General features: G+C 63.4%; 53 protein-coding genes (1 of these 53 running past the window's edge). 26 read left to right on the top strand and 27 right to left on the bottom strand.

Annotated features, from left to right (window positions below):
- Window positions 1-103 carry the 5' portion of a GNAT family acetyltransferase gene (locus BRD58_RS06005; RefSeq protein ID WP_012847991.1) on the bottom strand. The gene continues 323 nt to the left of window position 1, outside the view, so 103 of the gene's 426 nt are visible here — the first part of the coding sequence; it begins with the start codon at window positions 101-103; the stop codon falls past the left edge of the window.
- A gap of 337 nt (window positions 104-440) precedes the next feature.
- Between BRD58_RS06005 and amiA the strand changes: the two genes are divergently transcribed.
- The 3 genes from amiA (at window position 441) to BRD58_RS05990 (ending at window position 2,771) form a co-directional block, all read left to right on the top strand.
- Window positions 441-1,313: an N-acetylmuramoyl-L-alanine amidase AmiA gene (gene amiA, locus BRD58_RS06000; RefSeq protein ID WP_012847990.1), complete on the top strand. Its 873-nt coding sequence runs from the start codon at window positions 441-443 to the stop codon at window positions 1,311-1,313.
- A gap of 88 nt (window positions 1,314-1,401) precedes the next feature.
- Window positions 1,402-2,322: an oxygen-dependent coproporphyrinogen oxidase gene (gene hemF, locus BRD58_RS05995; protein ID WP_015461191.1), complete on the top strand. Its 921-nt coding sequence runs from the start codon at window positions 1,402-1,404 to the stop codon at window positions 2,320-2,322.
- Window positions 2,319-2,771 carry a YaiI/YqxD family protein gene (locus tag BRD58_RS05990; protein ID WP_012847988.1) on the top strand — a complete coding sequence of 151 codons (453 nt, stop codon included), beginning with the start codon at window positions 2,319-2,321 and terminating at the stop codon, window positions 2,769-2,771. Before hemF ends, BRD58_RS05990 begins: the two co-directional genes overlap by 4 nt.
- On the opposite strand, the gene BRD58_RS05985 is transcribed toward BRD58_RS05990, so the two are convergent.
- The 10 genes from BRD58_RS05985 to napF all read right to left on the bottom strand — a co-directional run bounded on the left by BRD58_RS05985 (window position 2,757) and on the right by napF (window position 12,826).
- Complete coding sequence (locus BRD58_RS05985) at window positions 2,757-3,560, bottom strand: ChaN family lipoprotein (protein ID WP_012847987.1); 804 nt, start codon at window positions 3,558-3,560, stop codon at window positions 2,757-2,759. The genes BRD58_RS05990 and BRD58_RS05985 overlap by 15 nt on opposite strands.
- Before the next feature lie 119 nt (window positions 3,561-3,679).
- A complete protein-coding gene (gene maeB, locus BRD58_RS05980) occupies window positions 3,680-5,959 on the bottom strand; it encodes an NADP-dependent oxaloacetate-decarboxylating malate dehydrogenase (RefSeq protein WP_012847986.1) in 2,280 nt (759 codons plus the stop codon).
- Between the two features lie 187 nt (window positions 5,960-6,146).
- Window positions 6,147-6,737, bottom strand: a complete 591-nt coding sequence (gene nudK, locus BRD58_RS05975) for a GDP-mannose pyrophosphatase NudK (protein ID WP_012847985.1) — start codon at window positions 6,735-6,737, stop codon at window positions 6,147-6,149.
- A 118-nt stretch (window positions 6,738-6,855) separates the two neighbouring features.
- Window positions 6,856-7,473, bottom strand: a complete 618-nt coding sequence (napC, locus tag BRD58_RS05970) for a cytochrome c-type protein NapC (RefSeq protein ID WP_173790605.1) — start codon at window positions 7,471-7,473, stop codon at window positions 6,856-6,858.
- 12 nt (window positions 7,474-7,485) lie between these two features.
- Window positions 7,486-7,938: a nitrate reductase cytochrome c-type subunit gene (napB, locus tag BRD58_RS05965; RefSeq protein WP_012847983.1), complete on the bottom strand. Its 453-nt coding sequence runs from the start codon at window positions 7,936-7,938 to the stop codon at window positions 7,486-7,488.
- On the bottom strand, window positions 7,935-8,801 hold the full coding sequence (gene napH / locus BRD58_RS05960) for a quinol dehydrogenase ferredoxin subunit NapH (protein ID WP_015461181.1): 867 nt from the start codon (window positions 8,799-8,801) through the stop codon (window positions 7,935-7,937). The genes napB and napH overlap by 4 nt, the downstream gene beginning before the upstream one ends.
- On the bottom strand, window positions 8,801-9,553 hold the full coding sequence (gene napG / locus BRD58_RS05955; RefSeq protein WP_015461180.1) for a ferredoxin-type protein NapG: 753 nt from the start codon (window positions 9,551-9,553) through the stop codon (window positions 8,801-8,803). Before napG ends, napH begins: the two co-directional genes overlap by 1 nt.
- Before the next feature lie 11 nt (window positions 9,554-9,564).
- A complete protein-coding gene (napA, locus tag BRD58_RS05950; RefSeq protein WP_012847980.1) occupies window positions 9,565-12,054 on the bottom strand; it encodes a nitrate reductase catalytic subunit NapA in 2,490 nt (829 codons plus the stop codon).
- Complete coding sequence (gene napD / locus BRD58_RS05945) at window positions 12,051-12,317, bottom strand: chaperone NapD (protein ID WP_012847979.1); 267 nt, start codon at window positions 12,315-12,317, stop codon at window positions 12,051-12,053. Before napD ends, napA begins: the two co-directional genes overlap by 4 nt.
- Window positions 12,317-12,826, bottom strand: coding sequence for a ferredoxin-type protein NapF (napF, locus tag BRD58_RS05940; RefSeq protein ID WP_015461177.1), 510 nt, complete (start codon window positions 12,824-12,826; stop codon window positions 12,317-12,319). The genes napD and napF overlap by 1 nt, the downstream gene beginning before the upstream one ends.
- A gap of 327 nt (window positions 12,827-13,153) precedes the next feature.
- On the opposite strand from napF, the gene narQ reads away from it, so the two are divergent.
- Entirely contained in the window at window positions 13,154-14,854 is a 1,701-nt protein-coding gene (gene narQ / locus BRD58_RS05935; protein ID WP_073381971.1) for a nitrate/nitrite two-component system sensor histidine kinase NarQ, read from the top strand.
- A gap of 55 nt (window positions 14,855-14,909) precedes the next feature.
- On the top strand, window positions 14,910-15,557 hold the full coding sequence (narP, locus tag BRD58_RS05930) for a nitrate/nitrite response regulator protein NarP (protein WP_012847975.1): 648 nt from the start codon (window positions 14,910-14,912) through the stop codon (window positions 15,555-15,557).
- An 84-nt stretch (window positions 15,558-15,641) separates the two neighbouring features.
- Here the strand turns inward: narP and BRD58_RS05925 are convergent, their stop codons facing one another.
- A complete protein-coding gene (locus tag BRD58_RS05925) occupies window positions 15,642-15,950 on the bottom strand; it encodes a winged helix-turn-helix domain-containing protein (protein ID WP_015461174.1) in 309 nt (102 codons plus the stop codon).
- Between the two features lie 339 nt (window positions 15,951-16,289).
- Between BRD58_RS05925 and acrD the strand changes: the two genes are divergently transcribed.
- From acrD to BRD58_RS05895, 5 genes are all read left to right on the top strand, one after another.
- On the top strand, window positions 16,290-19,406 hold the full coding sequence (gene acrD / locus BRD58_RS05920) for a multidrug efflux RND transporter permease AcrD (protein WP_069578366.1): 3,117 nt from the start codon (window positions 16,290-16,292) through the stop codon (window positions 19,404-19,406).
- Between the two features lie 1,297 nt (window positions 19,407-20,703).
- Window positions 20,704-21,084 carry an ArsC family reductase gene (locus BRD58_RS05910; RefSeq protein ID WP_015461172.1) on the top strand — a complete coding sequence of 127 codons (381 nt, stop codon included), beginning with the start codon at window positions 20,704-20,706 and terminating at the stop codon, window positions 21,082-21,084.
- Window positions 21,081-22,214, top strand: coding sequence for a succinyl-diaminopimelate desuccinylase (dapE, locus tag BRD58_RS05905; RefSeq protein WP_069578363.1), 1,134 nt, complete (start codon window positions 21,081-21,083; stop codon window positions 22,212-22,214). Before BRD58_RS05910 ends, dapE begins: the two co-directional genes overlap by 4 nt.
- Window positions 22,211-22,888: a M15 family metallopeptidase gene (locus BRD58_RS05900; protein ID WP_015461170.1), complete on the top strand. Its 678-nt coding sequence runs from the start codon at window positions 22,211-22,213 to the stop codon at window positions 22,886-22,888. Before dapE ends, BRD58_RS05900 begins: the two co-directional genes overlap by 4 nt.
- Window positions 22,885-23,100: a YpfN family protein gene (locus tag BRD58_RS05895; protein WP_012847968.1), complete on the top strand. Its 216-nt coding sequence runs from the start codon at window positions 22,885-22,887 to the stop codon at window positions 23,098-23,100. The genes BRD58_RS05900 and BRD58_RS05895 overlap by 4 nt, the downstream gene beginning before the upstream one ends.
- Before the next feature lie 13 nt (window positions 23,101-23,113).
- Here BRD58_RS05895 and ypfH read toward each other — a convergent pair whose 3' ends face one another.
- Window positions 23,114-23,800, bottom strand: a complete 687-nt coding sequence (gene ypfH, locus BRD58_RS05890; protein WP_069578362.1) for an esterase — start codon at window positions 23,798-23,800, stop codon at window positions 23,114-23,116.
- Window positions 23,801-23,911: 111 nt separating this feature from the next.
- Window positions 23,912-25,876, bottom strand: coding sequence for a tRNA(Met) cytidine acetyltransferase TmcA (locus BRD58_RS05885; protein ID WP_073381967.1), 1,965 nt, complete (start codon window positions 25,874-25,876; stop codon window positions 23,912-23,914).
- 253 nt (window positions 25,877-26,129) lie between these two features.
- On the opposite strand from BRD58_RS05885, the gene BRD58_RS05880 reads away from it, so the two are divergent.
- From BRD58_RS05880 to BRD58_RS05870, 3 genes are read left to right on the top strand one after another with little or no spacing between them, the layout of a single operon-like run.
- Window positions 26,130-27,194: an alpha/beta fold hydrolase gene (locus BRD58_RS05880; RefSeq protein WP_015461168.1), complete on the top strand. Its 1,065-nt coding sequence runs from the start codon at window positions 26,130-26,132 to the stop codon at window positions 27,192-27,194.
- The gene (locus BRD58_RS05875) at window positions 27,181-27,912 is read left to right on the top strand and encodes an MIP/aquaporin family protein (RefSeq protein WP_034167996.1); all 732 of its coding nucleotides are present in this window, start codon (window positions 27,181-27,183) and stop codon (window positions 27,910-27,912) included. The genes BRD58_RS05880 and BRD58_RS05875 overlap by 14 nt, the downstream gene beginning before the upstream one ends.
- A gap of 25 nt (window positions 27,913-27,937) precedes the next feature.
- A complete protein-coding gene (locus BRD58_RS05870; protein WP_069578359.1) occupies window positions 27,938-28,621 on the top strand; it encodes a cyclase family protein in 684 nt (227 codons plus the stop codon).
- A 51-nt stretch (window positions 28,622-28,672) separates the two neighbouring features.
- Here the strand turns inward: BRD58_RS05870 and purC are convergent, their stop codons facing one another.
- From purC to dapA, 3 genes are all read right to left on the bottom strand, one after another.
- Window positions 28,673-29,386, bottom strand: coding sequence for a phosphoribosylaminoimidazolesuccinocarboxamide synthase (gene purC, locus BRD58_RS05865; protein WP_012847962.1), 714 nt, complete (start codon window positions 29,384-29,386; stop codon window positions 28,673-28,675).
- Window positions 29,387-29,539: 153 nt separating this feature from the next.
- Window positions 29,540-30,580 carry an outer membrane protein assembly factor BamC gene (bamC, locus tag BRD58_RS05860; protein WP_012847961.1) on the bottom strand — a complete coding sequence of 347 codons (1,041 nt, stop codon included), beginning with the start codon at window positions 30,578-30,580 and terminating at the stop codon, window positions 29,540-29,542.
- 16 nt (window positions 30,581-30,596) lie between these two features.
- Window positions 30,597-31,478 carry a 4-hydroxy-tetrahydrodipicolinate synthase gene (gene dapA, locus BRD58_RS05855; RefSeq protein WP_012847960.1) on the bottom strand — a complete coding sequence of 294 codons (882 nt, stop codon included), beginning with the start codon at window positions 31,476-31,478 and terminating at the stop codon, window positions 30,597-30,599.
- Between the two features lie 146 nt (window positions 31,479-31,624).
- Between dapA and BRD58_RS05850 the strand changes: the two genes are divergently transcribed.
- On the top strand, window positions 31,625-32,182 hold the full coding sequence (locus tag BRD58_RS05850) for a glycine cleavage system transcriptional repressor (protein WP_069578358.1): 558 nt from the start codon (window positions 31,625-31,627) through the stop codon (window positions 32,180-32,182).
- Between the two features lie 17 nt (window positions 32,183-32,199).
- Window positions 32,200-32,670 (top strand): thioredoxin-dependent thiol peroxidase, encoded by a 471-nt coding sequence (bcp, locus tag BRD58_RS05845; RefSeq protein WP_015461166.1) that lies wholly within the window; start codon window positions 32,200-32,202, stop codon window positions 32,668-32,670.
- 43 nt (window positions 32,671-32,713) lie between these two features.
- On the opposite strand, the gene BRD58_RS05840 is transcribed toward bcp, so the two are convergent.
- Complete coding sequence (locus BRD58_RS05840) at window positions 32,714-33,793, bottom strand: AI-2E family transporter (protein WP_012847957.1); 1,080 nt, start codon at window positions 33,791-33,793, stop codon at window positions 32,714-32,716.
- A 245-nt stretch (window positions 33,794-34,038) separates the two neighbouring features.
- Between BRD58_RS05840 and bepA the strand changes: the two genes are divergently transcribed.
- Entirely contained in the window at window positions 34,039-35,520 is a 1,482-nt protein-coding gene (gene bepA, locus BRD58_RS05835; protein ID WP_015461165.1) for a beta-barrel assembly-enhancing protease, read from the top strand.
- A gap of 57 nt (window positions 35,521-35,577) precedes the next feature.
- The gene (gene arsC, locus BRD58_RS05830; RefSeq protein ID WP_012847955.1) at window positions 35,578-35,931 is read left to right on the top strand and encodes an arsenate reductase (glutaredoxin); all 354 of its coding nucleotides are present in this window, start codon (window positions 35,578-35,580) and stop codon (window positions 35,929-35,931) included.
- A 51-nt stretch (window positions 35,932-35,982) separates the two neighbouring features.
- On the opposite strand, the gene hda is transcribed toward arsC, so the two are convergent.
- The 4 genes from hda to upp form a co-directional block, all read right to left on the bottom strand.
- Window positions 35,983-36,699, bottom strand: coding sequence for a DnaA inactivator Hda (hda, locus tag BRD58_RS05825; RefSeq protein ID WP_012847954.1), 717 nt, complete (start codon window positions 36,697-36,699; stop codon window positions 35,983-35,985).
- Between the two features lie 140 nt (window positions 36,700-36,839).
- Entirely contained in the window at window positions 36,840-37,271 is a 432-nt protein-coding gene (locus BRD58_RS05820; RefSeq protein WP_012847953.1) for a DoxX family protein, read from the bottom strand.
- Window positions 37,272-37,542: 271 nt separating this feature from the next.
- A complete protein-coding gene (uraA, locus tag BRD58_RS05815; protein ID WP_012847952.1) occupies window positions 37,543-38,820 on the bottom strand; it encodes a uracil permease in 1,278 nt (425 codons plus the stop codon).
- 104 nt (window positions 38,821-38,924) lie between these two features.
- A complete protein-coding gene (gene upp, locus BRD58_RS05810; protein WP_012847951.1) occupies window positions 38,925-39,551 on the bottom strand; it encodes a uracil phosphoribosyltransferase in 627 nt (208 codons plus the stop codon).
- Between the two features lie 270 nt (window positions 39,552-39,821).
- Between upp and purM the strand changes: the two genes are divergently transcribed.
- The 5 genes from purM to ppx all read left to right on the top strand — a co-directional run bounded on the left by purM (window position 39,822) and on the right by ppx (window position 45,958).
- Window positions 39,822-40,865: a phosphoribosylformylglycinamidine cyclo-ligase gene (gene purM / locus BRD58_RS05805; protein WP_012847950.1), complete on the top strand. Its 1,044-nt coding sequence runs from the start codon at window positions 39,822-39,824 to the stop codon at window positions 40,863-40,865.
- A gap of 11 nt (window positions 40,866-40,876) precedes the next feature.
- Window positions 40,877-41,515 (top strand): phosphoribosylglycinamide formyltransferase, encoded by a 639-nt coding sequence (gene purN / locus BRD58_RS05800; RefSeq protein WP_069578357.1) that lies wholly within the window; start codon window positions 40,877-40,879, stop codon window positions 41,513-41,515.
- Window positions 41,516-41,633: 118 nt separating this feature from the next.
- Window positions 41,634-42,176, top strand: a complete 543-nt coding sequence (gene speG, locus BRD58_RS05795) for a spermidine N1-acetyltransferase (RefSeq protein WP_012847948.1) — start codon at window positions 41,634-41,636, stop codon at window positions 42,174-42,176.
- Window positions 42,177-42,310: 134 nt separating this feature from the next.
- Entirely contained in the window at window positions 42,311-44,416 is a 2,106-nt protein-coding gene (gene ppk1, locus BRD58_RS05790) for a polyphosphate kinase 1 (protein ID WP_012847947.1), read from the top strand.
- Between the two features lie 12 nt (window positions 44,417-44,428).
- Window positions 44,429-45,958 carry an exopolyphosphatase gene (gene ppx / locus BRD58_RS05785; RefSeq protein WP_034167991.1) on the top strand — a complete coding sequence of 510 codons (1,530 nt, stop codon included), beginning with the start codon at window positions 44,429-44,431 and terminating at the stop codon, window positions 45,956-45,958.
- A 32-nt stretch (window positions 45,959-45,990) separates the two neighbouring features.
- Here ppx and phoR read toward each other — a convergent pair whose 3' ends face one another.
- Both phoR and phoB read right to left on the bottom strand, forming a co-directional pair.
- Complete coding sequence (phoR, locus tag BRD58_RS05780; protein WP_012847945.1) at window positions 45,991-47,292, bottom strand: phosphate regulon sensor histidine kinase PhoR; 1,302 nt, start codon at window positions 47,290-47,292, stop codon at window positions 45,991-45,993.
- 20 nt (window positions 47,293-47,312) lie between these two features.
- Window positions 47,313-48,002 carry a phosphate regulon transcriptional regulator PhoB gene (gene phoB, locus BRD58_RS05775; protein WP_069578355.1) on the bottom strand — a complete coding sequence of 230 codons (690 nt, stop codon included), beginning with the start codon at window positions 48,000-48,002 and terminating at the stop codon, window positions 47,313-47,315.
- A 192-nt stretch (window positions 48,003-48,194) separates the two neighbouring features.
- Here phoB and sbcD point away from each other — a divergent pair, with 192 nt between their 5' ends.
- Together sbcD and BRD58_RS05765 are read left to right on the top strand one after the other, a co-directional pair.
- Window positions 48,195-49,427, top strand: coding sequence for an exonuclease subunit SbcD (sbcD, locus tag BRD58_RS05770; protein ID WP_012847943.1), 1,233 nt, complete (start codon window positions 48,195-48,197; stop codon window positions 49,425-49,427).
- Between the two features lie 88 nt (window positions 49,428-49,515).
- Window positions 49,516-53,124, top strand: a complete 3,609-nt coding sequence (locus BRD58_RS05765) for an AAA family ATPase (protein ID WP_321970053.1) — start codon at window positions 49,516-49,518, stop codon at window positions 53,122-53,124.
- Window positions 53,125-53,148: 24 nt separating this feature from the next.
- Here the strand turns inward: BRD58_RS05765 and BRD58_RS05760 are convergent, their stop codons facing one another.
- The 3 genes from BRD58_RS05760 to mak all read right to left on the bottom strand — a co-directional run bounded on the left by BRD58_RS05760 (window position 53,149) and on the right by mak (window position 55,064).
- Window positions 53,149-53,508, bottom strand: a complete 360-nt coding sequence (locus tag BRD58_RS05760; protein WP_073381961.1) for a DUF1294 domain-containing protein — start codon at window positions 53,506-53,508, stop codon at window positions 53,149-53,151.
- 109 nt (window positions 53,509-53,617) lie between these two features.
- Window positions 53,618-54,085 (bottom strand): GyrI-like domain-containing protein, encoded by a 468-nt coding sequence (locus BRD58_RS05755; RefSeq protein ID WP_069579612.1) that lies wholly within the window; start codon window positions 54,083-54,085, stop codon window positions 53,618-53,620.
- A 73-nt stretch (window positions 54,086-54,158) separates the two neighbouring features.
- On the bottom strand, window positions 54,159-55,064 hold the full coding sequence (gene mak / locus BRD58_RS05750) for a fructokinase (protein ID WP_069578352.1): 906 nt from the start codon (window positions 55,062-55,064) through the stop codon (window positions 54,159-54,161).
- 121 nt (window positions 55,065-55,185) lie between these two features.
- Between mak and rdgC the strand changes: the two genes are divergently transcribed.
- A complete protein-coding gene (gene rdgC, locus BRD58_RS05745) occupies window positions 55,186-56,097 on the top strand; it encodes a recombination-associated protein RdgC (RefSeq protein WP_012847938.1) in 912 nt (303 codons plus the stop codon).
- Window positions 56,098-56,113: 16 nt separating this feature from the next.
- The coding region (locus tag BRD58_RS05740) for an NUDIX hydrolase (RefSeq protein WP_236721577.1) at window positions 56,114-56,518 on the top strand (405 nt) is incomplete at its 3' end.

Raw genomic sequence — 56,518 nt, 5'->3', positions numbered from 1 at the left:
CAATATCCGTTTCAGGATCGTTCCAGGGATGCAGCAGATCGCAGCGCTCCCACAGCGTAATCACCTCATCAAAGTCGGATTGATTAAAAACGCGAATTTCCATGATATCGACCGTAATAGATTATAATAATGCCCGGGCGTCGGCCTCGGACCCTACCGGTACAGCAAGGACCGGACGCAGCCTAATTATCGCTGCAATCCCCAGATTCGCAATGGAAATATCGCGACCAGCGGGGGCAAATTGCCCATTATTCGCCGCCGCCGGCGTCCCGACGCCGTTTTAGGCAACAAATAGACATAGTTATCCGCTCGATCCATGTATTTTCATCGCGTTAGGATGAGGGGACATCCCATTAGCGGACGCGGCGTCAGCGCGCGCGGCCCCATGGAAAAGACCCTCGGTATTGCTTGCGTTACTGTCTGACGGAATAGATTGCACCATGAAGAAATTTTCCGATTTTCGCCCACTTCCCCATCCGTCCTCTCGCCGCCGCTTTCTGTGCTCCGGGCTGGCCATGCTGCTGGGAGCCGGTCTGCTGCCCTCCGCCGTCCAGGCGGCGCAAACGCCCGACCACCCGGGCGCCCGGCGTAAGCCGGCGGATGCGCCGCGCCTGGTAATGCTCGATCCGGGGCACGGCGGCATCGATCCCGGCGCCGTCGGACACCGGGGATCGAAAGAGAAACACGTCGTGCTGGATATCGCTCACCGAGTGCGCGATCTGCTGCGCCGTCAGCGCAATCTGGTGGTTAAACTGACCCGTGAAGATGACTACTTTATCCCCCTGTATAAGCGGGTAGAGATCGCCGCGCAGCACCAGGCCGATCTGTTTGTCTCCATCCACGCCGACGGGTTCACCAGCCCAGAGGCCTCCGGCGCCTCGGTCTTTGCCCTGTCCAACCGCGGCGCCAGCAGCGCCATGGCCAGATACCTCTCCCAGCGGGAGAACGACGCCGATAAGGTGGCCGGCGGACGCTACGCCTCGGAAGACAACAACTACCTGCAGCAGGTGCTGTTCGATCTGGTACAGACCGACACCATTAAAAACAGCCTGATCCTGGGGCGCCACCTGCTGAGCCAGATCCGCCCGGTGCACCGCCTGCACTGCCAACATACGGAGCAGGCGGCCTTTGCCGTGCTCAAGTCCCCCGCCATTCCCTCCGTACTGGTCGAAACCGCCTTCATTACCAACCATGATGAGGAGCGCCTGCTGACCTCCCCCGCGTTTCGTACCACCATCGCCGAAGCGATCGCCGGCGGCATCGTGCACTACCTGCACGACTTTGAGGCCCATCAGCGGCGCAGACCGTCATAACGCGGACGGACAACCGATGCCCCCGGCGCGCCGGCGCGGGGCGCCATCGGTTATACTGCGCAGCGTTGACTTAACCGAGGGCGGTACCATGATCCCAGACAGTGAGCCGGTTCGGCGCTTTCTACTGCGGCTACAGGACAACTTGTGTCAGGCGCTCGCCGACGCCGACGGCGGCGCCGCATTCAGCGAAGATCGCTGGCAGCGGCCCCAGGGTGGCGCAGGGCGCACCCGCGTGCTGCGTCAGGGGGCGCTGTTTGAACAGGCCGGCGTTAACTTCTCCCATATCCATGGCGACAGCCTGCCCGCCGCCGCCACGGCCAAGCGTCCAGAGCTGGCGGGCTGCCCCTTCCAGGCGATGGGCGTCTCCCTGGTGCTACACCCGCACAGCCCCTATGTTCCCACGGCCCACGCCAACGTGCGCTTTTTCATCGCCGAGCGCCCGGGCGCGGCGCCGCTGTGGTGGTTCGGCGGCGGATTTGACCTGACGCCGTTTTACCCCTTCTACGACGACGTCATACAGTGGCACCGCAGCGCCCGCGATCTGTGCCGCCCCTTCGGTGAACAGCTCTACCCGCGCTATAAGGCGTGGTGCGATCGCTATTTCTACCTGCCGCACCGCCAGGAAGCCCGCGGCGTCGGGGGGCTGTTCTTCGACGATCTCAACGCCCCTGACTTTGACCAGGCGTTCGCCTTTACCCGCGCCGTCGGTGAAGGCTTTGCGCCCGCCTACCTCCCCCTCGCCGAGCGACGCCGCCATCTGTCGTGGGGCGAGCGGGAGCGGCAGTTTCAACTTTACCGCCGCGGGCGCTATGTGGAGTTTAATCTGGTGTGGGATCGCGGTACCCTATTCGGTCTGCAAAGCGGCGGGCGCAGCGAATCGATTCTGATGTCGATGCCGCCGCTGGTCCGCTGGGAATATGACTATCAACCGCCGCCCGACTCGCCGGAAGCGTGCCTGACGCGCGACTTTCTTACCCCGCGCGATTGGCTGGCCAATGAGCCGATATGACAACACGACAAATTTGGATCGATGCCGACGCCTGCCCGAACGTGATTAAAGAGGTGCTGCTGCGCGCGGCTGAACGTAACGCCCTGGAGATTACCCTGGTCGCCAACCGCCCGCAGCGTCTGCCCGCCGGTAGCCGGGCTCGGATGCTGTGCGTCGCGGCAACGCCGGACGCCGCCGACAACGAAATCGTTCGCCGGGTTGCCCCCGGCGATCTGGTGGTCACCGCCGATATTCCCCTGGCCGCCGCCGTACTGGAGCGCGGCGGCTGCGCCCTCAACCCGCGCGGCGAACGCTACGATTCAGCGACCATCAAGTCCCGCCTAACCATGCGAGACTTTATGGAGACCCTGCGCGCCAGCGGCATCCAGAGCGGCGGTCCAGCACCGCTGGGACCCCGCGAGCGCCAGCTGTTCGCCAATCAGCTACAGCTGTGGCTACAGGCGCGCTGACGCGGTATACCAGACATAGTCCGCCTGCGCCTCTCCGACCCGGGCGCCGGGCGGTGCCAAGATCAGCACGCTGACCTCCGTCAGCGGCTCCTCATCCTCAATATGCAGCGGCACGCCGAGATCGCGCCGCGCGTGAAAGGCGCCGGTGATAAACAGCGCCGGCAGCGGCGCCGCCAACAGCGCCTGCGCCATACGCCGATCGCGCCACTGCTGCACCGCCAGACGCTGCGTTAGCTGGGTGCTATCCAGCGTCTCATGGGCACCGCGCAGCGCGGCGCTAATCTCAATCTGCACGGCATCCTGGGTACTGAGCGCCCCCGGCGGCAACCGTGGCCGACGGCGGATCTCCGCCAGCGCCTCGCTCCCCAGGTTCGCCGCCAGCAGCGGATAGCCACCCTGCAGGGCGCTGCGAACCAGCGGACCATACTGCGCCCACGGCCAGCCCGACGACCACTGCAGCCGGGCCACCACCTGCGCATCCGACAGCGATGGCTGGCGCGCCGCCGCCACGCCGGCCTGCTGATCCGGCGTTAGCATCTCCAACAGCACGCTGCCCTGCGGCCGCAGGGCCGACATCTGCAGCAGTAGCCAGTGGGCGATCTGCTGATGACGCGGGTTATCGTGCCGTTCGCCAACGATGACCCGCGGCGATGCCGCCAAACGCTGGGCCAGCTGCGTCGGCGTCAGCGTCTGGCCATCCACCAGTGACACAATCCGCTCTGCCACCGGCGCCGGCGTTTGGCATCCGCTCAGCGCCAGCAGCGCCAGGGTCAACAGCATCGTTCGCATCGATCCTCCCTCGCCACCGCGTCACCCGCGTACGGGGGTGCAGAGCATACATCGCCCCCGGCAGCGCCAGGGGTTCAATCGAGACAAAAATGCCGCCCGCAGGCGGCATTATCACAGCGCTACAGCGCCCTGCTCTGCGCCTCCACCACCGACAGCGCCACCATATTGACGATGCGGCGTACGGAGGCGATCGGCGTCAGGATATGCACTGGCTTACTGATCCCCATCAGCACCGGCCCGACGGTAACCCCCTCGGATGAGGAGACCCGCAGCAGGTTATAGCTGATGCGCGCGGCCTCCATATTGGGCATGATCAGGATATTCGCCGCCCCTTTCAGCGGGCTATCCGGCATCTGCCCCAGACGAATGCTCTCCACCAGCGCCGCGTCGCCGTGCATCTCACCGTCGATCTCCAACCCCGGCGCCGCCTGCTGCACCAGCTCCAGTACCCGGCGCATTTTGCGCGATGACGGGCAGTCGGCCGTGCCAAAGTTGGAGTGGGAGAGCAGCGCAACCTTCGGCTCGATACCGAAGCGACGCACCGCGTCGGCGGACATCAGCACAATCTCCGCCAGCTGCTCGGCGCTCGGGTCCTCATTAACATAGGTATCGGCGATAAAGGTGTTGCCGCTCGGCAGCAGCAGGGCATTCATCGCGGCGGCCGTATGGCATCCGTCGCGGTAGCCGAACACCTCACGCACCACGCGATAGTGATCTTGGTAGTTGCCCTCGGTACCGCAGATCATCGCGTCGGCCTCGCCGCGCTTGACCATGATCGCCGCGATCACCGTCGGATCGGCGATCAGCGCCCGGCGCGCCTGCGCCTGCGAGATCCCGCGCCGCTTCATGATGCCGTAATAGGTTTGCCAATAGTCGTTATAGCGCGGATCGGATTCGTTATTGACCACCTCGACATCGCGGCCGATCTCGATGTGCAGCCCGAGCTTCTCTAACCGGTGAGCGATGACCTGCGGGCGCCCGATCAGGATCGGCTTGGCCAGCCCCAGCGTCACCATCTCCTGGGTGGCGTGCAGCACGCGCTCCGACTCACCCTCGGCCAACACGACCCGCTTGGGATCCTGACGCGCCTGGGAAAATACCGGCTTCATAAACAGGGTGGTCTTGTAGACAAACTCGGTCAGGTGCTCGATATAGCCATCCATATCATCGATAGGACGCGTCGCCACCCCGGAGTCCATCGCCGCCTGCGCCACCGCCGGCGCAATCTTCACGATCAGCCGCGGATCGAAGGGTTTGGGAATAATGTACTCCGGGCCGAAGGAGAGCGACTGATCGCCGTAGGCAGAGGCGACCACCTCGCTCTGCTCCGCCAGTGCCAGATCGGCAATGGCGCGCACCGCCGCCAGCTTCATCTCTTCATTGATGGTGGTCGCCCCGACGTCCAGCGCACCGCGGAAGATGAACGGGAAGCACAGCACGTTGTTCACCTGGTTAGGGAAGTCGGAGCGGCCGGTACAGATTATCGCATCGGGGCGAACCGCCTTGGCCAGCGGTGGCAGGATCTCCGGCTCCGGGTTAGCCAGCGCCAGGATCAGCGGCGACGGCGCCATGGTTTTCACCATCTCCTGCGTCAGTACCCCGGGGCCGGAGCAGCCCAGGAAAATATCCGCGCCGGGGATCGCATCCGCCAGCGTACGCCAGCCATTGTCATCGATGGCATAGGCCGCCTTGCTCTCGACCAGGTGCGCGTCACGCCCGCGGTAAATCACCCCTTTGGAGTCGCAGGCGGTGATATTTTCACGCTTCAGCCCCAGCGCCACCAGCAGGTTCAGACAGGCGATCGCCGATGCGCCGGCGCCGGAGACCACCAGCCGCACCCGGTCGATCGGTTTGTCGACCACCCGCAGGCCGTTGAGTACGGCGGCGGTGCAGATGATCGCCGTGCCGTGCTGGTCGTCGTGGAACACCGGGATTTTCATCCGCTCGCGCAGTTTCTTTTCAATATAGAAACACTCCGGCGCCTTGATGTCTTCAAGGTTGATGCCGCCAAAGGTGGGCTCCAGCGCGGCGATCACCTCGATCAGCTTGTCAGGATCGTGTTCATCCACCTCAATATCAAACACGTCGATACCGGCGAACTTCTTGAACAGCACCCCTTTACCTTCCATCACCGGCTTCCCGGCCAGGGCGCCGATGTTGCCGAGCCCCAGCACGGCGGTACCGTTAGAGATGACCCCCACCAGATTTCCGCGCGCGGTATACTTATAGGCCGCTAACGGATCGTCGGCGATCTCCAGACAGGGCGCGGCAACGCCCGGTGAATAGGCCAGCGCCAAATCGCGCTGGGTCGCCAGCGGCTTGGTGGGAACAACCTGGATTTTCCCCGCAACGGGATACTGATGAAACTCAAGCGCACTTTGTTTTAATTTTTCATCCATCGTTGGTTTCCTTTTCGCGAATTCCCCTAGCGCCGCGGCCGCCATCGTCCCCGACGCCGCCGGGCCAGACTCTTTATCACTCTGTAAATGATTTGTGAAATCACGAGTATAGTGCCATAGCGCACCGAAACTATGAAGCAGGACATAAAGCCGAAAAGAAAACGTGGGCCGCCGCTCAGATGCGCATTTATTCGCCCTTGGCCCCGGCGCAGAACCAATTGCTCAGGCGGGCGTGCTGCAGCAGCATGATGGTCTTACCGTCGCAGATCCGCCCATCGCAGACCATCTGCCAGGCGTCGTCAAACGGGATCTCCAGCAGTTCGATATCCTCGTCCTCAATGCCGCCGCCGCGACCGCAGCGCAGGCTTTCGCGGTACTCCGCCGCAAAGAAATGCACTATCTCGGTCACCCCGCCCGGCGACATATAGGCGGAAAACAGGCGCCTAGCCTCGCCGATGGCATAGCCGGTCTCCTCCATCGCCTCCCGGCGTACGCAGGCCTCTGGCTCATCGCTGTCCAGCAGACCGGCGCAGCTCTCGATCAGCATACCGTCCGGGTTACCGTTGAGATAGGTCGGCAGGCGAAACTGGCGGATCAGCAGTACGCAGCGGCGCGACAGGTTATACAGCAGCACGGTGGCGCCGTTGCCGCGCAGATAGACCTCACGCCGCTGACGCACCACCCCGCCCTCCCGGCGCGGCAGGTCATACTCATACTCACGCAGCGGTCGCCAAGCGTCCGACAGCACCCGCTCACGGATAAATTGGATTTTCACCATACGTTCCTCAGTCAAATTTCTACCCTATCTGACGCTAACCTAATGTAAAAGGCAAAAAGAAAAAGCCCCGCATCGGCGGGGCTTGCAAGTGGAACTGGCACGGGAACGGTGTATCAGATTAATAACCGGTAGGAATCCCTTTCATCTCCGGCAGCTTATGGGCAATGCCTTTATGACAGTCGATACAGGTTTTGTTATCGCGGATCGCCTGATCGTGCATCTTCGCCGCCACGCTCTTCTGCTGGCTAAAATCCATATTGTCAAAGTTATGACAGTTACGGCACTCCTGGGAGTTATTGGCCTTCATCCGCGCCCATTCGTTTTCGGCCATCTGCAGTCGGTGCGCCTCGAACTTCTGCGGCGTATCGATAACCCCGAACACCTTGCCATACAGCTCCTTGCTGGCCTTGATCTTGCGGATCATCTTCGGCACAAACTCATGGGGCACGTGGCAGTCCGGGCAGGTGGCGCGTACGCCGCTGCGGTTCGAGTAGTGCACGGTATCCATGTACTCCTGGTAGACGGTATCGCGCATCTCGTGGCAGCTAAGGCAAAACTGCTCGGTGTTGGCCTTTTCCAGGCCGGTGTTGAAACCGCTCCAGAACAGGATCCCGGCGACGAATCCCAGCAGCAGCAGCGTGCCGATCGCCAGACGGCTGGGACGGCGCCACCACTGCCACGCCCGGCGCAGCAGGCCCAGCTTGTTGCCCGTCGGGGCGTTATGTTGCTCGCTCATCATAGGCCCCTTTTACTGACCAAAGCCGGTGGACGGGGTAAAGGTATTCCCGACGATCGGCGGCGCATCGGTCTGCGGTACGTGGCACTGCAGGCAGAAGTAGCGGTTGGGCGCTACCTGTCCCAGCATCTTGCCGCTGGCGTCGATGAAGTGGGTCGGACTGACGCGCATCGCCCCGGTGGTGCGGTAATTCTCTACCCCGTGGCACTGCAGGCAGCGGTTGGTATTTTTGGTGATCTGGTAGCCATCCACGCTGTGCGGGATCATCGGCGGCTGGTTAACATAGTTCAGCGCCATGCGCTCCTGCTGCTTTGGCATCCTGATTTGCCCTTCGGCCGTACCGGATACCTCCGGTGACTGCGCCAGATTAACGGCATCGTCGGCGGCCGAGGCCGCGCCGCACAACGCCAATGATAATAACAGTGCCCCCAGGGAGAACCGCTTCTTCAGGACATTGCTCTTCATTGTTTATCTCCCGAACGATGAAATCGTGTCTTAAATTCAAATACCTGCTCAGCACATACGTCCATGCAGCGCCCGCAGCTGATGCACGCCTTGCTCAGTACCAGCGGGCTGTGATTGTGATTGAGAACCGGTTCGCGCAGTACCTGAGGCTCAGGACAGACGTGGAAACAGTCCATGCAGCGGGTGCAGCGATCGCGCCGCACCGCGCCGACGCGTACGATGCTTTTGCTACCGATGGCGCCATACAGGGCCCCCAGCGGACAGAGATGGCCGCACCAGCCGTGTTCGGTCACCAGCAGATCGAACAGAAAGATCGCCAGGATCAGCCAAAGACCGCCGCCGGCGCCAAAGATCAGACTACGTCCCAGCAGCGCCACCGGGTTAAGCCACTCCCACAGCAGCGTTCCGCTCACCGCGCTGCCGGCCAAGATCGCCAGCAAAATACCGTAGCGCAGCGAACGCGACAGCGTGGTCGACTGACGGATCCCCAGGCGACGGCGCAGCCAGGCCGCCAGATCGGTCACCGGATTCAGCGGACATACCCAGCCGCAGAACGCCCGACTGGCGATCAGGCCATACAGCCCCAGCACCAGCAGCGCCCCCAGCAGCGCCGTCAGCGCAGGCCAGTGGCCAGCCAGCAGGCTCTCCAGCATCATCAGCGGATCGGTCATCGGCAGCGTATCCAGAAAGCGACTGGCGCTGTAGTTGCCCTTCAGTATCCACACCCCGAACAGCGGCCCACTGAGAAACATCAGTAGCACGCCCAGCTGACAGCCGCGCCGCAGCATCAGCCAGCGGTGACTGCGCCACCAGCCAAGGCGCACGCGCGCCTCTTTGCCCGCCTGGGCCACCGGATTGGCCATCATTCACCTCCCTGCGGCAGACGGATCGGCAGCTGCGTGTCCGAGGGCACCAGCGAATGACCCGCCTTCTGTTTCTCTACCCAGCCAAGGCGGTAGTGATGCCCCAGCTCGCCGCGCGCCAGCGCCAGCGGCAGCACTTTGATCGCCGCCTCCTCCAGCACGCAGGCCTGTTCACACTTGCCGCAGCCGGTACAGTGGTCGCTGTGCACGGTGGGCAAGAACTTGGCATGTTTGCCGGTGCGCTCGTTGCGGTGCAGCTCCAGGGTGATGGCGCTGTCGATCGCCGGGCAGACGCGGTAGCACACGTCGCAGCGTAGCCCCTGCCAGTTAAGGCAGTTTTCATGATCGAGCAGTACCGCCAGCCCCATCCGCGCGTCATCGATGTGAGTCAGCGACGGATCGAGCGCGCCGCTCGGACAGGCCGCCACGCAGGGGATGTCGTCGCACATCTCGCACGGCGTCTGACGGGCAATAAAATAGGGGGTCCCCGCCGACGAAGGCGACAGCAGCGTCGCCAGCTTCAGCGTGTCGTATGGACAGGCCTGTACGCACTGCCCACAGCGAATGCAGGCCGCCTCAAAGCGCCCATCGGCCAGCGCGCCGGGCGGGCGCAGCGCCAGCCCATCTCGCGCCTGGGACTGCTTTTGCTGTAGCCCCAGCAGCAGGGCCACGGCCGCCAGCCCACCCGCACCGCGCACGGCATCGCGCAAGAAGCGCCGCCGTGCCGGTCCCTTATCCCGTTGTTCCGTCATCTGCGCCGTCCTTACACCTTCTCAATCTTCACTGCGCACTTCTTGAAATCGGTCTCTTTCGACAGCGGATCGGTGGCGTCCAGCGTCAGCACGTTAACCAGCTGGGCGGCATCGAAGAACGGCATGTAGACCAACCCCTGCGGTACGCGGTTACGGCCGCGGGTCTCGACAATGGACACCAGCTCACCGCGGCGCGACATCACCTTCACCTTGTCGCCGCGGCGCAGACCGCGCGCCTTGGCATCCAGCGGGTGGATAAACAGCACCGCCTCCGGGAAGGCGCGATGCAGCTCCGGCACTCGGCGGGTCATCGACCCGGTGTGCCAGTGCTCCAGGACGCGGCCGGTAGACAGCCACAGGTCGTACTCCTGATCCGGGCTTTCGGCGGGCGGCTCATAGGGCAGCGCGAAGATCACCGCCTTACCGTCCGGCTTACCGTAGAAGCGCACCTCTTCCCCGCCCTTGACGAACGGATCGTAGCCTTCGCGGTAGCGCCACAGCGTCTCTTTGCCATCGACCACCGGCCAGCGGATGCCGCGCGCCTTGTGGTAGGCATCGAACGGCGCCAGATCGTGGCCGTGGCCGCGGCCAAAGCCGGCGTACTCCTCAAACAGCCCCTTCTGCACGTAGAAGCCGCAGGCGCGCGCCTCATCATTCAGGCGGTCGGCCGGCACCTCGTCCAGCGGGTACTTGTCGACGTTACCGTTGACATACAGCACCTCATACAGGGTCTTGCCCTTCAGCGCCGGCATCTTCGCCAGCAGCTCCGCCGGCCAGACCTCATCGACGGTGAAGCGCTTGGAGAACTCCATCAGCTGCCACAGGTCCGACTTAGCCTCGCCCGGCGCCTTCACCTGCTGGTGCCAGAACTGGGTGCGGCGCTCGGCGTTGCCGTAGGCCCCCTCTTTCTCCACCCACATGGCGGTCGGCAGGATCAGGTCGGCGGAGAGCGCGCTCACCGTCGGGTACGGATCGGACACCACAATAAAGTTACGCGGATCGCGCCAGCCCGGCATACGATCCGCATTGATGTTCGGACCGGCCTGCATGTTGTTGTTACACATCACCCAATAGGCATTGAGCTTGCCGTCCTTCAGCGCGCGATCCTGGGCGACGGCGTGCAGCCCCACCTTGTCCGGAATGGTTCCGGCCGGGATCTTCCAGCGGGTTTCGGCGATCTGACGATGCTTCTCGTTGGTCACCACCATATCCGCCGGCAGGCGGTGGGCAAAGGTGCCGACCTCACGCGCGGTGCCGCAGGCCGAGGGCTGGCCGGTCAGAGAGAAGGGGCCGCAGCCCGGCTGGGAGATCTTGCCGGTCAACAGGTGAATGTTGTAGCACAGGTTATTGGCCCATACCCCGCGGGTATGCTGGTTAAAGCCCATGGTCCAGTAAGAGACCACCTTGATGTTCGGGTCGGCATACAGCTTGGCCAGCGCCAGCAGCTGATCCTGCGGCACCCCGGTCATCTTGGCGGTTTTTTCCAGGGTATAGTCGGCCACAAAGGCTTTGTAGTCGTCGAAGCTCATCGGCTCGGAGGCATCGCTGCCCGGGTTCTTCGCCGCCTTCTCCAGCGGATCGGTCGGACGCAGGCCGTAGCCGATATCCGTCGCCCCTTTGCGAATATTGACGTGCTTATCCATAAACGCCTGATCGACGGCGTTATTCTGGATAATGTAGTTGGCGATGTAGTTCAGGATGACCAGATCGGACTGCGGGGTGAAGATAATCGGGTTGTCCGCCAGCTCAAAGCTACGGTGCTCGAAGGTGGACAGCACCGCGACCTGCACCTTATCGTTGCTCAGACGGCGGTTGGTGATGCGCGACCAGAGGATCGGGTGCATCTCCGCCATGTTGGAGCCCCACAGCACAAAGGCGTCGGCCTGCTCGATGTCATCATAGCAGCCCATCGGCTCATCCATACCGAAGGTGCGCATAAAGCCGACCACCGCGGAGGCCATGCAGTGACGGGCGTTGGGATCGATGTTGTTGGAGCGGAAGCCGGCCTTGAACAGCTTGGCGGCGGCGTAGCCCTCCCAGACCGTCCACTGCCCGGAGCCAAACATCCCGACGGCGCCCGGCCCCTTCTCTTTCAGCGCGCCCTTAAACTTAGCGGCCATCACATCAAACGCCTGATCCCAGCTGACCGGCGTAAACTCGCCCTCTTTGTCATACTGGCCTGCCTTCATCCGCAGCAGCGGCTGGGTCAGACGATCCTTACCGTACATGATCTTGGGCAAAAAGTAGCCCTTGATACAGTTCAGCCCGCGGTTGACCGGCGCATCCGGATCCCCCTGAGAGGCCACGACGCGGCCATTCTGGGTGCCGACCAGCACCCCGCAGCCGGTACCGCAGAAGCGGCACGGCGCCTTATCCCACGTGATGTTATCCGATCCGCCTTCCGTTACCGCCCGTGCCACGGTCGGAATGGTCAGCCCCGCTGCGGCGGCAGCGGCAGCGACGGCGTTGGCTTTCATGAAGTCTCGACGACTGAGTTTCATGGCGTATCCTCACCTTGCTCATCCTGCTGGTGATAAACCAGCGACACCGCCAGCACGCCTGCCACATTGCGCACTGACTCAATTCGATCCAGCAGCCTGCCTGAATCCTCGCTCTGCATGACAACAACAAGCTTGCCCTGCTGCGGCTCGCTGGCCGCGACTTCGGTCTCTTCCATCGCGGACAGCGCCTGCGCCACCGCCTCGACGGACTGCGGGCGGGCCTGAACCACCAGCCCGCAGACGTGCCATATCTCACTGCTCATTACGCTTCCTTAACCTCAAGGGGACAGGCCTGCTCCGCCATCTGAATCGCGTTCACCGGGCAGGCCGCAACGCAGGCGCCGCAGCCGCTACAGCATTCGGATATCAGTTGGATGGCGGCCACGCCGCCCGGCCGTGGAATAAAGGCGATCGCCCGCGGCTCGCAGCCGTCCTGACAGCTACGGCACTCGATACCGCGCCGGGACAGACAGTGCTCCGCGATCTCGGCACGCAGCCGCCAGGGCGCCTGCTCGGCGTCAAGAAACAGCGCCTCGGGACAGGCATCGGCGCATCGCCGACAAAAGGTACATTCCGCACGGGAAAAATCGAGGGAGGGAAAGCCGCCCTGGCCAACGACCAGCACCCCGCTTTCACACTGGGCAATACAGGCATGGCAGCGGCTGCAGCCGGCGATAAAGGCCGACGCATTCACAGACCACGGCGGGCGCACCTGCGCGGTGGCATGATGCCAGCGACCACGCAGCAAATGGCGTCGGGACAGGGTAGTCATCGCGCGCTCCTGTGACATTGCTCATCCATCGGGTAAAAAGTGACTTTGCGGGCCAAAAAGCGCTTAACGGTTTATCGCGCTTAATTTATTTGTTAATAAAGGCATCGCGTTTATGGGTCTTATGCCGTTGAGTATCCGGTTTCCACCGCGGCTGATAATTCCTCTTTTGGGTTAAATGGGGGGAATAATTGCGCAGGATCAAACCTTTCTGGCCGCTTTCACGCATTGTGTCCACTCTCCCGGCGTTATTCGCTATTTACTTAAATATACAGCGCATTACCGCACGTCACCGTCGCCGTGCGCCGCGCCCCGATGAGGAAAACAGCCGTGTTGGTAAAACGCTCCGTGACCAGTACCCTGGCGCGCGCCCTGATCGCCATGGTGATCCTCTCCGTTCTGTCGACCGGGATCGCCCTGCTGACGGTCGCCAGCAGCATCAACGATGCCGAGGCGGTCAATATTGCCGGCTCGCTGCGCATGCAGAGCTACCGTCTGGCCTACGACCTCACCAGCCAGCCCCAGGATATCGCCCGCCACCTGCAGGAGTACGGCCAGTCGCTGCGCGCCCCGGCGCTGCAAAAGCTCACCCGCTTTTATGTGCCAGCGTCGGTACGCGACGAATATACCCAGCTGCTGGATACCTGGCAGGAGCTGGACATTCAGCTGCGCCAAGGGCATAGCCAGGCCTTTCTGCACGGCGTCGCCCACTATGTCGATCAGATCGACCATTTCGTGCTGGTGCTGCAGCATTACGCCGAACAGAAGATGGAGCAGGTGGTGCTGATAAGCCTGGTCGGGTTGCTGGCGCTGATAGGGCTGGTCTGGTTCTCCATCCGCACCATCCGCCGCGAGGTGGTCGCACCGCTCAACAAGCTGGTCTCCGCCAGCATCCGCATGCAAAACGGCCACTTCGCCCCGCTGCAGCTGGACGTCAATCTGCCCAATGAAATGGGGGTGCTCTCCAAGGCCTTTGTGCGCATGTCCGGTGAGCTGGAGAAGCTGTACCGCTCCCTGGAAGAGAAAGTGCAGGAGAAGACCGAGAGCCTGACTCAGGCCAACCGTACCCTGGGGGTGCTGTTTGAGGCCTCGCAGGCGCTGACCGTCAGCCAGATAACCCAGCCCAGCTTTGAGCAGGTGCTGAACATCGTGCGCAGCAGCGAGGCGCTCGACTTCCTGCAGCTGGAGGTGATCGACAGCGGCCAGGGCCGCTGGCTGCTCGCCAGCGGCCCCACGGATGAACGCGAGCCTACCCAGGAACTGTCCCTGATGCTGGACGGACAGCCGCTCGGCGCGCTGCGCTGGCCCGCGCGGCAGTCGCCGCAGATGCAGCTGATGCAGAACGTCGCCAACATGCTCAGCCGCGGGGTCTACTTCAATCGGGCGCAAAAGCAGCAGCTGCAGCTGCTGCTGATGGAGGAGCGGGCCACCATCGCCCGCGAGCTGCACGACTCCCTGGCCCAGGCGCTGGCTTTCCTGCGTATCCAGATAACCCTGCTGCGGCGGGCAACCGATGCCGACAACCACCCGGCGCAGGCGATTATTCGCGACTTCGATCAGGCGCTCAGCGACGCCTACCGCCAGCTGCGCGAGCTGCTGGCCACCTTCCGACTGACCATCGAAGAGGCCGATCTGCGCGAGGCGTTGCAACAGCTACTGGCGCCGCTAAAATTACAGACCGACGCGCGGATTACGCTACACTGTGCGCTCTCCTCTCAGTCGCTGAACGCACAGCAGCAGGTTCACGTGTTGCAAATCGTCCGAGAAGCGACGCTCAACGCGATCAAGCACGCCCAGGCGCAGCACATTACCCTGAGCTGCTGCTGTCGTGACGACGGCGCCAACGTGATCAGCGTCACCGACGACGGCATCGGCCTGCCCAGCGCCGAGGAGCCGCCCGGTCACTATGGCCTGACCATCATGGCCGAGCGCGCCGCCCGTCTTGGGGGAGAACTGCATATCACCCCGGGCCCCGACGGCGGGACGCGGGTAACCTTGATCTTTCGTCCCCCTACCGGCGACGGGATCTGATTTATAATAATAAACTACGGGCGGGCAATGACCGCCCCTCTTCAGGGAGCTCGTTATGGAACATCCAACATCAACTACCGCCCCTTTCCGCGTCATGATCGTCGACGATCACCCGCTGATGCGCCGCGGAGTTCGTCAGCTGTTGGAACTGGACAGCGTCTTCAGCGTAGTCGCCGAAGCCAGCAACGGCAGCGAGGCCATTGCCCTGGCCGAACGCAGCCAGCCGGATCTGATCCTGCTGGATCTCAATATGAAGGGATTATCGGGGCTGGATACGCTGAAGGCCCTGCGCAATGAGGGCATCGACGCCCGCATTATCATTCTGACCGTCTCCGACGCCCGCAGCGACGTGTATGCGCTGGTCGACGCCGGCGCCGACGGCTATCTGCTGAAGGACAGCGAACCCGAGGCGCTGCTGGCCCAGATCCGCCAGGCGGCGGAGGGGCGCTCGGTGTTCAGCGAGTCGGTGCTCGCCTACCTGAGCACCCGCAGCGAAATCGCCGATCCGCTGGCCGACCTGACCGAACGCGAGCTGGATGTCCTGCAGGAGGTGGCTCGCGGCATGTCCAACAAGCAGATCGCCGCGCAGCTGCACATCTCGGAGGAGACCGTCAAGGTGCACATCCGCAACCTGCTGCGCAAGCTCAACGTCCGCTCCCGCGTGGCCGCCACGGTGCTGTACCTGGAGTACAAAAACAGCTGATCGCGGGAGATAGGGCCGTCAGTGGGAAATCTCGGCCCGCCGCCTGGGTGACGATGACCCCCGCTGAGTATGCTCTCGCGCCCCTTAGGGGCGCGCAGCTTCACGCGGCCCAGACTGATCCAGGCATGCCACCAGCCCGTCGACATGCTGCGCTATCCACCCGGCATCAAGGGGCCCCCAGTCCGTCAGGGTGTAGTAGCCATCGTTATGGCGCACGCCCTGCTCCACGAAACGCAGGGTGACTCCCAGCCCCGGTAGCGCCTTGAGCACATCCTGCAGCGTACGCCGCGGCCAGCCAGTCAGCTGCATCAGGCGCGGGACATTGGGTTTCTCTTCGTGGGTCAGCAGCCAGCACAGGTACAGCCGGCGGGCAAATACCGGATTGATCTCCATCTCTTCTCCTTCAAACGCCCGATGCGGGACACCCCTCGCACGGCGCGACAACGTTGGTGAGCCCCGCGCAGACGTAGCACGCGCCGAGGCGAACTTCAGTATTGCACAACTTTTCACCCTGCCCCGGGCAAATATGCGCCGGACGGCGCGGCGGCGCGCGTTTTTTGCGCAACCGAAAGACAGCCATGCTCCAACGCACGATTTTTTACGTTTTTTCCATTTTTTCTCCACTTTTTTTTCCGCGGCGCAGGATACAGTGCAGCATCATTCTATGCGGTTCAGGCGCGTCACGGCCTGCCGCCGCGCGTCACCTCGCATCAGATTAACTAGGGTTGCTGCATGGCTAAATTTTTCATCGATCGCCCCATTTTTGCCTGGGTTATCGCCATCATTTTTAGCCTGGCGGGGCTGCTGGCCATCCACCAGCTCCCCATTGAGCAATACCCGAATCTGGCGCCGCCGACGGTGCGCATCAGCGCCTCCTACCCCGGCGCATCGGCCCAGACCCTGGAAAATACCGTGACTCAGGTCATCGAACAGAACATGACCGGCCTGGATGGGCTGATGTACATGTCCTCCCAGAGCAGCAGCAGCGGCAGCGCCTCCATTACGCTGACCTTTCAGTCCGGCACCGATCCCAATGAGGCGATGCAGCAGGTCCAAAATCAGCTCAGCGCCGCCACCCGTAAACTGCCGCAGGAGGTTCAGCTGCAGGGGATACGCGTCAGCAAATCCGGCGACAGCAGCCTGATGACGGTCGCCTTTGTCTCCACCGACGGCAGCATGGATCGTCAGGATATCGCCGACTATGTGGCCAGTAATCTGCAGGACCCGCTCAGCCGAATCGACGGCGTCGGCAGCGTCGATGCGTTTGGCTCCCAGTACGCCATGCGTATCTGGCTCGATCCCACCAAGCTCAACCAGTTCCGCCTGACGACCCAAGACGTCGTCAGCGCGATCAAAAGTCAGAACAGCCAGATCGCCGTCGGCCAGATCGGCGCCACCCCGGCGGTTCCCGGCCAGGCGCTCAACGCGACCCTGATGGCACAGTCCCAGCTCCAGACGCCAGCGCAGTTCCGCGCAATAACGCTGCGGGTGAACAGCGACGGCTCTCTGGTGACGCTGGGCGACGTGGCCCAGGTCGAGCTGGGCGCTGAAAAGTATGACTATCTGTCGCGCTTCAACGGCAAACCGGCCTCCGGAATGAGCATTAAGCTGGCCTCCGGCGCCAATGAGCTGGCCACCGATGCGCGGGTCAAGGCCAAGCTGGCGCAGCTGGAGCCCTATTTTCCCCACGGCCTGAAGGTGGAGTACGCCTACGAAACCACCCCCTTTGTTCAGGCGGCGATCCAGGATGTGGTCAAAACCCTGTTTGAGGCCATCGCCCTGGTGTTTCTGGTGATGTACCTGTTCCTGCAGAACCTGCGCGCGACCCTGATCCCGACCATCGCCGTGCCGGTGGTGCTGCTGGGAACCTTTGCCGTGCTGTTTGCCATGGGATACAGCATCAACACCCTGACCATGTTCGCCATGGTGCTGGCCATCGGACTGTTGGTCGACGATGCCATCGTGGTGGTGGAAAACGTCGAACGTCTGATGAGCGAAGAGGGACTCTCGCCGCGGGAGGCGACGCGCAAATCGATGGATCAGATCCAGGGGGCGCTGGTGGGGATCGCCCTGGTGCTGTCGGCGGTCTTCGTGCCGATGGCCTTCTTCGGCGGCACCACCGGCGCGATTTATCGCCAGTTCTCCATCACCATCGTCTCCGCCATGATCTTCTCGGTGCTGGTGGCGCTGATCCTGACCCCCGCCCTGTGCGCCACCCTGCTGCGACCGGTCAACAAGACGCAGCTGCACGCCAAAAAAGGCTTCTTTGGCTGGTTTAACCGCACCTTTGAGCGCAGCGCCCTGCGCTATGAGAACGGCGTGGGCCGGGTGGTACGCAACGGTGGACGCAGCATGCTGCTCTATCTGTTGATCCTCGGCGGACTGGGCACGCTGTACCTGCATCTGCCCACCTCCTTTCTACCGCTGGAGGATCGCGGAGTCTTCATGACCCAAATCCAGCTGCCGGTCGGCGCTACGCAGCAGGAGACCCTGAAGGTGGTGGAAAAGGTAGAACGCTACCTGCTGGTCGACGAGGGCAAAGACGTACAGTCGGTCTTCTCCATCGTCGGCGCCGGGCCGGGCGGCAACGGCCAGAACGTCGCGCGCATGTTCGTGCGTCTCAAGCCCTGGGATCAGCGCACCGGCGACGACGACAGCGCCGCCGCCATCATTGAGCGCGCTAGCCGGGCCTTCGCCAACATTCGCGAAGCGCGGGTCTTTGCCAGCAGCCCGCCGGCCATCTCCGGGCTCGGCAGCTCCGCCGGCTTCGATCTGGAGCTGGAGGATCACGCCGGTCTCGGTCACGATGCGCTGATGCAGGCCCGCGATCGGCTGCTGGCCGCCGCGGTCAAGCAGCCGGAGCTGACCCGGGTGCGCCATAACGGGATGGACGACAGCCCGCAGCTGCAGGTCGACATCGATCAGCGCAAGGCGCAGGCGCTCGGCGTTAGCATCGACGATATTAACGACACGCTGAAAACCGCCTGGGGCTCAACCTACGTCAACGACTTTCTCAACCGGGGACGGGTGAAGAAGGTCTATGTGCAGGGCGAGGCCGCCTACCGCATGCTGCCGTCAGACATTAACAAATGGTATGTTCGGAATAGCCAAGGCGATATGGTGCCTTTCTCCGCCTTTGCCAGCACCCGCTGGAACTACGGCTCTCCGCGTCTGGAACGCTATAACGGCGAGGCGGCGGTCGAAATCGTCGGCGAGGCGGCGCAGGGGATCAGCACCGGCCGCGCCATGGCGATCATGGAACAGCTGGTCAGCGAACTGCCCAGCGGATTTGGCCTAGAGTGGACCGGCATGTCCTATCAGGAGCGCCTCTCCGGCGCCCAGGCACCGGCGCTGTACGCCCTCTCCCTGCTGGTGGTATTCCTGTGTCTGGCGGCGCTGTATGAAAGCTGGTCGATCCCCTTCTCGGTCATGCTGGTGGTGCCGCTCGGCGTGCTGGGCGCCGTCTGCGCCACCTGGCTGCGCGGGCTGGAAAACGATGTCTATTTCCAGGTGGGGCTGCTGACCATCATCGGCCTGTCGGCGAAAAACGCCATTCTGATCGTCGAGTTCGCCAACGAACTCAATCGCAGCGGCAAAGATCTGCTGGAGGCGACGCTGGAGGCGTGTCGCCTGCGCCTGCGCCCGATCCTGATGACCTCGCTGGCCTTCATCTTCGGCGTACTGCCGCTGACGCTCAGCCACGGCGCGGGCTCCGGCAGCCAGCACGCGGTCGGTACCGGGGTGCTGGGCGGCATGATCGCCGCCACCCTGCTGTCGATCTACTTTGTTCCGCTGTTCTTTATTCTGGTGCGCCGCCGCTTTCCCGGTAAGGACGATCGACATCGATAAACACCGCTGACGCCGGTGCCTTCGGGCCCGGCGCAGCGCGCCGCGGTATCCTACGCCATTACCCCAGCAACCGTGCAGCGCCAACATGAATATACGCCGCGCGTTGCCATTCGCGATACTCTTTCGCGAAAACATCATGCCCCGCCAGCCGAGAGGCCCCCACGCGGGGGCTCCGTCATACCGAGAGTTGATTGCATTGACCCGCCGTAAGATGCGCCTCGACATACAGACGCAGCGGATTGCCAACGGCGATGATATTACCGTCGAAATGATTTCAGCGTTATCCCGACGGCATCAATATGAACAGCAGAATTAACAACCGAGGGCCGCTTTTGCGCGCGCGCCGCCGCCAAGCGGATTATTGAACGCGGCGCAGAGCGTGAGCGGATAATATGTTCAAGAAATAACGAAAATAAAAAAATAAGCGGGTATCAATAATAGAAAAAAGAGGACAGCTATCCACACTCGCTTGCCATAATGCATGACGCCGTCGCGAAATTTACGGCGCCGTTCAGCGAGTCAGCGCGTGAGAGGTCAAAAAAGAGATACCACCGGCGCATTCTCCCTCATTGAGGATTGGCGTAAGCCAGGCGATCCGCCCCACGGCGGACGATAGGTGCAGAGCCCCGCGGCGGCGGTCAACGGGAGGCTATCGCCTCGGCACAGACGCACGCAGTCTCACGCGCCAGTTATCCCTGCGACGAAAGAAAATAGACGAGAAAAGCCTGATACCAAACAGCATAACTATATAGTTTTTATTATATAGCATACGCAATATTGCGTATCCGTCGCCTCGCGCGCGCCCCTATCGGAGAGAGGACGATCTCTACTGCTGCGTTTGCTCCCGCTGGCTCAAAATAAATTCAATAAATGACTTCCAGGTATCCAATTCTTTATCAATCATCGTAATATCATTCTATGTTGTCGAATTTATGTCCGCCTGCATGATAACCCGTCCCCCCCTTCCCGTGAAGATTTCTGTGGATAAAATTTCCACGGCCTCTCCCCGCCCACCGTCGGCGATCCCCCGTTTAACCCGCGAGATCCCCAGAGACGCCGCCGTTCAGCGGTGGCTAAGCCAGCCGATGGCGCACTCGTCAGTATCCCGCGGCCCCGGCGTCGAGCGTCGATAAAACGATCCGATGTCAGAGATGGCGCGCTGAGCCCCTGCGCTCTCCGCACGGTCGCCGGAATAAGGGCAGAAAGCGCGTTGGCGCCAGCGGTTCGAATATTTCCATATGGTCAGATCGCCTGTATGCTACAGCGGACTAAGCGCAACAGGGGGAAAGGTAAGTCCATGAAAAATACGGCAGAGACTAAGGTCATCCTTTATGGCATCAAAAACTGCGATACGGTTAAGAAGGCCCGCAGGTGGCTGGATGAACGGCAGATCCCCTATCGCTTTCACGACTACCGCAGCGATGGCCTCGATGAGACGCGGCTAAACGGCTTTATCGCGCAGCTCGGCGTCAGCGCGCTGCTGAATACCCGCGGCACCACCTGGCGCGGCCTGGATGAGGCCACCCGCGCCGACGCCGCTCAGCCAGAGGCAGCGGTGCGGCTGATGCTCGCCTCTCCGGCGCTGATCAAGCGCCCACTGCTGCAGCGGGGAGAGCACCTGCTGCTCGGCTTCACCCCAGAGCGCTATGCGCAGTTTTTCGCCGAGGAGGCACAATGAGCGTCTGTCCGGTCCTCACGCTGGCGCAGCAGCTGATCCGCTGCCCGTCAATCAGCCCCAACGACGCCGGATGCCAGGATATCCTGCTGGCCCGCCTGCGCGCGCTGGACTTTCATATTGAAGCGATGCCGCACGGCGATACCCGCAATCTGTGGGCCTGGCGCGGCGGCGATGGCCCGGTGCTGGCCTTTGCCGGCCATACCGACGTCGTACCGCCCGGCGATGAACGCCAGTGGCGCCACCCCCCGTTTACCCCGACGCTGCAGGACGGCATGCTGTACGGCCGCGGCGCGGCGGATATGAAGGGATCGCTGGCCGCCATGGTGGTCGCCGCCGAACGCTTTGTCTCCGCCAGGCCGGATCACCGCGGTCGACTGGCCTTTTTAATCACCTCCGATGAGGAGGCCAGCGCGGTCAACGGCACCGTCCGCGTCGTCGAGACCCTGATGGCGCGCGGCGAGCGCCTTGACTACTGCCTGGTGGGTGAGCCCTCCAGCGAGCAGCGTCTGGGCGACGTGGTCAAAAACGGCCGCCGCGGCTCCATCACCGCCGATCTGACCGTGCACGGCACCCAGGGGCACGTCGCCTATCCCCATCTGGCCGACAATCCGGTGCACCGCGCCGCGCCGATGCTGGCGGAGCTGGTGGCGATCGCGTGGGATAACGGCAACGACTTCTTCCCGCCGACCAGCCTGCAGATTGCCAATATCGCCGCCGGTACCGGCAGCAATAATGTGATCCCCGGCGATATGTATGTACAGTTCAACCTGCGTTTCAGCACCGAATCGAGCGTTGAGTCGATCCAGCAACGCGTAACGGCGCTGCTGGATCGACACGGCCTGCGCTACACCCTCAACTGGTCCCTCTCCGGCCTGCCGTTCCTGACGCCGGGCGGCGAGCTGGTCGACGCGGTGGTCAACGCCGTCGCCTGCTACGGGGGCCAGACCCCGCGTCTGCTGACCACCGGCGGCACATCCGACGGGCGTTTCATTGCCCGCATGGGTGCCCAGGTGGTCGAGCTGGGGCCGCTTAACGCCACCATACATAAAGTCAACGAATGCGTCAGCGCGGCCGACCTACAGAGCCTCAGCCGCATGTACCAACGGATTATGGAGCAACTCATCGCATGATCACCCCGGCGATGCTGACCGGTCAGAGTACCGATCACCTGGTGTCTATCGGCGGCAACCACCGCCTGCAGCCGCGGGCCGCCGACGCGTTTCGCGCCATGCAGCGGCGCGCGCTCGCCGATGGGCTAAACCTGCAGCCCGCCAGCAGCTTTCGCGACTTTGCGCGCCAGCAGGCCATCTGGAATGACAAGTTCAACGGAGCGCGCCCGCTGCTGGACGCCGACAGCCAGCCGCTGCAGGTGGCCGACCTGACGCCGGGCGAACGCTGTCAGGCTATCCTGCGCTGGTCTGCCCTGCCCGGCGCCAGCCGACACCACTGGGGCTGCGATCTCGACGTCTACGATCCGGATCTGCTGCCAGCGGATACCCGGCTCCAGCTGGAGCCATGGGAGTATCAGCCCACGGGCTGCCAATATCCCCTTACCCGCTGGCTGGATACCCACATGGCGGCGTTCGGTTTTTACCGCCCGTTTGACGGCGAGCAGGGGGGCGTCGGCGCCGAACCCTGGCACCTGAGCTACCGTCCGCTGGCGCAGCAGGCCGAGTCCCTGCTGACGCCGGCGGTGCTGCAAGCGGCCTGGCAGGACCGCGACATCGCCGGACGCGACTGGCTGGAGTCCCATCTGGAGGCGATTTTTTCCCGTTATATCCGTACCCAGGAGAGTAAGGTATGAGCTGGCTGGCTGACTATTGGTGGGTGATCCTGCTGATCCTGATCGGCATGATCTGGAACGGGATCAAGGCGCTGATGCGCGTCAATCCCAAGCACTATCTGGACGATCGCCCGCCGCTGCCGCCGCACCGCGACAACAATGCGCAGTGGGACGACGATGACTGGCCCCGACAGGACAAGGACAAAAACAAAGACAGGGCGCCGCACAAATAGCGCCCCTGCGCCCTCAGCGGTAGGCGACGATCTCGCCACGTTTGCCGCTGAGCGCCTCATCCCAGTAGCGCTGCGGAATATAGGCGCGCATCCGCTCCAGCGCCGCCTCCATCAGGGCAGCGTTGATCGCATGTCCCACCGGCTCAATATCCAGCGTGACATCGGTGCCGGTGCTGCGCAGCTGGCGCTCGGCCGCCTGGGCGTGGACCAAGGCGACCCGAGGATCCTCGCTGCCGTGCAGCAGATGCACCACCGTATCGCCCAGCTTATGCTGCGGTAGGGTGGCAAAGCGCCCGCTGAATGCGATCACCCGGCCCGCCAAATCCGGCTCGCTGCGCACCGCCTCCAGCGCCATCGTCGCCCCCTGAGAGAAGCCCACCAGCGCCGTCGCGGCATAGCCGACGCCGCTGACCTGCTGCCAGTAGCGCACCAGCGCGATCAGCCGCGGCAACGCGGCGGCAATACGCGCCGGACGATTCTCGTCATCCTCACCCTCTTGCGCATACCACTGCAGCCCTACGCCATCCGGCGACGGCTCAGGTGAACCTACGCTGACCACCAGCGCCTGGGGGAACGCCTGGGCGAAATACTCCCCGATCTGCCCCATGGCGACCGGGTTATCGCCTACGGCGTGAAACAGCAGAATCAGCTGCTGTGCCGTCCCCTCCGGCTGTTGCACAACGTGATGATGATGTTCCATACGCGACTCCTACTCACTCATGCAGACTCACTTTATTCCTACTATACGCCTGCCGCGGCAGGAGAAAAGCCGTGCGGGCCGCGCGAGCCGCGGGTGGGTGTGCCGACGGCGTTACGCCGCCGTCGCCAGCGCGGCGGCCAGCGCCTGGCGCAGCGCAACGATCAGGGCTCGCCGCCCGCTGATGCCCGCCTGCGGCGGTAGCCGTGCCAGATCGCCCTGCGCCTGCCGCAGCTGCACCAGCAGCGGCGGCAGCGTAGAGGCCGGCCGACCGGCCAAGAAACGCAGCAGCGCCGGACAGGCGCTATCGTAGGGACGGGCGTGATGGGCAAAGCCGTCCAGCTCACGGAGATCGGCCTCATCGAGTTTGTCCGCCGCCAGCGGCGTCAGCGGGAGCACGAGCCCGGTCTGCGCCATCAGCCAGCGGGCATCGCGCGCCAGACGCCGCGCCAAGCGCCGGGTCAGCGCCGCTCCCGCCGCCGTCAGCGGACAGAGCGCCATCGCCGTATAGCAACCGCTGCTGGCCTCTCGCTGGGTCCCCATGCGTACCAGGGTAAATCCACAGCGTTGCCAGAACGCCCAGAGCGCATCGGTATAGCCAAAGCTGACCGAAACAAAGTCCACCGCGCCCGCCGCACGCGCCTGCGTCAGCGCCGCGGCTATCAGCGCCGACGCGACGCCGCGACGGCGCAGCGTCGGCATCACGGCGATACGGCTAACGCGCCAGGATCGCAGCTGCGGAGCGCAGGGCTCGCCGCCGTGCGCCGCCAGCGACTGGGCGACTAAGCTACCGCGCGGCCGACGCTCACCGGCCCACACCGCCTGCGCCAGCGCGGCGGACAGTCCCCCCTCGTCCACCAGCCACAGCGCCCCTTGCACCCGCGCCTCGCCCAGCGCCGCGCACAGGCGCTGACCGGGCGCATCCATCAGACGCCGCAGATCGAGCGGCGATGTCCGGTAGTGGGCGCTGGTCAGCAGCGCATAAAAGTCCGCCATCAGCGCCGGATCCGTCTGCCACTGCCGCTGCGCCAGCCAGCGCAGCGCACTGACCGGCGCCGCCGCCCCACAGGTATCGCTGAACAGCAGCGCGGCGTTCAGCCACGCCTCCAGCGGATCGTCGCTGGCCCAGCGCAGCGGCCGATCGAGGCTATGGATACGGCAATCGGGCAACGCCGCGCAGAACTTGAGCAGAAATCCGCGGCCGGTCCCCTCATAGCCCTGTACCGTGGTGGTCATCAGCACATGGGGAAACGCCGCGATCAGGCGCTGCAGCAGCGGCGTAGGGATCGCCGCCGCCTCATCGATCAGCAGCCAGCCGGGCAACCTCTCCCCGGCCTCAATCCGCTGCAGCAGCAAATCGGGCGCCACGAACGGCAGGTCGCCCGCCGTCGTCTGCACCCGTTCGGCGGCGACCCGCGCCGGCGCCGTCAGCAGACAGTCGCCGCGCAGGTCGGCGGCCAGCATACCGCTCAGGGTTGACTTGCCGCGCCCGCGGGGCCCCAGCACCACGTTGACGGCGGCCGGCGTACGCAGCGCGCGCAGTATCGCCCGCTGCTGCGCCGTCGGCGTGCCATCCGGCACCCGCCACGCCGCGCGCCTCAGCGGCGCCGGCGCCGGGCACGCCGCACCCTGGTGCCACAGCGTGACGCCGTCGGCTGCGGACAGCGTACGCTGCAGGTGGTGAACAAAATTCGCCGTGGCGATGGGCTGCTCGCGCTCGCTCCAGCGCAGGCTGTCATCATCGGGGCGCTGTGCCCAGGCAGACCACGGCGGCGTCAGCAGGATCAGCCAACTGCCGGCGCGCAGCGTGCCGGCCAGCGCCGCCAGCGCCTCCGCGTGACAGCCCGGATGCCAGTCCAGCACGCAGTGCCCCAGCTCACGTCCCAGCACCGTACGGATCTGCGTCAGCGGCAGCGCCTGGCATCCCATCGGCGCCGGACTGCCGCACCAGGTCACGTCAGCCAGCGGGGCGATAGCAAGGGCGGCGCGCCGTCGGCACCAGTCGGCCTCACCGCTGATCACCAGCAGGCGGCGCACGCCGGCGCGGGACATGGCAGGAAGAGAGGCGGAAAGCGGCATAGCGACACCACGGCAGCAAAAGGGAATCCCAGAGTATACCAGCATCGCCGTCGTCCGCGCTGTCGCGCACCATGATTAACAAAAGATCACAAAACGATCTATTATCGTGATCATTATCGCTAAAAAAGATTATTAAACACCATAAAATCACAATAAATAACTAATCATCACAAGTTTACCCGCGGCCTCTCGACCCCGGCGCAGTATGGCCCGTGCCATGTCCGGTTTTCCTCTGCTCAAAGGAGAAAAACGCATGCGCTCCACTTTTCGTTTATTATTCCTACTGTTAGCGCTGATCTCCAGCGCGCTGGCGCAGCCCCTCGCGCCGCGCCATGCCGACTGGATCGCCCGAGACTTTTCCTTTCACGACGGCGCACGCATGGATCTGACGCTGCACTACCGCACCCTGGGCGATCCCGACGGGATGCCGGTACTGCTGCTGCACGGCACCGGCGGCAGCGGCGACAGCTTTATCACCCCGGAGTTCGCCGACGTGATGTTCGGCCCCGGTCAGCCCCTCGATATTCAGCGCTATTTCATCATCATGCCGGACGCCATCGGCCACGGCCGCTCCAGTAAGCCCTCCGATGGACTGCGCGCCCGCTTCCCGCGCTACACCTATCAGGACATGGTCACCGCACAGTTTCGCCTGGTGACAGAGGGACTCGGCCTCCCCCACCTGCGCCTGGTTATGGGAAACTCCATGGGCGGAATGCACGCCTGGCTCTGGGCCGAACGCTATCCCGACGCTATGGACGCGGTCATTCCACTGGCCGCCCAGCCGACGGAGATGGCCTCTCGCAACTGGATACTGCGCCGCCTGATCACCGACAGCATTCGCCGAGACCCCGCGTGGCAAAACGGCGACTACCGTCAGCAGCCGCCCAGCGCACACTTTGCCAGCGTCTTCTACGCCATCGCCACCAGCGGGGGAACGCTAGCCTGGCAGCGGCAGGCGCCGACCTGGGACAGCGCTCAGCGGCTGCTGGAGCAGCGCCTGTCCGCCCCCTTCAGCGTCGACGCCAACGATCTGCTGTACCAGTGGGACGCCTCGCGCGGTTACCGCGCCGATGCGCATCTGGAGCAGGTGCACGCCGCGGTGCTGGCGATTAACGCCGCCGACGATGAGCGAAACCCGCCCGAGACCGGCGTCATGCAGCGCGCCATCGCACGCCTGCCGCACGGCACCCTCTACCTGATCCCGGCGGGCCCAGAGACCCGCGGCCACGCCACGACCGGGCTGGCGCGTCTTTATGCGCCGCAGGTCGCGCGTTTTCTGCTGAGCGCGCCGTCAAGGAGGCACCATGCCGCCGCATAGCACGCTGTACTTAGCCGAGTTTATTGGCACCGCCCTGCTGGTCACCCTGGGACTCAGCGTGGTCGCCGCCATCTCGCTGCGCAGCTCGGCATTCTATGGCGCCGGCGGCGGCGTCGCGGCGCTGGGCTGGGGCGCGGCCATGACCTCTGCCGCTATCATCGTCGCCCCCATCTCCGGCGCCCACTGCAACCCGGCGTTTACCCTAGGGTTCTTTCTGGCGGGGCGCTTTCCCGCCGAGCAGATCCCCGGATACATCCTGGCCCAGGCCGGCGGCGCCTTCTGCGGCGCGCTGCTGGTCTGGGTGCTCTACCGGGAGCACCTCGATAGCGAAGAGAACCCGCGCAGCAAGCTCGGCGTCTTCGCCACCGCGCCAGCCATCCGCGGCGGGCTAAAAAACACGCTGGCCGAAGCGACCGCCACCTTTATCCTGATGCTGACCGTACTGAGCTTTCCCCATTCGCTTCCCGCCAATGGCGTCGCCTTTCTCTATCTGTTTATCGCCCTCTCCGGCGGGGTGATGGCCTTTGCCGGGCTGACGGGCTACGCCATCAACCCCGCGCGCGATCTGATGCCGCGCCTCATCCACGCCCTGCTGCCGATCCGCGGCAAGGGCAGCTCCGACTGGCGCTATGCCTGGGTGCCGATCGTCGGCCCGCTGTTAGGCGCCGCGCTGGCGGCTCTGTGCTACCGCGCCCTGTTCAGCGGCGTCGGCAGCTAATCCTCACCCGACAGGAGTCACGCTTATGCGCTTTGTCTTCTTATCCCATAAACTGGATCCGGCGGACGTCGCCTGGCCGGGAGAGCCCGTGCTCTCCCTCACCGTCACGTCGTGCATCGGTCAGCAGGATAGCCCCTTTAACGCGGTGATAAGTCACCTGCCGAATCACTTTGGCACCCACTGCGATGGCCCCCGCCATTTTTGCCCCAACGGTCCCGCGCTGCACCAGCTGCCCATCGACTACTTTGCCTATCGGCAGGATGAGATCCTGTTGATCGCCGTGCCAAAGGGGCCGCGCGCGATCGTGACCCACGAGGATATCGCCCCTTACGCCCCACAGCTGCAGGATAAAAAGCTATTGCTGATCCGTACCGGATTCGAGGCCTATCGCCAGCGCGATCCCGAGATATACAGCAAAGAGGGCCCCTGTCTGCACCCCGATCTCTGCCGCTATCTGGTTGAGCACTTTCCACGCCTGCTGTGCATTGGCATGGATTTTCTCTCTATCGGCTCCCCCTGCAACGATCTGGGCGTAGAGGCGCACCGCTGGCTGCTGGGGTACTATGGCGAGAAATTTATTATCGCTATCGAAGATATGACGCTCGCGCCGCTGCAGGATCAGCTGCCGCAGCTGTTGACCCTGGGACCGAGCCGGATCGTGGGCGCCGACAGCGGGCAGGTGAGCGTCATGGCCGGGCTGGCGCCATAATGACGACGGGGGCTAGCGCCCCCGTCGTCTTTCCATGCGTCGCGTCGCCGCTCAGTCGAGCGGCACGCCCAGACGGTGGGCCACCTCTTCATAGGCCTCAATCAGCCCGCCCAGGTTCTGGCGGAAGCGATCCTTATCCATCTTCGCCAGCGTCGCCTTATCCCACAGGCGGCTGCCGTCCGGCGAAAACTCATCGCCCAGAACGACTTGGCCCTTATACAGGCCGAACTCCAGCTTAAAGTCCACCAGGATCAGCCCGGCGTCGTCGAACAGCTGGCTGAGCACCTCGTTGGCGCGGTAGCTCAGCGCCTTCATCTGCGCCAGATGCTCGTCGCTGACCCAGCCAAAGGTACGGCAGTAGGATTCATTGACCATCGGATCGTGCATGGCGTCGTTCTTCAGGAACAGATCGAACAGCGGCGGATTCAGCGGCATGCCCTCTTCAATGCCCAGACGCTTCACCAGCGAACCGGCGGCGCGGTTACGGATCACGCACTCCACCGGCACCATCTCCAGCTTCTTCACCAGCGCATCGGTATCGGACAGCAGGCGCTCCATCTGCGTCGGGATCCCGGCCGCCTCCAGCTTGCTCATGATGAAGTGATTAAACTTGTTGTTCACCATACCCTTGCGATCAAACTGCTCAATGCGCTGGCCATCCAGAGCTGACGTATCGTTGCGGAACGACAGAATCAGCAGATCCGGATCCTCCGTGGCATAGACCGTTTTAGCCTTGCCGCGGTACAACTCAGCGAGCTTTTGCATTTGCGTACTCCATAGGTTAAGAACAGAACAAACCGAAGCGTTCGGGCGCGATGGCGCCGCAAGATGGGGCCATTATACGCCAGCCAAACGATTGCGTGGAGAAAAAAATACAAAAAAAGGGGGCGTTAGCCCCCTTCACGATGTTCGAGCGGGTTACGGACGCGCAAACGCCGCCTGGAATACCTTGACCAGCGCGTCGTTACGCGCCTGGGTCAGCGGCTGTCCCTTGCTGTCCAGGAACTGCAGGCTGGTGCGGTTGTCCAGATCGCCGACCTGGATCTTATAGTCGCCGTTGGCCAGATCCGGCGCGCTAACCCCCAGGCTTTCCCAGGTGCTGCTGCTCGGCTCCTTGTAGCTGACGGAGAGAGTCCCCTGCGGACGGCTGCGATCGCTGATGGTCATGCCGACGCGCGGCAGCACGGACGGCAGGCGCTCCCAGACCTGAGCATAAGGCGCACGTACGATCAGCAGCGGCAGACCGGTATCGTCGGCCCCGCTCTGTACGTCGATCTGCCCCAGGCTCCGGTTAGCGCGCGCGTTCGCCTGATCGCTCTGGATTTTATCCAGATTGCTGGCGACGTCGTTCAGCACATTCACCGCATAGCGCTGGATCTCGCTGCTCGAGGTCACCGGTGATCCGCTCTGCTCTAACGCCAGGGACTTGACGACGATCGCCGTCTGGTATCCCTGCGGCTGAACCGAGATCTGATAGCGGCCGCGGTACTGCTGATCTTCATCGGCGCGATTGAACGCGATCCACTCCGTCGTCAGCGACTGGCTGGCATCCTGGCGGCTGGCGATCGGGAAGTTATCCTCCTGCACCGAGCGTACGACCTGCTGCCACAGCCCGCTCATCCCGGCCGAGTTCTCCACCAGCATGATCGCGGCGCCGTTGGTGTACTGGGTGCGCGAGCCGTTCAGCAGCGCCAGCGCCTGCGCCGGAGGACGGATATCCAGCGCCTTGCCGACGGCGCCCTTATCGTTACTCCTCTGGATATCGTAGGTGCTGTTCTGCAGCGGCAGGATCATCCCCGCAGGCGCCTTCAACTCCTGCAGCGCCGGCGTTTCCAGGTAGGCCTCGTCCCCGCTGACCTGGCGCTTATAGCGCTGATCGCTGGAGCAGGCAGAGAGCATCATCGCCAGCGACACGCCAACCAGGGTCGCAATCGTCGACTTTTGTACTGAGTAAGCCATTCAATCTCCCTAAGAGTTACAGCACACCGGCATGCTGCAGTGCGCGCTCAACCGCCGGGTGCGCACTGGCGCTCAGCGGTGTCAGCGGCAGACGCAGGGTGTCGGTCGCTATCAGTCCCAATACCTTGGTGGCCCATTTTACCGGTATCGGGTTTGCTTCTATAAACAGATCGCGATGCAGCGGCATCAGGCTCAGGTTTAGCCTGCGTGCGGCATGGAAATCCCCGGCCAGCGTCAGGCGGCACATTTCCGCCATCTGGCGCGCGGCCACGTTCGCGGTTACCGAGATAACCCCTTTTCCGCCCAGACGCATAAAGTCCAGCGCCGAGGCATCATCACCGCTGAGCAGGATAAAGCGATCGTCGTTGACCAGATCTTGGATCTGCCCAACGCGGCTTAAGTTCCCGGTCGCTTCTTTAATCGCGATAATATTGTCAATCTGCGCCAAACGCGCCACGGTCTCCGGCAGCATATCGCAACCGGTGCGCGACGGCACGTTATACAGAATCTGCGGCAGATCGGTACAAGAGGCGATGGCACGGAAGTGCTGATACAACCCTTCCTGCGTCGGCTTATTATAATACGGCGTGACCGACAGACATCCCACCACCCCGCTGTGATTAAAACGCTCGGTCAGCGCAATGGCCTCGGCGGTGGCGTTAGCGCCCGCCCCGGCGATCACCGGAATCCGGCCATCGGCCAGCTCCAGCGTCTGTAAAACCACGTTGACATGCTCGTCATGGCTCAGCGTGGCGGACTCACCGGTGGTGCCCACGGCAACAATGGCGGACGTCCCGCTGGCGACATGGTAATCGACCAACTTTTTCAGGCTCGCGCGATCGACATTTCCCTTGTCATCCATCGGCGTTACCAGCGCTACAATACTTCCCGTGAACATAGTCCATCCCCCTCTAAAAACAGGCGTCTCATGGTACGTTTTAAAGCATTGCCAACGCAAGTAGACATCTGAATGCTAATTGCTTGTAGCATACTTTTTTTTATGATTACCTTGGTACACCCACTATCGATACAGGAAGAACTCTTTTGCCACAGCCCAATCAACACTATCTAGTCATCACCGCCCTTGGCGCGGACCGCCCCGGCATCGTCAACAATATTACCCGCCACGTCAGTAGCTGTGGCTGCAATATTGAAGACAGCCGACTGGCGATGTTGGGCGAAGAGTTCACGTTCATCATGCTGCTCTCCGGCAGCTGGAACGCGATCACCCTGATAGAGTCCACCCTGCCGCTGAAAGGCGTAGAGATGGATCTGCTGATCGTAATGAAGCGCACCACCTGGCACGAGCGTCCTACCATGCCGGCCACGGTCTGGGTGCAGGTCGAGGTCAAAGACTCGCCGCACATCATCGAACGCTTTACCGATCTGTTTGACTCACAGCGCATGAACATCGCCGAACTGGTCTCCCGAACCCAGACCCGCGACGGTTCCGATGAGCAACAGCTCTATATTCAAATCACCGCCCATAGCCCGGCCAGCCAAGATCCCACGCTGATCGAGCGCGCGTTTAACCAGCTCTGTCTTGAGCTCAATGCGCAGGGCAGCATTAACGTAGTCAATTATTCTCAGAATGACGGTTAAAGACGGAGAGAGTCGTAATGAGTCCATTGCAAGCCGGTAGCATCGCGCCACAGTTTACCCTATTGGATCAAGACGGTGAGCAGATCGGTCTGGCCGACTTCCAGGGCCAGAGAGTACTGGTCTACTTTTATCCCAAAGCCATGACCCCAGGCTGTACCGTACAGGCCTGCGGGCTGCGCGACAGCATGAATGAGCTGAAACAGTACGGCGTAGAGGTGCTGGGGATCAGCACCGATAAACCGGAAAAGCTCTCCCGCTTTGCGGAGAAGGAGCTGCTGAACTTTACCCTGCTGTCCGATGAAGAGCACCGGGTCGCCGCCCTGTTTGGCGTATGGGGAGAGAAAACCTTTATGGGGAAAACCTATGACGGCATTCACCGCATCAGCTTTCTGATCGACGGCAGCGGCCGCATTGAACACGTGTTCGAGGGGTTTAAAACCAGCAACCACAGCGACGTGGTGCTGGAGTACCTGCGCAGCCACCCGTAACGCCCGCGGCGCGACGCCCTCTGGCGCCGCGCCCGTCTAGGCGCTACCCGTTGGCACCGGGCGTCGCGTCATTACCGAAGTCATCCGGCCAGGCGTGGATCACCGCTTTCACCAGGGTCGCCAGCGGGATGGCAAAGAAAACCCCCCAGAATCCCCACAGTCCACCAAAGATGATCACCGACAGAATGATCACCAGCGGATGCAGGTTAACCGCCTCGGAGTAGAGCAGCGGCACCAGAACGTTACCGTCCAGCCCCTGCACCACCAGATAGGCGATGAACAGCGACCAGAAATCCGCCCCCATCCCCCACTGAAACAGCGCCACCAGCACCACCGGAATGGTCACCAGCACCGCGCCGATATAGGGAATGAGCACCGAGACGCCGACCAGCACCGCCAGCAGCAGGCCATAGTTCAATCCCAGCACCAGAAACACCAGATAGGTCGCCACGCCGACCACCAGCATCTCCACCACCTTACCGCGGATATAGTTGGTGATCTGCTGATTCATCTCCAGCCAGACCTGGCCGGCCAGGCCGCGCTCGCGCGGCAGCACCCGGCGCAGCGCATTGAGCATCTGCCCCTTATCCTTGAGCAGAAAGAACACCATCAGCGGCACCAGCACCAGATAGATGGCCAGCGTGACCAGCCCGACCAGCGACGCCAGGGAGAACTTCAGCACCGACTCACCCATCAGCGCCATCCGCGCGCGCAGGTTCTCGACCACCACATCGATAATGCCCGCATCCATCAGGGCCGGGTAGCGGCGCGGCAGCGTGGCGGCATACTCATAAAAGCGGGTCACCATCTTCGGCATGTCGCTCATCAGCGCCAACCCCTGCTGCCAGGCGATCGGGATCACCACCAGCATCGTCAGCAGCACAATCCCGATAAACAGCAGCAGCACCACGCAGACTGCCCATAGCCGCGAACAGCCAACCAGCTGCAGTTTATGGGTCGGCCACTCCAGCAGGTACGCCAGGACAATGGCAACCAGCAGCGGCGCCAGGATGCCGTTAAAGAAATAGATAATGCAAAATCCCACCAACAGGATGGTCAGCAGGGCGATCGCCTGGGGGTCGGTAAAGCGGCGCCGGTACCACTGCCTCAGCATTTCAAGCACGGTTATACTCCTTCATTCTGCGCCGCGGCGCGACTGCTCCATAAATTCCGTTACATAACAACATTATAAATAGTAACCAACAAGTTTTGGCACGGCCGAGCAATAGTGGCAGAATGGACAAACGTCAGGTTATTGCAGGACACGGCCCTTTATCTGGCCTAGTGTAATAGAGAGCGGGTGCGGGAAGAAGAACTCTTCGCCGGGATCGGCGTCAAATGTCTATCGTTGCCTTGGAAGCGTCACTCATGACTTTACGGTTCAACAGATCGCTTATCGCCCTGCTGCTGGCGGGCGGGCTATTCGGCGCCGCGCCCTCGCTGCACGCCGCCGCCATACAGGATCAATCGCTGCCGGATATCGGCACCACCGCCGGCAATATCCTCAGCATCAATCAAGAGCTGGCGATGGGGGACTTTTACGTGCGCCAGCTGCGGGCCAGCGCGCCGCTGATTAACGATCCCCTGCTCGACGGCTATATCAACCGGCTGGGAGAGCGCCTGGTTTCCCACGCCGACGGCGTGCGCACCCCCTTCCACTTCTATCTGGTTCGCAATGACGACATCAACGCCTTTGCTTTCTTCGGCGGCAACGTGGTGCTGCACAGCGCCCTGTTCCGCTATACCGACAATGAGAGCCAGCTGGCCTCGGTGATGGCCCATGAGATCTCCCACGTCACCCAGCGCCACCTGGCGCGGGCGATGGAGGAGCAGCAGCGCACGGCGCCGCTGACCTGGGTCGGCGCCCTCGGCTCCATCCTGCTGGCGATGGCCAGCCCGCAGGCGGGCATGGCCGCCCTGACCGGCACCCTGGCGGGAGCCCAGCAGGGGATCATCAGCTTTACCCAGCAGAATGAGCAGGAGGCCGATCGCATCGGTATTCAGGTGCTGCAGCGCGCCGGATTCGATCCCCAGGCCATGCCCAACTTTCTGCAAAAGCTAGCCGACCAGTCGCGCTACTCCTCCAAGCCGCCGGAGATCCTGCTGACCCACCCCTTGCCGGACAGCCGCCTGACCGATACCCGCAACCGCGCCAACCAGATGCGCCCCCACCCGGTTCAGTCCTCGCTCGACTACCTGCTGGCCAAGGTGCGCACCCTGGGCATGTACAGCGGTAACGACCTCGACGGCGGCTATCTCAGCAGCGACATGCTGGATACGCTGGCGCGCGGCAACGTGCGCGAGCAGCAGGCGGCGCGCTATGGGCGGGCCATCCTGTTCTCTCAGGCCAACAAGTTTGACGACGCGCGCCGCACCCTGCAGCCGCTGCTGACGGCCGATCCCGACAACGTCTGGTATATCGACCTGATGACCGATATCGACCTCAACCAGAAGCAGGCGGCGGCGGCCATCGCCCGTCTGGAGGCCGCGCTGGCAAAAAATCGCAGCGACCCCGTTCTGCAGATCAATCTGGCCAACGCCTATATTCAGGGCGGAAAGGCGCCCCAGGCCTCTCGCCTGCTGTATCGCTATACCTACAGCCACCCCGACGATGTCAACGGCTGGGATCTGCTGGCGCAGGCCAGCGCCGCACAGGGGCTGCGCGACGAGGAGCTGGCCGCCCGCGCCGAACAGCTGGCGCTGACCGGCGAACTGCAGCAGGCGATCGGGCTGTTGGGCAACGCCAGCGCGCTGATGCCCCTCGGCAGCCTGAAGCAGGCGCGCTATGACGCCCGTATCGATCAGCTGCGTCAGCTGCAGGAGCGCTTTAAACAGTACCAGCGCCGCTGATGCTCACGCCCCGGCGCCGCGGGCGCCGGGGAATTTCCCCTAACTACAGGAGCCCCTATGTCCTCCGTCGTTATCTATCACAATCCCCGCTGCTCTAAGAGCCGCGCCACGCTGCAGCTGCTGGAAGAGCGCGGTATCCATCCCGAGATCGTACCGTATCTGGAGACGCCGCCGGATGCCGACGCGCTGCGTGGCCTGCTCGCCGCGCTGGGCTTTGACTCCGCGCGTCAACTGATGCGACGGGGCGACGATCTGTATCAGCAGCTGGATCTGGACAACCCGACGCTGGACCAGGACGCGCTGATCGCCGCGCTGGTCGCGCACCCCTCGCTGATAGAGCGCCCCATCGTGGTCAACGGCCCGCGGGCGCGCCTGGGCCGCCCGCCGCAGCAGGTGCTGGAAATTCTGTAAATAGCGTTGTACGCCGGGCGAGTCCGGCGCGCGACATAGATCGCCGCTCGGCTACAGCAGCAGCGTCTCTTTAACGAAGGGGATGGTCAGCTTACGCTGGGCGGCGATAGAGGCCCGATCGAGCTGATCCAGGGTCATAAACAGGGTGCGCATCTCACGATCCAGACGCTTAAGCAGAAAGCGACCCACGTCCTCCGGCAGCTCAAAGCCGCGCAGACGGGCGCGCAGCTGCAGCGCCTGCAGCTTCTCCTCATCGCCCAGCGGCTGCAGCTTATAAATCTGCCCCCAGTCCAGGCGCGAGGCCAGATCGGGCAGCCGCAGATTGAGCTGGCGCGGCGGACGATCGCCGGTGATCAGCAGGCGGGTGCGTCCGCTCTCCTGAATACGGTTATACAGATTGAAGATGGCCATCTCCCAGGCCTCATCGCCGGCGATACATTCGATATTATCGATACAGACCAGCGCCAGCTGCTCCATGCCGTCCAGCACTTCGGGGACAAAGTAGGCCCGCTTATCGAGCGGCACAAACCCGACCGCTTCGCCGCGCTGCGACAGCTCGGCGCAGGCCGCATGCAGCAGATGGCTGCGTCCGCCGCCCTCGCGTGACCAGAAATAGATGTAGGATCCGTGCTCTTGACGTAATGCATTCTGCAGCGCAGCGAGCAGCGCGGCATTCTCCCCCGCGTAGAAACTGGCAAAGGTTTCATCGTCGGGCAGATAGAGCGGCAATGAAAGCTGGGTGGGCGTGTTCAGATTCACCTCAGACATGAACTTGCAAAAAACGCTTTCAGTTTAACACAGAAATGCGCACAGGCATGCGCTAATCACGCCGCGGCGCTAAAAACCCACGCCGGGGCGCGCCCTATCCCCCCACCCGCGGCGCGCCCCGGCGGCGGCCCTACGCGGCGCTAACGCCAGCGCGCCGTCTTCAATATGGAATAGTTCCCCGTCCCCAGGCAGGCCAGCGCCAGGCCACCCACGCCGTAATAGAGCAGGCTCTCAATCGCCGATGCGCCGCTCTTCGTCAGGCTGAAAGTATCGCCAACGTGGACCAAATACCAGGCGAACAGCATCGTAAACGCCATGATCAGGGCCGAAGGCCGAACCAACACCCCCAGCACGATCAGCGCCGGCGCCAGCAGCTCCCCAACGTAGGTGCCGTAGCCGAGAAACGCCGGCAGCCCCTTAGCCGCCAGCAGCGCATTGATGCCCGTCAGGCCGAAGGCGGCTTTATTGACGCCATGAAACAGCATCAGGCCGCCCAGCGTGATACGCAGCAGCAATTTACCGAGATCCTCATTGTGCAACAGATGGTTCAGGCGCAGCAGGAATACATTCATGAGATAAATCCTTTTTCACAGTTAAATATCCTTACGGGCCGGGAAGCCCACTGACGCGGCGCCAACGCCACCCTCACCGAGGAGGAAGATAAATAAAAAGAAGCAGGATCAAGAGAATAGCCAGCGGCGGCAGCGCGCCCTAACGCGCTTAACATAACCACAGGGCATAGAGAAAAGAGGACATTGCGTGCGGTGGATCCGCCCCGCATCATCGCGACGCACGCGGGCGGAAAGGTGGGAGCCGGACTCCGCCCGGCTCCCGTCGGCGGCGTTAGATATCCTCCGGCAGCTCAATAATCTCTTCTTCTTTGCGCATCAGGCTGAACAGCTTGAACAGCAGGCTCATCCCGATACCGACGATGGTCGCCAGCGCCATGCCCTTCAGCTCCGCGGCGCCGATGTGCACCTTGGCACCGCTGACGCCGATGATCAGGATGACCGAGGTCAGGATCAGGTTCTGCGCCTTGTTGTAGTCGACCTTGGAGTCGATCAGCACCCGGATCCCGGACGCCCCGATCACGCCATACAGCAGCAGGGAGACCCCGCCCATCACCGGCACCGGGATCACCTGGATCGCCGCCGCCAGCTTACCGACGCAGGAGAGAAGAATCGCCAGCACCGCCGCACCGCCGATCACCCAGGTACTGTAGACCTTGGTGATCGCCAGCACGCCGATGTTTTCGCCGTAGGTGGTGTTCGGCGTCGAGCCGAAAAAGCCGGAGAACATGGTGGAGAAGCCGTTGGCAAACATGGAGCGGTGCAGGCCCGGATCGCGCATCAGATCTTTCTTCACGATATTGGCGGTCACCACCAGGTGGCCGACGTGCTCGGCAATCACCACCAGCGCCGCCGGCAGGATGGTCAAAATGGCGAACCACTCAAAGCGCGGCGTATAGAAGGTTGGCAGCGCAAACCAGTGGGCCTCTTTGATCGGCGTAATATCCACCACGCCCATAAAGAAGGAGAGCGCGTAGCCTACCAGCACGCCGATCAGGATCGGGATGATGGCCAAAAAGCCGCGGAACAGCACCGAGCCCAGCACCGTCACCGCCAGCGTCACCATGGAGATGGTGATGGTGGTGCCGTCGGCGCGGGCGCCGTCGGCCGGCAGCAGGCCGGCCATATTGGCCGCCACGCCGGCCAGCTCCAGGCCAATCACCGCCACAATCGCCCCCATTGCCGCCGGGGGAAAGATCACGTTCAGCCAGCCGGTGCCGGCTTTTTTCACAATCAACGCCACCAGACAGAACAGCGCGCCGCAGACGATAAAGCCGCCCAGCGCCAGCTCATAGCCTAGCGGCAGCAGCAGCATCACCGGTGAAATAAAGGCAAAGCTGGAGCCGAGATAGGCCGGGATCTTGCCTTTACAGATAAACAGATACAGCAGAGTGCCGATGCCGTTGAACAGCAGTACCGTCGCTGGGTTGATCTTAAACAGAATGGGAACCAGCACGGTGGCGCCAAACATGGCGAACAGGTGCTGAAAGCTCAACGGAATCGTTTGCAGAAGCGGCGGACGCTCGCTGACGCCGATGACGCGACGGGTCATGGTGTATTTCCTCTCTCGTTAATCGATAGTGTTGGTGTTTGAAAGGGGCGTGACGCTCCCGGCGTCACGCCAAAAAAAAGCCGACTAACGAGTCGGCTCACGGGTTATTTGGTACCAAATATTTTATCGCCGGCGTCGCCTAGACCCGGAATAATGTAACCCTTATCGTTTAGGCCCCGATCGATGGAGGCGGTGTACAGCTCCACGTCCGGGTGCGCCTTCTCCAGCGCGGCGATGCCTTCCGGCGCCGCCACCAGCACCAGCACCTTGATGGAGCGGCAGCCGGCGTTCTTCAGCAGATCGATGGTGGCGATCATGGAGCCGCCCGTGGCCAGCATCGGGTCGACGACCAGCGCCATACGCTCATCGATGTTGGAGACCAGTTTCTGGAAATAGGGAACCGGCTCCAGCGTCTCTTCGTTACGGTAGATCCCCACCACGCTGATACGGGCGCTCGGCACATGCTCCAGCACCCCTTCCATCATGCCCAGTCCTGCGCGCAGGATCGGCACCACGGTGATCTTTTTCCCTTTAATCTGTTCAACTTCGACCGGGCCGCACCAACCATCAATGGTTACTTTTTCTGTTTCGAGGTCTGCGGTCGCTTCATAGGTCAGCAAACTGCCCACTTCAGAGGCCAGTTCACGGAATCGTTTGGTGCTGATGTCATTTTCACGCATCAAACCCAGTTTGTGTTTCACAAGCGGGTGTTTCACTTCAACGATCTTCATTTTTTTTCTCCCATGTAGCTGTTCTGCGCCCAAAAAAATCGCGAGATTATACCGCCTTTTCGCCCGCTTGCCAGAGGAAAAAGCATGATCTCAATCAATAAAGAAACACTCTATTACCTGTCGCGCGAAAACGTTACCGTCGGGCATTACGGGATAGCAAACGTTTGCTTTGGCTGCTAGAATTGCGCCGCCTGACTTTTTCCGCAGGGTTCGCGGACGCCTCATCGCGCTGCCGACGGACCACGCCTAACCGCCATGGGGATTTACGCAGTGACCGACAAAACCGCTCTCAGTTACAAAGACGCCGGCGTAGACATTGATGCTGGCAACGCTTTGGTTGACCGAATTAAAGGCGTCGTCAAAGAGACCCGCCGACCTGAAGTGATGGGCGGCCTGGGCGGCTTCGGCGCACTGTGCGCGCTGCCGCAAAAATACCGTGAGCCGGTGCTGGTCTCCGGTACCGACGGCGTCGGCACCAAGCTGCGTCTGGCGATGGATCTGCAGCGCCACGACAGCATCGGTATCGATCTGGTGGCCATGTGCGTCAACGACCTGGTGGTTCAGGGCGCCGAGCCGCTGTTTTTCCTGGATTACTACGCCACCGGCAAGCTCGACGTCGATACCGCGGCGAGCGTCATCGGCGGGATCGCGGCGGGCTGTAAACAGGCCGGCTGTGCGCTGGTGGGCGGAGAAACCGCTGAAATGCCCGGCATGTACCACGGCGAAGACTACGACGTGGCCGGATTCTGCGTCGGCGTGGTCGAGAAGTCCCAGATTATCGACGGCAGCCAGGTGCGCCCCGGCGATGCCCTGATCGCCCTGGCCGCCAGCGGGCCACACTCCAACGGCTACTCGCTGATCCGCAAGATCCTGGAGGTCAGCGGCTGCGATCCGCGCACGACCATGCTGGCCGGGCGCCCGCTGGCCGACCACCTGCTGGCGCCGACCCGTATCTACGTCGCCGCCTGTCTGGATCTGATCGCCAGCCATGAGGTGCACGCCCTCGCCCATCTCACCGGCGGCGGCTTCTGGGAGAACATTCCGCGCGTGCTACCGGCCGGCGCCAAGGCCGTCATCGACGAAGGCAGCTGGCAGTGGCCGGCCGTCTTCGACTGGCTGCAGCAGACCGGCAACGTCAGCCGCCGCGAAATGTACCGCACCTTTAACTGCGGCGTCGGGATGGTAATCGCCCTGCCGCAGGCACAGGTCGACTCCGCGCTGGCGCGCCTGAGCCAATCCGGCGAACAGGCCTGGCTGCTGGGCCATATCGCCGAGGCGCAGGGCGACGAGCCGCAGGTCGAGATCCTGCGCTGAGGGGGCATGCCATGAAGCGTATCGTCGTGCTGATCTCCGGCCAAGGCAGCAATCTGCAGGCGCTGATCGACGCCTGCGCCGCCGGACGGATTCCAGGGCGCATCGTCGCCGTTTTCAGCAACCGCGCCGACGCCCACGGACTGGCGCGCGCGCGCCGAGCCGGCATTAACGCGTGCGCCCTGTGTGCGGATGACTACCCCGACCGCCAGGCCTTCGACATGGCGCTGGCGGCGCAGATCGCCGCCTATCATCCTGACCTTCTGGTGCTGGCCGGCTATATGCGCATCCTCTCGCCGGCCTTTGTCCAGCGCTTCGCCGGGCGCATGCTCAACGTTCACCCCTCGCTGCTGCCGCGCTACCCCGGTCTGGATACCCACCGCCGGGCCCGGGACAATGGCGATACCCAGCACGGCGCCTCCGTTCACTTTGTCAGCGACGCGCTGGACGGCGGTCCGGTGGTGCTGCAGGCCCAGGTACCGATCTTCGCCGACGACAGCGTCGCCGAGATCGCCGCTCGGGTGCAGGTACAGGAGCACGCCATCTATCCGCTGGCGGTCGCCTGGTTCTGCAGCGATCGTCTACGACAGCGCGACGGTCTGGCCTGGCTGGACGGACAGGCGCTGCCGCCGCAGGGGTACGCCAGCGATTAGCCACGCGGCGACCGTATCGACGCCGTCGCCCCCTGCAGTTATTAATAAACAGCGGTTATAATATCGTTCCCTATCCGGCGGCCTCGGCCGCCCATTCCCTGCGACGAGAGGAACGATTATGTCCAGCGAGAGTTACGTCAGGCTACATCCCCTGGAACGGGAAGACCTGCCGTTTGTCCACCAGCTTGATAACAACGCCAGCGTGATGCGCTATTGGTTTGAGGAGCCCTACATCGCCTTTGTCGAGCTGGCCGAACTGTACGACAAGCATATCCACGATCAGAGCGAGCGCCGCTTTGTGGTCGAGCAGAACGGCACCAAGATAGGGCTGGTTGAGCTGGTCGAAATCGACCATATTCACCGCCGCGCCGAGTTTCAAATCATCATCGATCCCGCCCATCAGGGACACGGCTACGCCAGCCGCGCGGCGCAGCTGGCCATGGAGCACGCCTTTGCCGTGCTCAACCTGTATAAGCTGTACCTGATCGTCGACAAAGAGAACCACAAGGCTATCCATATCTATAGCAAGCTGGGCTTTGAGGTCGAGGGGGAGCTGATCCACGAGTTTTTCATCAACGGCGAGTACCGCAACGCCATCCGCATGTGCATGTTCCAGCACCGCTATCTGGCCATGTACCGCGCACCGGCGCCGGGCGTATAGCGCCGCGGTTGGACTTTCCCCCCGCAGACTCGCCATAATAGTAGGGCAATGTTCCGTCCACGGCGGTATCACCGCCGGGCAGCCGCCCCGCGCAGCGCGGGACGGATCGTTTTTGCTTTGGTACTGGAGTCACAATGGGGCAGGAAAAGCGCTATATCGACAAAGAGCTCAGCTGGCTATCCTTCAATGAGCGCGTACTGCAGGAGGCCGCCGATAAAAGCAACCCGCTGATCGAGCGCATGCGCTTTCTCGGCATTTATTCCAGCAACCTGGACGAATTCTATAAGGTGCGCTTCGCCGAGCTGAAGCGCCGCATACTGATCAGCGAGGAGCAGGGCACGGATAACGGCAGTTCACGCCACCTGCTGCAGCAGATCCAGGCCAAGGTGCTCAAGGCCGATCAGGAGTTCGACTCCCTGTACAACGACCTGCTGCTGGAGATGGCGCGCAATCAGATCTTCCTGATCAACGAACGCCAGCTCTCCGAAAACCAGCAGGTGTGGCTACGGCAGTACTACCGCAACCATCTGCGCCAGCATATCACGCCGATCATGCTCGATGAGGAGACCGATCTGGTCTCCTTCCTCAAGGATGACTACACCTATCTGGCGGTGGAGATCGTCAGCGGCCAGCAGACCCGCTATGCGCTGCTGGAGATCCCCTCCGACAAGGTCGAGCGCTTCATCATGCTGCCGCCGGAGACGCCGCGCCGACGCAAGCCAATGATTCTGGTGGACAACATTCTGCGCTACTGCCTGGATGACATCTTCTGTGGCTTCTTCGATTACCACACCCTGAACGCCTATTCGATGAAGATGACCCGCGACGCCGAATACGATCTGGTGACGGAGATGGAGTCCAGCCTGATGGAGCTGATGTCCTCTAGCCTCAAGCAGCGCCTGACCGCCGAGCCGGTGCGCTTTGTGTACCAGCGCGACATGCCCGACGAGCTGGTCAGCCTGCTGACCCGTCGGCTGGGCATCTCCTCCTACGATTCAGTCATCGCCGGGGGGCGTTACCACAACTTTAAGGATTTCATCAAGTTTCCCAACGTCGGTAAGGCCAACCTGCTCAATCGCCCGCTGCCGCGCCTGCGCCACGTCTGGTTCGATCGCTTCCGTAACGGCTTCGACGCCATCCGCGACCACGACGTGCTGCTGTACTACCCCTATCACACCTTCGAGCACGTGCTGGAGCTGCTGCGCCAGGCCTCCTTCGACCCCAGCGTACTGGCGATTAAGATCAATATCTACCGGGTGGCCAAGAACTCCCGTATCATCGAATCGATGATCCATGCGGCCCACAACGGCAAGAAGGTCACGGTGGTGGTGGAGCTGCAGGCGCGCTTCGATGAAGAGGCTAACATTCACTGGGCCAAGCGGCTGACGGAGGCCGGCGTACACGTGATATTCTCGGCCCCGGGGCTGAAGATCCACGCCAAGCTGTTCCTGATCTCGCGCCGCGAAGGCGACGACATCGTGCGCTATGCCCATATCGGCACCGGTAACTTCAACGAGAAAACCGCCCGGCTGTACACCGACTATTCGCTGCTGACCGCCGATGCCCGTATCACCAACGAAGTCCGCCGGGTATTCAACTTTATCGAAAACCCCTATCGCCCGGTTAATTTCGAACACCTGATGGTCTCCCCGCAGAACTCACGCCGCATGCTGTATCAGCTGATCGATCAGGAGATAACCCATGCCCAGGCCGGGCTGAGCGCCGGGATCACTCTTAAGATCAACAACCTGGTGGATAAAGGGCTGGTCGACCGTCTGTACGCGGCCTCCAGCGCCGGGGTAAAAATCCGCCTGCTGGTGCGCGGCATGTGCGCGCTGGTGCCGGGGATCCCGGGAGTCAGTGATAATATCAGCGCCATCAGCATCGTCGATCGCTTCCTGGAGCATGCCCGGGTCTATGTCTTTGACAACCACGGCGATCCGCAGGTCTTTCTCTCATCGGCCGACTGGATGACCCGCAACATCGACTACCGCATTGAGGTGGCGGTGAGCCTGCTCGATCCCCTGCTGCGCCAGCGGGTGCTGGATCTGCTGGAGCTGCAGTTCAGCGATACCGTCAAGGCCCGCTACCTCGATCGGGAGCTGAGCAACCGCTATGTGCCGCGCGGCAACCGCCGCAAAGTGCGCTCACAGCTGGCCATCTATGATTACATCCGGGCGCTGGAACATGCCGACGCCCAGCAGGCGCGAGAGCTCCCCGTGCCGCCGACCCATGACTGAACCGGACTGCCTATGCCGCTGATTCCCACTTCGCCCCGTCCGCAGGAGATCGCCGCCGTCGATCTCGGCTCCAACAGTTTTCATATGGTGATCGCGCGCGTCGTCAACGGCGCGCTGCAGGTGCTGGGGCGGCTAAAGCAGCGCGTCCATCTGGCCGACGGCCTGGATCAGCATCAGTGCCTGAGCGAGGAGTCCATGGCGCGCGGCCTGGCCTGCCTGGCCCTGTTCGCCGAGCGCCTGCAGGGCTTTCCGGCGGAAAACGTCTGCATCGTTGGCACCCATACCCTGCGCCAGGCCAACAATGCCCAGGAGTTCCTCAAGCGCGCCGCCAAGGTGATCCCCTATCCCATCGAGATCATCTCCGGCCATGAAGAGGCGCGCCTGATCTTTATGGGCGTCGCCCACACCCAGCCCGAGAAGGGCCGCAAGCTAGTGATCGATATCGGCGGTGGCTCCACGGAGATGGTGATCGGCGAGGACTTTGACCCGATTCTGGTCGAGAGTCGGCGCATGGGCTGCGTCAGCTTTGCCCAGCAGTTCTTTACCGGCGGCGTCATCAGCGCCGCCGGTTTTCAGCGCGCCCGCCTGGCCGCGGCGCAAAAGCTGGAGAACATGGCCTGGCAGTACCGCATTCAGGGCTGGAGCGCCGCGCTGGGCGCCTCCGGCTCCATTAAGGCGGCCTATGAGGTTCTGGTCGCCATGGGCGAAAAAGATGGGCTGCTCACTCCGGCGCGTCTGGCGATGCTGTGCGACGAGGTGCTGCGCTACGACCACGTCGATCGCCTGCGTCTGCCGGGGCTGTCCGAGGATCGCCGCCAGGTCTTCGTTCCGGGGCTGGCCATTCTGTGCGGGGTGTTCGACGCGCTGGCGATAAAGCAGCTGCGCCTGTCGGACGGTGCGCTGCGCGAAGGGGTACTGTATGAGATGGAGGGGCGTTTCCGCCACCAGGATATCCGCAGCCGCACCGCGCTCAGCCTGGCCGAGCACTACAATATTGACCGTGAGCAGGCCCAGCGCGTGCAGGCCAGCGCGCAGCAGCTCTACGCGCAGTGGATGGTGCAAAACCCGCGGCTGGTGCATCCGCAGCTAGAGGCGCTGCTCAACTGGGCGGCCGCGCTGCACGAGGTGGGGCTGAGCATCAACCACAGCGGCATGCAGCGCCACTCGGCCTATATCCTGCAAAATACCAATCTGCCCGGATTCACCCAGGAGCAGCAGCTGATGCTGGCGACGCTGGTACGCTGCCAGCGCAAGGCGCTGCGGCTGGAGGAGCTGCCGCGCTTCACCCTGTTTAAGAAAAAACAGTATCTGCCGCTGATCCAGATCCTGCGTCTGGCTACCCTGCTCAACAATCAGCGCCAGTCCACCGCGCCGCCCGCGACGCTGCAGCTGGAGACCCATGGTTTTCAGTGGGTGCTGCGCTTCCCGCCCCACTATCTGCGGCAAAATAGCCTGGTGCAGCTGGACGTGGAGAAGGAGCAGGCGTATTGGCGCAGCGTCGACGGCTGGAGCCTGGTGATCGAAGCGCAGCTAGAGGACTAGCGCGCGCCGACGCGCACGCGAGCCCGCGCTAATCAGGCCGACGGTGCGCCGTTGAACACCAGATGGGACGGCAGGGTAAACGCGAAGCGGGTTCCCTGCCCGAGAGCGCTATCGATCGCCAGCTGCGCCTCGTGGTGCTGCAGCGCATGCTTGACGATGGCCAGTCCCAGCCCGCTGCCGCCGGTGCGGCTAGAGCGGGAGCGGTCGACCCGGTAAAAGCGCTCGGTCAGATGGCTGAGGTGCTCCTGAGCGATGCCCGGCCCATTGTCCTGCACGCTAAAGTAGGCCCCCTGCGCGGTGCGCTGCCAGCATACCCTAATCTGCGTTCCCGCCGGCGTATGGTTGATCGCGTTATACACCAGGTTAGAGACGGCGCTGCGCAGCTGCTCCTCGTTGCCGCGCACCCGCAGGCCATCATCAATGCTAAAGCGTAGCGTGTGCTGGCCGTCGCTCAGCGCGTTGGCCTCGCGCTCCAGCATATGCAGCATCGCCGGGACATCGACCACCGCGCTGAGATCGATGTCCGGCGCCGCCTCAATCCGCGACAGCACCAGCAGCTGCCGAACCAGTCCATCCATACGCTGCGCCTGCGCCTGCATGGTCAGCAGCGCCTTCTCCCGCTGCGGCGCCGGCATGGCATCGTCGCCAAACATCTCCAGATAGCCCTGCAGCACCGTCAGCGGCGTGCGCAGCTCATGGCTGACGTTGGCAAAAAAGTTGCGCCGCGCACCCTCCAACTGGCGCTTTTGGGTCACATCGCGCGCGATCATCAGCATCTGCCCCTCGCTGTAGGGCATCAGGCGAAACTCCATATAGCGCCCGCTGTTCAGGTGCAGCGTCAGCGGCCGAGCGTAGTCGGCGTCGCCCAGATAACGGCTAAATTCGGGATAGCGCAGCAGATTGCGGATATTCTGCCCATTATCCTCCGGCCAGCGGAACCCCAGCAGATGCTGCGCCAGATGGTTACACCAAAAGATGTTGCCCTCATCGGTCAGCATCACGATGGCATCGGGCAGCGACTCCGCCCCGCTGCGGAAGCGTTTGATCAGCAAAGCCAGCTCACGCCGCCGCCGCCGATTGCGCTGCTGCATCTGATACAGCCCGTAAAACAGCGGCTCCCAGCTGCCGCGCCCGCTGGGCGGCGTCATGCTGCGATCCACCCACAGCCAGTGGGAGAGCCGCAGCTGATTCCAGCCGTGCCACAGCAGCAGCAGGCACAGCGCCGACAGTAAAAACCAGGGTAAATAGCCGAACAGCGCGCCGAGCAGCAGCGCCGGCACGCAGCACAGCAGCAGCTCAGACAGCAGCGTCTTCCAGGAGAGTTTATCTAGCACAGTCAGAACTCCGTCGCCGATCAGAAACGGGCGGAGAAACGGTAGCCGGTACCGCGCACGGTCTGCACCATGCGATCGTGCCCGCTGCCCTCCAGCGCCTTACGCAGACGGCGAATGTGGACATCGACGGTACGATCCTCCACATACACGTTAGTGCCCCAGACATGATTGAGCAACTGTTCGCGGCTGTAAACCCGCTCAGGGTGAGTCATAAAGAAGTGCAGCAGTTTAAATTCGGTCGGCCCCATCTCCACCGCGTCGTCCTGGGCCGTCACCCGGTGCGAGACGGGATCGAGGCTCAGCCCCTGCAGGTTGATGGTCTCCTCCAGCGCCATCGGCGAAATGCGGCGCATCACCGCCTTGATCCGCGCCACCAGCTCTTTGGGCGAAAACGGCTTGGTAATGTAGTCATCGGCGCCCACCTCCAGACCGCGCACCCGATCCTCCTCTTCGCCGCGCGCCGTCAGCATCATCACCGGAATCTCCCGGGTCGCCGGCTCCCGCTTCAGCTGCTTGATAAGCTGGATACCCGAGCCGCCGGGCAGCATCCAGTCCAGCAGAATCAGATCGGGGTAAGGCTCGCACAGCTGGCTTAACGCACCGTCATAGCTCTCCGCCTCCAGCGGCTGATAGCCGTTCTGCTCCAGAACGAAACTCACCATATCCCTGATGGGCGTTTCATCTTCTACGACTAAAATGCGTATGGTCATACTGACTTCCCGGTTAATTGTCATCCGCTGCAATTATGCGTCATTTTTATGACAGATTTATGAAAAAAAAGAGATCCCCTCTCGCCGCCGCGGCCAACGGGTTGGCGCCCTTTTGTCGCGCCGGGTATACTGGCCGCCATATCCTCCGCCCGCCGCCGCGGGCGCGCCCTCCGTTGCCAAGCAAGGGACACCATGCGTCTGATCCATACCTCCGACTGGCACCTTGGCCAGCATTTCTACGGTAAAAGCCGCGCCGATGAACACCGTGCGTTTCTCGACTGGCTGCTGCTGCAGGCCGAGCAGCAGCAGGCCGACGCCATCATCGTGGCCGGCGATCTGTTCGATACCGGAACGCCGCCCAGCTATGCCCGTGAACTGTACAACCGCTTTGTGGTGGCGCTGCAGGGACGCGGCTGTCAGCTGATCGTCCTGGCGGGTAACCACGACTCGGTGGCGACCCTCAACGAATCCCGCGAGCTGCTGGCCTGCCTGCATACCCAGGTGATCGCGGGCGCCCACGCCGACGATGCGCCGCTGCTGCTGCGGCGACGCGACGGCAGCCCCGGCGCCATCCTGTGCGCCGTTCCCTTTCTGCGACCGCGCGACCTGCTGCAAAGCCGCGCCGGCCAGTCCGCCGCGGAGAAGCAGCTGGCGCTGCAGCAGGCCATCAGCGATCACTACCACGCCCTGTATCAGCGTGCGCTGGCGCTGCAGGCCTCGCTAGCGCAGCCGCTGCCGATCGTCGCCACCGGCCACCTGACCACCGTCGGCGCCAGCGGCTCCGAATCGGTGCGCGATATCTATATCGGCACGCTGGATGCCCTGCCGGCCAGCGCCTTTCCCCCAGCAGACTATATCGCCCTGGGGCATATTCACCGCCCGCAGCGAGTCGGTCACGCGGAGCATATTCGCTACAGCGGCTCCCCGATCCCCCTGAGCTTTGACGAGTTGGGCAGCAGCAAAAGCGTCTGCCTGGTGACCTTAGCGTACGGCAGCGCGCCGCAGATAACCCAGCTGCCCATCCCCCAGACCCAGCCGATGCGCCTGCTCAAGGGCTCGCTGACGGAGATTGGCGCAGCCATGGAGGCCCTGCGCCCACTGGCGACGGACAAGCCGGTCTGGCTGGACATCGAGATCGACAGCGACGGCTGGCTCAGCGAAAGCGAACGCACACTGCAGCAGCAGGCGGAGACGCTGCCGGTGGAGATCCTGCTGCTGCGGCGCAGCCGTGAGCAGCGTCAGCGCGCCCTGACCATGCAGGCCGGCGAGACCCTGAGCGAGCTGACCCCCGACGACGTATTTAGCCGACGCCTGGCGCTGGAGCAGGAGAGCGATCCTCAGCAGCAAGCGCGGGCGCAGCGGCTGTTCCAGCAGGTGCTGCAGGAGATAACGCTAGACCCCGATACCGAGGAGACGCAGGCATGAGGATCCTCAGTCTACGCTTTAAGAACATCAACTCGCTGCGCGGCGAGTGGAAAATTGACTTCAGCGCCCCCCCTTCTGCGATAGCGGGCTGTTTGCCATTACCGGCGCCACCGGCGCGGGAAAAACCACCCTGCTGGACGCCATCTGTCTGGCGCTGTACCACCAGACCCCGCGTCTGGACACCATCTCCGCCAGCCAGAATGAGCTGATGACCCGCGGCACCGCCGAATCCTTGGCCGAGGTGGAGTTTGAGGTCAAGGGGATAGGCTACCGCGCCTTTTGGAGCCAGCGGCGCGCCAACAACCGCCCCGACGGCAAGCTGCAGGCGATACGCGCCGAGCTGGCGCGGCTGGATGACGGTACGATCCTGTGCGATAAAATCAGCGATAAGCTAAAAACCATCGCCGAACTGACCGGCCTGGACTTTGGCCGCTTTACCAAGTCGATGATGCTGTCGCAAGGGGAGTTCGCCGCGTTCCTCAACGCCGATGCCGGCAAACGCGCCGAGCTGCTGGAGGAGCTGACCGGTACCGAGATCTACGGGCGCCTCTCCGAGGCGGTCTTCGCCCGCTTTAAGCAGGCCAAGAGCGATCTGGACGCGCTGCGCGAACGCGCCGCCGGCGTTGAGCTGCTCAGCGACGCCCAGCGCGAGGCGCTGCAGGCCAGCCTGACCCACGCCCAAACGCAGGAGCAGGCGCTGCGCGCTCAGCTGACGCAGGCGCAGCAGCAGCAGGCGTGGCTACGGCGTCAGCAGGAGCAGCGCCAGGCGCTGAGCCAGGCACAGACGCAGGCCGCCCAGGCCGAGCAGCACTGGCTCGCCCTTCAGCCGCAGCTGCTGCGGCTGACCCACGCCGAACCCGCGCTGCGGCTGCGGCCGTATTACCAGAGCCTGACCCAGGCCGAGGAGGATCTACGCCAGGCCGACGCCCAGCAGCATCAGCTGGAGGCGCGTCTACAGGCGGCGGCCGCCCAGCGGGCGCCGCTGCAGCAGGCGCTACAGCAGGCGCAGCAAGCCTGGCAGCAGCTGCGCCAGCGCCGTGATGAAACGCAGGCGCTGATCGCCGAGCGAGTGCTACCGCTGGACAATGCGCTGAGCAAACAGGAGGAGGCCGAACAGCGGCTGTCGCAGCAGTGGCAGGAGAGTCAGCGCCAGCTGCAGGATCTGCAGGCGCAGCAACAGCAGCTCAGCGCGCAGCAGGAGGCCCAGCGACAGCAGCACGCCGCGCTGCAGCGGCAGCTGGACGCCGCCCGGCAGCACGCCCAGTGGGGCGAACGGCTGCCGCGCTGGCAGATGCTGCTGGAGCGCCGCGGCGTGCTCAGCGACGACGGGCTACGGCTGAGCGCCGAGCGGACGCGGCTGCAGCAGGAGATACAGCACCTGTGCCGCCAGCGCGATGCGCGCCAGGAGACCCTGCTTGGCCTGCAGCAGGACGAGCAGCGTCTGCGTCAGGCGCTGGAGACGCAGGAGGCCGAGCTGCAAGCGTGGCAGCGCCACCACCCCGCCGAACACGTAACGCAGGCGCGAACGACCCTGCAGCAGGGCGATGACGATCGCCAGCAGCTGATCGCGCTGCAGCCGCTGGCCCTGCAGGAGATGGCGCGCATACAGGCGCTGCAGGCGCGCGATGGCGCACTGCAGCGCGAGCGTCTAATCCTGGAGCAGCAGCTCGCGGAGAAGCGGCGTCAGTACGCGGATAAGCGCCAGCACCTGCAGGATCTGGAGCAGCAGATAGCGCTGCAGATGCGACTGATCAGCCTGGAAACGGAGCGCGCCAGCCTGCGTGAGGGCGAACCCTGCCCGCTGTGCGGCGCATGCGATCACCCGCTGGCGGCCAGCTACCAGCCCCCGGCGCTCAGCGACAGCCAACGGCGCCGCGATCGCCTCAGCCAGGAGGTCGAGCGCCTGGGACGGGAAGGCGGAGCGCTGAGCGAACGCGCGGCTCAAGCCGCGGCGCAGTGCGCCCAGCTGGAAAGCGAAGCCCAGCAGCTGCAGCAGACGCTGACCCAGCAGCGCGCGCGCTGGCAGCAGATCTGTGACGCGCTGGGGCTAGCGCTGGCGCTGGAGGATGAGACGGCCCTCGCCGACTACCTGCAGCGCTGCGCCCAGCGGCGCCGCGAGCTGGACAGCCTGCAGGCTCAGGGAGAGGCACTGGCACAGCGCCTGCAGCGGGCGCGCGACGCCCTGACCCAGGCCAGCGGGCGGCTGAGCCAGGAGCAGCATGCGCAAAGTCTGCTGCTGCAGACGCTGCAAACCCAGGAGACCCGCCGCGCGGAGTGCGAGCGCCAATGGCAACAGACCGAGCAGGAGCAGCAGAGTCTGACACAGCAGATAGCCGACGATCTGGCCGACGGCGAACTGACGGCGCCCGATGCCGCACAGAGCGAGCGCTGGCTGGCGGCGCGACGCGACGAGTGGCAGCGTTGGCAGCAGGCGCAGGCGCAGCACCAGCAGCTGCAGACCCAGGCGCTCAGCCTAGAGCAGCAGCTACGCCTGCTGCAGCAGCAGCTGACGACGCAGACACAGCACCACGAGACGCTGACGCGCGAGCGTCAGACGCTGGATGAGCAGCGGGCCCTTCTGCTGGCCCAGCGGCGCGCCCTGCTCGACGGCCGCCCGATCGCGGACGTTCAGGCCGAGCTGCTGCACCAAGAGCAGGCGCTGGAGCAGCGTCAGAGCGCCGCGCTGGCGGAAAGTCAGCGCTGGCAGCAGCAGTATGAGCGACTGGAGGGCGAGCTGAGCGCCGCCCGCCAGCAGCAGCAGACGCTGACCCAGCGCCTGCTGCCGCTGCGTCAGCGCTGGCAGTCTGCGCTGGCCGACTCCCCCTTTAGCGACGACGCCGCTCTGCTGGCTGCGATGCTGACGGAAGAGGAGCAGCGGCAGCTCACGGCACTGCGCGACGACGCCCAGCGGCAGCGGCAGCAAAGCGCGGCCCTGCTGGCGCAGGCTCAGCAGGCCGTTGCCCAGGGTGAGGCGACCCGCCCGCAGGAGTTGCATATCGACGACGACGACCCGTGGCTGGAGCAGCGCTGTAGCGCACTGACGCAGCAGCTGCGCCAGCATAGCCTGCAGCAGGGCGAGCTGCAGCAGCAGCTGCACAGCGACACCCAGCGGCGCCACAGCCAGCAGAGCTGGCTGGCCGAGATAGCCCAGCGCGAACGGGCGTATCAGGACTGGAGCTACCTCAATCAGCTGATCGGCTCCAGCAGCGGCGACAAGTTCCGCAAGTTTGCTCAGGGGCTGACGCTGGACCATCTGGTCTATCTGGCCAACCGCCAGCTGATGCGCCTGCACGGACGCTACCAGCTGCTGCGCCGAGAGGGCGACACCCTGGAGCTGGAGGTCGTCGATACCTGGCAGGCGGATGCGCGGCGCGATACCCGCACCCTCTCCGGCGGCGAAAGTTTCTTGGTCAGCCTGTCCCTGGCCTTGGCGCTGTCGGATCTGGTCAGTCACAAGACCCGCATCGACTCGCTGTTTCTGGATGAGGGATTTGGCACGCTGGATGCCGAGACGCTGGATACCGCGCTGGACGCGCTGGATACCCTGAACGCCAGCGGTAAAACCATCGGCGTCATCAGCCACGTCGAGGCGATGAAGGAGCGGATCCCGCTGCAGATCCGGGTGAAAAAAATCAACGGACTGGGCTTTAGCCGCCTCGACAGTCGCTATCGCGTCAGCGGCGACGGGGAGTCATAAGCCGGCGCGGGCGCCGGCGTACCGCTACAGCAGCCAGCGCCCGTACAGCCAGTACCAGAGGATCAGCAGCAGCGCCAGGTTGGCCACCACCGACAGCATGAAGGCGTTGCGAAACGCCATCTTACGGGTTTTATGCTGAAACAGCGCCTGGCCGAGCAGCCCGCCCGGCCAGCCCCCGAGGACGCCGCCGAGCAGCAGCGTGCGCTCAGGGATACGCCACCGCGCCTGCACCGCCGCCAGCTTGTCATAGCCGTACATCAGCAGGGTCCACAGGTTCACCAACGCCAGCCAATACCACAGCGGATGGGGCGTCAGCAGACAGAACGGCAGCGTCAGCGTCAGCGTCAGCGCCAGTGCACCATCGCAGATCAGGGTTGGTTTCATTTAATTGCAATAAACTGTGACAAAGTCCGCCTATATTCGCGCGTCCGCGGCGAAACGACAATTGCCGGGGGCCTCGCTCCGGCACCCCGGCGGCGGCAACCGGGCATTTTCAGCTTTTTCTGACCGGCACGCCCAGCTCCAGCAGCCACTCACCGCTGGCTCGACCATCGCTCAGATAGCGCTCAAAGCAGGGACCGCCGTCCGGACGATAGCCGCTGGCAGGCAGCGCCTGGTCAAACAGCGCTACCCACGGCGTGGCAAAATCATTATCGATGACCCGCACCTGCGCCAGCGCATACAGGCCCCCAGCCAACGTGTCCCAACGGATCCCGGACGCCTCACCATCTGACGGGAGCGCTGTTGTCGCCGTCGTCAGGGCGACATCCGCCCGCAGTGCCTCTGGCGCAACCTCGCGGGGATTATCATAGTACAGCGCCATCCACTGCCCCTGCAGGCTATGGCGCGTCGACCACGCCATCAGCCGCTCAAATCCCGGCCCCAGCGACTGCGCAAACGGCCCCTGCACGCGCAGGGCGAACAGCGGCTGCGCCGCTAAACTCACGATCTTCACCTGCATATCCATCCTCTCCCGCTCTCTCGCGCCACGGCGGCGCCTCTGCCAGTATGGCAAATCGCCGACCAGCCCGCCGTTACGCAGGCCACAGCCACGCGGCGCCGCGCACGCCGCTGGCGTCGCCGTGCTGCGCCGGGCGAATCGGGGTGCGGCACTCGCCGCCGAACACCCAGGGGGTGATCAGATCCGGCAGGGTACGATACAGACGGCTCACGTTGCTCATGCCGCCGCCCAGCACGATCACGTCCGGATCCAGCGTGTTAATGGTCTGCGCCAGCGCACGCGCCAGACGCTGCTCATAGCGGGCGATGGCCGCCAAGGCCGACGCATCGCCCGCATCGGCCCGCGCCATGATCTGCGCCCCGTCAAGCGCCGCCCCGCCGTGGCGCCGGTAGTCGGCGCAGAATCCGCTGCCGGAGACAAAGGTTTCAATGCAGCCCTGTTTGCCGCAGTAGCAGGGCTGCGCCGCTGACGCCGCCCGTTCGGCGTCATCCTGCCAGGGTAAGGGGTTATGCCCCCACTCGCCGGCGATGCCGTTACCGCCGGCGTGCACCCGGCCATCCAGCGCAATCCCCGCGCCGCAGCCGGTGCCGATAATCACGGCAAAGACCACCCGGGCGCCGGCCGCCGCGCCGTCGGTCGCCTCCGATACCGCCAGACAGTTCGCATCGTTGGCCAACCGCACCGTTCTTTTCAGCAGGGCGGACAGGTCGGCGTCCAGCGTCGAGCCGTTCAGCCAGGTCGAGTTGGCGTTCTTAACCCGCCCGCTAAACGGGGACAGCGTACCGGGAATACCGACCCCGACCGAGGCGCGCTCGCCGCAGTGCGCCTCGGCGTCCGCCACCAGCTGGACTATCGCCGCCAGCGTCGCCGCATAGTCATGGCGCGGGGTGGCAACCCGCCGCCGAAACAGGGTTTCCCCGCGATCCCCCAAAGCCTGCACCTCAATCTTGGTGCCGCCCAAATCAATCCCGATACGCATCGGCGTCTCCTGTATCACTCATCCGGTGCCCATAGTAGCGGAGTTTTTCCGTGAAGAAACGGGGAGAATTCGCTATCATTGACGCCGCTAACTCCCACCTTTTTTTCCGGAAAAATGCCTCATGCTCTGGTTTAAGAACCTGTTAATTTACCGTCTGAACCGTGAAATTCCGCTGGTGGCGCAAGAGATGGAGTCCCAGCTCAGCGCCATGGCATTTACCCCCTGCGGCAGTCAGGATATGTCGCGCACCGGCTGGGTTCCCCCCCTCGGCGGCGGCAGCGACGCGCTGACCCACTGCGCCAACGGGCAGATCCTGCTGTGCGCGCGCAAAGAGGAGAAGATCCTGCCGGCGCCGGTGCTCAAGCAGGCGCTGCAGGCCAAAATCGAAAGGCTAGAGGGTGAGCAGCACCGCAAGCTGAAAAAAACCGAAAAAGACGCGCTGAAGGATGAGGTGCTGCACAGCCTGCTGCCGCGCGCCTTCAGCCGCTTTAACCAGACCTGGCTGTGGATAGACAGCGTCAACAACCTGATCATGCTGGACGCCGCCAGCGCCAAGCGGGCGGAAGACGTGCTGGCGCTGCTGCGCAAGAGCCTGGGCTCCCTGCCCGTCGTGCCGCTGACGCTGGATAAACCCATCGAGATGACCCTGACCGAATGGGTACGCAGCGGCAACACCCCGGCGGGCTTCAGCCTGCAGGACGAGGCCGAGCTGAAGGCTATCCTGGACGAGGGCGGCGTTATTCGCTGCAAACAGCAGGAGCTGGTGTGCGATGAGATCGCCGTGCATATCGAGGCCGGTAAGCTGGTGACCAAGCTGGCGCTGGACTGGCGCGAGCGCATTCAGCTGGTGCTGGCCGACGACGGCGCCGTTAAGCGCCTGAAGTTCTCGGAAACCCTGCGCGATCAGAATGAAGATATCGATCGTGAAGACGCCGCCCTGCGCTTTGACGCCGACTTCGCCCTGATGACCGGCGAGCTGGCGGTATTAATCGACGAGCTGATCGCCGCCCTGGGCGGTGAGGCGGCGCAGTAAACGCCGGGAGGCAACCGTGCCTGGACATGCGATGATCTACCATGCGGTATACCTGATCCTGGAGCGCGACGGCCGCTTTCTACTGGCCCGCCGCGCCAATACCGGCTTTGCCGACGGCTGTTGGTCGCTGCCCGCCGGACACGTCGAAGCGGGCGAGTCCGCGAGCCAGGCGATGGCGCGCGAGGCGCAGGAGGAGATAGGGCTAACGCGGGACCCCGCCGCGCTGCGCCATGTCTACACCCTGCACCGCCGCAGCGCCGATCGCACCTATGTCGATCAGTGGTTTTATCTGGCGGATGACGACGCCGTCATCGATAACCGGGAGCCGCACAAGTGCGACGCGCTGACCTGGTTCGCCCCCGATGCGCTGCCGCAGGAGACCCTGCCCTACGTACGTCGGGTGCTGACGGAGTTCCGCCAC

This window comes from Edwardsiella piscicida (assembly GCF_001896205.1).
GTDB classification, from domain to species: Bacteria; Pseudomonadota; Gammaproteobacteria; order Enterobacterales; family Enterobacteriaceae; genus Edwardsiella; species Edwardsiella piscicida.
Note: the sequence above shows the minus strand (reverse complement) of the source record. Positions and strands in the feature narration are given on the sequence as shown.

Excerpts from the sequence above, each read along its gene's own strand:
- napH (WP_015461181.1), bottom strand. The coding sequence starts at position 8,801 with ATGGCCAATCCGGTGGCCCAGGCGGGCAAAGAGGCGCGCGTGCGCCTT.
- BRD58_RS05885 (WP_073381967.1), bottom strand. The coding sequence starts at position 25,876 with ATGCCGCTTTCCGCCTCTCTTCCTGCCATGTCCCGCGCCGGCGTGCGC.
- BRD58_RS05820 (WP_012847953.1), bottom strand. The coding sequence starts at position 37,271 with ATGAATGTATTCCTGCTGCGCCTGAACCATCTGTTGCACAATGAGGAT.
- nudK (WP_012847985.1), bottom strand. The coding sequence starts at position 6,737 with ATGGTGAAAATCCAATTTATCCGTGAGCGGGTGCTGTCGGACGCTTGG.
- BRD58_RS05925 (WP_015461174.1), bottom strand. The coding sequence starts at position 15,950 with ATGGAGATCAATCCGGTATTTGCCCGCCGGCTGTACCTGTGCTGGCTG.
- mak (WP_069578352.1), bottom strand. The coding sequence starts at position 55,064 with ATGCGTATCGGGATTGATTTGGGCGGCACCAAGATTGAGGTGCAGGCT.
- BRD58_RS05870 (WP_069578359.1), top strand. The coding sequence starts at position 27,938 with ATGCGCTTTGTCTTCTTATCCCATAAACTGGATCCGGCGGACGTCGCC.
- BRD58_RS05875 (WP_034167996.1), top strand. The coding sequence starts at position 27,181 with ATGCCGCCGCATAGCACGCTGTACTTAGCCGAGTTTATTGGCACCGCC.
- bepA (WP_015461165.1), top strand. The coding sequence starts at position 34,039 with ATGACTTTACGGTTCAACAGATCGCTTATCGCCCTGCTGCTGGCGGGC.
- purC (WP_012847962.1), bottom strand. The coding sequence starts at position 29,386 with ATGCAAAAGCTCGCTGAGTTGTACCGCGGCAAGGCTAAAACGGTCTAT.
- BRD58_RS05880 (WP_015461168.1), top strand. The coding sequence starts at position 26,130 with ATGCGCTCCACTTTTCGTTTATTATTCCTACTGTTAGCGCTGATCTCC.
- bamC (WP_012847961.1), bottom strand. The coding sequence starts at position 30,580 with ATGGCTTACTCAGTACAAAAGTCGACGATTGCGACCCTGGTTGGCGTG.
- bcp (WP_015461166.1), top strand. The coding sequence starts at position 32,200 with ATGAGTCCATTGCAAGCCGGTAGCATCGCGCCACAGTTTACCCTATTG.
- BRD58_RS05760 (WP_073381961.1), bottom strand. The coding sequence starts at position 53,508 with ATGAAACCAACCCTGATCTGCGATGGTGCACTGGCGCTGACGCTGACG.
- napB (WP_012847983.1), bottom strand. The coding sequence starts at position 7,938 with ATGAAGAGCAATGTCCTGAAGAAGCGGTTCTCCCTGGGGGCACTGTTA.
- napD (WP_012847979.1), bottom strand. The coding sequence starts at position 12,317 with ATGAGCAGTGAGATATGGCACGTCTGCGGGCTGGTGGTTCAGGCCCGC.
- upp (WP_012847951.1), bottom strand. The coding sequence starts at position 39,551 with ATGAAGATCGTTGAAGTGAAACACCCGCTTGTGAAACACAAACTGGGT.
- acrD (WP_069578366.1), top strand. The coding sequence starts at position 16,290 with ATGGCTAAATTTTTCATCGATCGCCCCATTTTTGCCTGGGTTATCGCC.
- narP (WP_012847975.1), top strand. The coding sequence starts at position 14,910 with ATGGAACATCCAACATCAACTACCGCCCCTTTCCGCGTCATGATCGTC.
- ppx (WP_034167991.1), top strand. The coding sequence starts at position 44,429 with ATGCCGCTGATTCCCACTTCGCCCCGTCCGCAGGAGATCGCCGCCGTC.
- napF (WP_015461177.1), bottom strand. The coding sequence starts at position 12,826 with ATGACTACCCTGTCCCGACGCCATTTGCTGCGTGGTCGCTGGCATCAT.
- ypfH (WP_069578362.1), bottom strand. The coding sequence starts at position 23,800 with ATGGAACATCATCATCACGTTGTGCAACAGCCGGAGGGGACGGCACAG.
- BRD58_RS05910 (WP_015461172.1), top strand. The coding sequence starts at position 20,704 with ATGAAAAATACGGCAGAGACTAAGGTCATCCTTTATGGCATCAAAAAC.
- BRD58_RS05985 (WP_012847987.1), bottom strand. The coding sequence starts at position 3,560 with ATGCGAACGATGCTGTTGACCCTGGCGCTGCTGGCGCTGAGCGGATGC.
- BRD58_RS05755 (WP_069579612.1), bottom strand. The coding sequence starts at position 54,085 with ATGCAGGTGAAGATCGTGAGTTTAGCGGCGCAGCCGCTGTTCGCCCTG.
- BRD58_RS05990 (WP_012847988.1), top strand. The coding sequence starts at position 2,319 with ATGACAACACGACAAATTTGGATCGATGCCGACGCCTGCCCGAACGTG.
- sbcD (WP_012847943.1), top strand. The coding sequence starts at position 48,195 with ATGCGTCTGATCCATACCTCCGACTGGCACCTTGGCCAGCATTTCTAC.
- hemF (WP_015461191.1), top strand. The coding sequence starts at position 1,402 with ATGATCCCAGACAGTGAGCCGGTTCGGCGCTTTCTACTGCGGCTACAG.
- amiA (WP_012847990.1), top strand. The coding sequence starts at position 441 with ATGAAGAAATTTTCCGATTTTCGCCCACTTCCCCATCCGTCCTCTCGC.
- hda (WP_012847954.1), bottom strand. The coding sequence starts at position 36,699 with ATGTCTGAGGTGAATCTGAACACGCCCACCCAGCTTTCATTGCCGCTC.
- speG (WP_012847948.1), top strand. The coding sequence starts at position 41,634 with ATGTCCAGCGAGAGTTACGTCAGGCTACATCCCCTGGAACGGGAAGAC.
- ppk1 (WP_012847947.1), top strand. The coding sequence starts at position 42,311 with ATGGGGCAGGAAAAGCGCTATATCGACAAAGAGCTCAGCTGGCTATCC.
- napA (WP_012847980.1), bottom strand. The coding sequence starts at position 12,054 with ATGAAACTCAGTCGTCGAGACTTCATGAAAGCCAACGCCGTCGCTGCC.
- uraA (WP_012847952.1), bottom strand. The coding sequence starts at position 38,820 with ATGACCCGTCGCGTCATCGGCGTCAGCGAGCGTCCGCCGCTTCTGCAA.
- phoB (WP_069578355.1), bottom strand. The coding sequence starts at position 48,002 with ATGACCATACGCATTTTAGTCGTAGAAGATGAAACGCCCATCAGGGAT.
- napG (WP_015461180.1), bottom strand. The coding sequence starts at position 9,553 with ATGACGGAACAACGGGATAAGGGACCGGCACGGCGGCGCTTCTTGCGC.
- rdgC (WP_012847938.1), top strand. The coding sequence starts at position 55,186 with ATGCTCTGGTTTAAGAACCTGTTAATTTACCGTCTGAACCGTGAAATT.
- purN (WP_069578357.1), top strand. The coding sequence starts at position 40,877 with ATGAAGCGTATCGTCGTGCTGATCTCCGGCCAAGGCAGCAATCTGCAG.
- dapA (WP_012847960.1), bottom strand. The coding sequence starts at position 31,478 with ATGTTCACGGGAAGTATTGTAGCGCTGGTAACGCCGATGGATGACAAG.
- arsC (WP_012847955.1), top strand. The coding sequence starts at position 35,578 with ATGTCCTCCGTCGTTATCTATCACAATCCCCGCTGCTCTAAGAGCCGC.
- napC (WP_173790605.1), bottom strand. The coding sequence starts at position 7,473 with ATGAGCGAGCAACATAACGCCCCGACGGGCAACAAGCTGGGCCTGCTG.
- maeB (WP_012847986.1), bottom strand. The coding sequence starts at position 5,959 with ATGGATGAAAAATTAAAACAAAGTGCGCTTGAGTTTCATCAGTATCCC.
- dapE (WP_069578363.1), top strand. The coding sequence starts at position 21,081 with ATGAGCGTCTGTCCGGTCCTCACGCTGGCGCAGCAGCTGATCCGCTGC.
- BRD58_RS05900 (WP_015461170.1), top strand. The coding sequence starts at position 22,211 with ATGATCACCCCGGCGATGCTGACCGGTCAGAGTACCGATCACCTGGTG.
- BRD58_RS05895 (WP_012847968.1), top strand. The coding sequence starts at position 22,885 with ATGAGCTGGCTGGCTGACTATTGGTGGGTGATCCTGCTGATCCTGATC.